This window comes from Chryseobacterium nepalense, from assembly GCF_023195755.1.
Classification (GTDB): Bacteria; Bacteroidota; Bacteroidia; order Flavobacteriales; family Weeksellaceae; genus Chryseobacterium; species Chryseobacterium nepalense.
This window is the reverse complement of record NZ_CP096203.1, coordinates 2,018,503-2,076,173: the sequence shown is the minus strand read 5'-3', so window position 1 is coordinate 2,076,173 and position 57,671 is coordinate 2,018,503. Positions and strand designations below refer to the sequence as shown.

Below are 57,671 nucleotides of genomic sequence, written 5' to 3'. Positions count from 1 at the left end.
TTGACAGAGGATAAAAAATTATTAAAATAAAATAAAAGCAGCTTTCATAAGAAGGCTGCTTTTTGGTTACAACAATATTCTTCTGAAAAAAATTAATACAGATGTTTTCAATTTACAAATGGAAACTTATAAACATTTTATATTGTTTTTATTGATTGAATAATCATGGAAAATTAACGTAATTTCAAATACACATTCTAATAAATTTAATTGTTTACTACGCGAAATCATGGCTTTTATTTCTTTTAGTTAAATGTTTCATAAATTACCATGTAATATGATATTTAGTTGAGATGAAAAACTTATTTTTGCGTAATTATAAAATTCGAAATGAAAAAATATCTTTTATTGTTTATCATCGCTGTTTTTGCGATGTCTTGCTCTAAAAAAGTAGAAGTAAAAGGAAAAATTACCGGCGGTTCTCCATTAGAAAGAATCGAATTTATTGAAGCATCAGGTGTTGCTACTTTACCACTGATTAACATTGGGATCAACAAAGACGGAACGTTCTCCGGAAGCTTTGAGGCTCCGAAAAGCGGAATGTATGTAATGTCGTATGGAGGAAAACAAAACCTGATCTATCTTAAAGGTGGCCAGAAACTTGAAATTACAGGCAACGGAATAAGCTTCCCGTCAGAATTTGTGGTTACAGGTGATGCTAAAAATAATAATGATTTCTTTACGGCTACACAAAAATATCTTTCTACCTATGCTCAGACTGTTAATATGAATGAGCTGATGACAAAAGATGAAAAAACTTTTCTTAAAGGCATTGAAAAAGTTCAGGCCGATGTTACTAAAAACATAGAAGAAAACGTTAAAAAATTCAGCCCGGACAACGGATTAGTGGAGTGGAAAAAGAATGATCTTGCAAGCACATTGCTTACGATCCTGAATCAATACGAAATGAGTCACAAACAAATGGGTAACCCTTCATTCAAAGTGACAAAAGCTTTCACGGATTATGAAAACAAGCTTCAGGAAAATAAAGAGGTAATGGTAAAAGAAAATCCTTTCTACAGACAATACCTTTTAACAAAAATGAGCCCGGATTTCCAGAAGTATGCACAAGCAAACAGCGCTGGGAAAACAGATGTTACCACTTCTGAATTATTTTCTGATTATTTAAAGAAAAATCAGAAAGATCTTTCACAAACTGCTAAAGATTACTTATTGGCTTTTGTAATGGCGCAATCTGATATTCATCCGGGAACTCCTGAAAAAACAATAGAGAAAATTAAAAAAATTATCGATACGGATATCAAAGACGCTACCATTAAAGAAGATTTAAAGAAAATTCAGTTTGCTATCAACGGTTTCAAAATCGGAGAACAGGCTCCTGAAGCATCTCTTATCAAAGCAGACGGAAAATCGTACAGTCTTTCTTCAAACAAAGGAAAACCTTACATGATGATGTTTTATGCATCCTGGAATCCTTATATCGGAGAAGCCTCAATTCCTGTTTTAAAAGAAGTTGTGAATTTCTATAAGTCAAAAATGAACTTCGTTTTTGTAAATGTTGATGATACAAAAGATCAGTTTGTAAAAACTAGCAATTCGCTGATGAAAGGAATTACCGGAATCAATGCATACGGTGAAGGCGGATTAAATTCAGATATTGCTAAAAAATATGGAGTGTACGGTTTCAAATTACCATGCTTTATTGTTGTTGATAAAGACGGAAAAATAGCTAGCAAGCCATTCTTTAATCTTGGAGATCCTGAATTGGTAATCGCTCTGGATAAACAAACAGGACTTTCTGCACCAAAGGTAAATCCTAATGCTCAATTGCAGCCGGGATTAGGGATGGATCCTTCTGCTGCACCTCAGCAAGTGCCGCAACAACAGGCAAATCCTCAGCCGGCTCAGACAAAATAATTTAAATTGAATATAGATAAAAACCTTGTCTTCGGATAAGGTTTTTTTTATTGTATTTTTGCAGACCGGAATAGAGTTGTTTTTTTTCGGGCATTTGTCAAAGTTCAGATCTCTGGCAATTTAAACAGTAAAACAGAAAAAATTCTTAATGAAAAAGAGAAATAAGAAAAATATTATTCTTGAAAATATCAGACTTTTAAATGCAGGTGCAAAAGGTGTTGCTATTGGCAGAACCGAAGAAGGAAAAACCGTAATGGTAACGGGTGCAATTCCCGGGGATATCGTGAATGTAAAAGTAAAGAAAGCGAAATCAAAATATTACGAAGGAGAAGCAGTAGATCTTCTTGAAAAATCACCGTACAGGGTAGATCCGAAATGTATCCATTTCGGGGTTTGCGGAGGGTGCAAATGGCAGAATATGAGTTATGAAAAGCAACTGGATTTCAAACAGGAAGAAGTTTATAATAATATCAAGAGAATCGGAGGGATTGATCATTTTGAAACAGTGCCTATTTTAGGTTCGGAAGAGCAGTATTATTATAGAAATAAAATGGAGTTCTCTTTTTCAAATTCCCGCTGGCTTACGCAGTATGAAATCAGTTCGGAAGAAAATTTCGGAAACAGAGATGCGCTGGGCTTTCACATTCCCGGAATGTGGAGTAAGATTCTGGATCTTAAAGAATGCTTCCTTCAGGAGGAACCTTCAAACACCATCAGGCTTGCTGTAAAAGAGTATGCCGTGAAAAATGGTCTTGACTTCTTTGATGTTAGAAATCATGAAGGCTTTCTAAGAACTCTGATGATGAGACAAAACTCACAAGGGGAGTGGATGGTCCTTTTCCAGCTTTTCAGAGAAGAAAAAGAAAACAGGGAAAAACTCTTCCAATTTCTGCTTGAAACATTTCCTCAGATTAAAACACTGGTTTATGCCATCAATCCAAAAGCGAACGATTCCATCTATGATCTGGATATCAACGTTTACTTTGGGGAAGGATATTTAATGGAAGAAATGGATGGCTTGAAATTCAAAATCGGTCCGAAATCCTTCTTTCAGACCAATTACAAACAGGCGCTTGAACTCTACAGAAAAACATTGGAATTTGCAGATTTGAAGGGTGATGAAGTAGTGTATGATCTTTATACCGGAACGGGAACGATTGCTCAATATGTGGCAAGAAAAGCAAAGCAGGTTATTGGGATAGAATCTGTTCAGGAAGCAATTGATGCAGCAATAGAACATGCACAGCTGAATGGGCTTACCAACACAACGTTTTATTGTGGTGATATGAAGGATATTTTTAATGATGAATTTCTTGCCAATCACCCAAAAGCGGATGTTCTTATTACGGATCCCCCAAGAGACGGGATGCATCAGAAAGTGGTAGAGCAGATCCTGAAGCTGGCGCCGCAGAAGGTAGTATATGTGAGCTGTAATTCTGCTACACAGGCGCGTGACCTGGCATTAATGAAAGATCATTATGATGTCGTTAAAATTTTGCCTGTGGATATGTTCCCGCAAACCCACCATGTAGAGAATATTGCATTGCTCCTTAAGAAATAATTTATTTAAATTTGACAAACATCATCTATAATATGAAATCTTTTAAATTTCTGTTTGCTTTATTTTGTATCAGCCTGCTTTTTTCATGCGGTGCTGATGATGATATCTGTGAAAGCGGAGAAGGAACGCCAAGAATGAAATTCTCTTTCCTCAACGCAGAAAACGGTAAAGAAAGAACCCTTGACTCTCTTTATGTTGCCGTAGATTACGGCACCGGAAAAGTTCAGCTGGGGGGTGAGGCGAAAATAACTTCCAGAATAATTCCTTTAAGAGTAGATGATTCACCATATACGGATGTTTACTTTAGAACCACTAATCTGGGAACAGAATCCAGGGTAAGGGTAAATTATACCACCAAAGCTGTTTATGTTTCCCCGGGATGCGGAATTAAAAAAACATATGAAAATTTAAATTCGGTACTAACGACATCTGCAAATGCTCCTGTAAAAGCTATTCAGGACGGACAAAATTTTATTGAAAATGAAGACAAAACCAATCTTTACCTTCTTTTTTAGTGTAATCTATATCCTGAGTTTTGCTCAGAATACCCAGGGAACAAAAAAAGAAAAATGGAAATATGAACCTAATTTTATGGTAGGCGGCGATGTACTGAATGCAGGAGTATCTTTTTTTTCAGACAGAAAGCTTTACCAGGGTTTTATTTCTTCTAAAATAAAAAATAATATTCATGGTATTGTAGAAGCCGGATTTGAATCCAATATTTACCAGAAAAACGGGTATGACGTAAAGGCGAACGGACCTTTTCTGAAAATCGGGGCTTTTTATATGCTTGCAAAAGATCCGGAAAATGAATTTAACGGTTTCTATGCCGGAGGTAAAATCGGAGGATCTTTTTATACTCAGGAATATATGGCGGTTCCTGTCCGCGGTTTTGGCGGGAGTAGCTCTTCTGTTTCTTTTCCGTCTTCTTCACAGTCATCTTACTGGCTGGAAGGAACCATAGGTGGGAGAGTTCAGCTCTTTGAATCCAATTTTTTCATTGATGTAAACCTTCAGCCACGATACCTTGTTGCCACAAGCAAGCAAGAAGATATTCAGCCAATGATTGTACCCGGATTCGGAAGAAGTTCATCAAAATTCAATATGGGGTTCGCATGGAATATTGCTTATAAGTTTTAATGCTGCCTTATCACTACTCATTTTTTTTGATTCATCTTTAACAATTGATATAATCCCTCCAATTCTTTTGGGGGGATTCCTGCATCAAAAGAGGAAGAATTATAAGTTTTGTCTCCTGAAGTTATGGTGATTATTGAAGACAGTGCACTGTCGGAAAATCTTTTTGTAGTTGGCGATTTGTAGCTGGATATTTTTGAAAGATTCAATAAATTTACTTGTTTGATAATATTTGCCCAATAAGCTTTAGAAATTTCAGATTGTGAATTAATTCCATTGAAATCAGTTATTAATGAATCTTTTTTATAGATAATTAATCTGTTGGTACCTCTTGTAAATTCTCTTAATTCGATTTTTTCGATTTGATCATTTTCCTTACTTGTTAATGTATTATTTTTTGATTCTATGGAGTTATTTCGAGAAATGCATTTTATGTTTATCAGACAGCATAATAAAAGACAAATAGTGTATGTTTTCATATAAAATCGTAATTTTTATTGATGTTGTCCTAAAAGTATGCCGCAAATTAATATATTTGCACACAAATTAATATTCTTAAAATGAATTATAAAATTACTTTTAAAGTACCATTTTTATTCTTTGTATTATTATGCTGTTCAATCTTTGCTCAAAAAAGGAAAATTCAAGAGCAAGGCCAATTTGTATTCGGCAAAACATATACGATAGATGATTTGAAGAGAATGAATGGGGTTATCAGATGTGCGTCTACAGAATACGAAGCAATGCTTCAAAAACAAGATCCAAACAGGATGACAGATGCCCAGTTTGAAGCATGGATTGCTCCTTTAATTGAAAAATCCAAGACTAATAAATCGCAGAATGGCGGAATTATTACGATTCCCGTAGTTGTGCATGTTATTCACAGTGGCCAGGCTTATGGTGTGGCTCAGAATATTACTGATGAGCAGGTTCAGTCTCAGATTACTGTAATGAACAATGATTTCAGAAGAATGGCTGGAACTCCGGGCTTTAATACAAATCCTGTAGGTGCAGATGTAATGATTCAATTTGCATTAGCAAAAGTAGATCCTAATGGAAATCCTACAAATGGTATTGATAGAGTGCGTATTTGTCAAGATTCTTGGACAACGTCTGAGGTTAATGCCAATGTAAAACCTACAACAATTTGGGATCCTACTCAGTACATGAATATGTGGAGTGTTAAGCTTGGAGGTTCAAGTTCAAATATATTGGGTTATGCGCAGTTTCCATCAAACTCTGGTGTTATAGGTATGCCTGCTGGAGGTGCTGCCAATACTGATGGTGTTGCGGCTAATTATAGAACATTCGGAAGCTCGGATTATGGAACAAATTTCGCTTTGGATGCTCCCTACGATAAAGGAAGGACAATGACTCATGAAGTAGGTCACTTTTTAGGACTTAGACATATTTGGGGAGATGATTCAGATCCTTTAGTTTGTGCTACAGATTATTGTAATGATACACCTCCTGCTCATGAGGATAACTATACTTGTACTTTGCCTATTGAAAGTTGTACTCCCGGTCTATTTGAAATGGTAGAAAATTATATGGATTATACTAATGATACATGTATGAACATTTTTACATTAGATCAAAAAGCAAGGATTACAGCTGTAATGAATAACTCTCCTCGGAGAGTTGAATTGAAAAATTCAGTAAAGGATTTGCCAATTCCATTATTTGCTAATGATGCAGAATTAAAAGCAGAAAAAATTTGTACATCATCTTCTTCTTGTCAGGGTACTAGTTCTATTTCAGTACCATTTACTCTGTACAATAGAGGTACTTCTCCGCTTACATCTGCGGTGATCACTTATACCGTAAACGGTGGCGCTTCACAAACGTATAACTGGACAGGTAATCTTGCTCAAGATAAATATGCTGCAATATCTATTATGGCTGCAGAAAACTCTACAATTTCTGCACAAATTACTTCAGTAAACGGAACTTCTGATGCGAGAGCAAGTAATAACACTGCGTTTTCATTTGCAGGGAATTATACAACAACACCTCTGGGTAGTACTTCTGTTACTTTTACACTACAACCAGATTTTTACGGTTCAGAAACGACTTGGACATTAAAAAATAGCGCGGGAACTACTATAGATTTCGGAGGGCCATATTCAAATGGGGTAGCTGTTGGAAATCAAATCGTATCATTACCTGCTTTAGTTACTAAAACATGGAATTTAGCGCCAGATTGTTATACATTCACTATTAATGATTCTGAGTCAGATGGTATAGAATATTACGGTTATTATAATGTAAAAAACTCATCTGGAAATATTATAATTTCTGAAGGATCAACTAATTTTGGAGCTACACAGTCAAAAGCATTTAAAGTATTGGTATTGGATACAAAAGATGTAAAAGATGTAGGTGTAAGTGATATCCAGATTTATCCGAATCCTGTATCAGATATCTTAAACATTACCAAAGTTTCTGATAAGGCATCTTATAAAATTTACAGCACTGCCGGTCAATTGGTAAGACAAGGGAATATTATTGACGGAAAAATCAATGTTTCCGAACTGATCAAAGGTGGTTATATAATTACTGTTGAAGAAAAAGGAAAAGATTTATTCACTTCCAAATTCATTAAGAAATAATAAGATAATTTTAAATGATTAATTCAATCCCTGGGGAAACCCGGGGATTTTTTTATTGTGCTGTAAAGGGCTTGAATAAATCTTCTATTATTTATGAATAATTTTAAAATACGGTAAATGCATTTGTGAAAAATAACTATTGCAAGAGTTGGTTTGAATAATTGTGAATTTAGTATGAAAAAAATATTTGCATTTTCATATTAATAATAAAAAATGATTAGATTTGTATAATTAATATAATATTGAGAAAGTTATGAAGAAAAATTTTACTTCTTTCTTTTTCCTCTTTTTGTTTGCGATTACCAGTGCACAATGGAGTCCTACAACATTTAGGGGAGAAAAAACAAGAGCAGGCTCCGATATTAAGAGCTATTACACTCTGAACATTTCTTTGCTAAAGTCTCAATTGGCAAAAGCGCAGGAAACGGGTAAAAATGCAAAGCCCGTTACCATTTCCTTGCCAACTTTAGAAGGAAAAATTGAAAAGTTTGCCGTTTACAGCTTCCCTGTGGTAGTTAAGGAACTGGCAGACGAGTATCAACTGGGATCTTATGTAGGTGTCGGGATTGATGATCCCGGAAAATACCTGAGATTCAGCTTAGCACCGGATGATTTTCAGTCGATGATAATCAAAAACGGTGTCTATGAATTTATAGAGCCGGCCGATAAAGGCAAAACGGTTTATGGTGTGCACCCAAAAACTGATAAAAGCAACGAAGGCTTTCTCTGCTCTATGAACGAAGACCGTTTGACAAAAATGGAAATCGATAAGCTTTATAAAGCTGGAAAAACATTCACCAACCAAACAACCGATTTTTCGAAATCTTCTGATAAAAAATACAGAACGATGAGATTGGCAATGTCGGTAACCGGAGAGTATACCCAATATTTTGGGGGTACAGTAGCCAATGCACTGGTTGCCGTGAATGCTACTTTAACGAGAGTAAACGGTGTATTTGAAAAAGATTTTGCCTTACATCTTAATTTACAGAACTTTCCGGGAGTAATTTATACAAATCCCGCCACAGATCCGTATTCTCCTGCTGCGCAGATGAATAACTGGAATCTTCAGTTACAGCAAACACTTACAGCAAATGTAGGAAGTGCCAATTATGATATCGGTCACTTATTCGGAGCTTCAGGTGGGGGAGGAAATGCTGGATGTATAGGATGTGTATGTATCGATCCTGCTAATAATAATGCAACCCAGAAAGGCTCGGGATATACTTCTCCTGCAGATGGTATTCCACAGGGAGATAATTTTGATATTGATTATGTAGCACACGAAATGGGACACCAGCTAGGTGCAAATCATACATTTTCACACGGCCTGGAAACTGCAGGTGTAAACGTAGAACCGGGTTCCGGCTCTACTATTATGGGATATGCCGGAATCACAGGAACCAACACTGATGTTCAGGCTCATTCAGATCCTTATTTCCACGCAGTAAGTATTACCCAGGTTCAGAATAATCTTACCAGTAAAACATGCGATGTTGAAACGGTAATTGCCAATAATCCGCCTGTAATTACTCCTTTACCTTCTTATAATATTCCTAAAGGTACGGCATTCGTGTTAACAGCTTCTGCTACAGACGCAGAAAACGATCCTATGACGTATTGCTGGGAAGAGGTGGATAACGCAAACGTTACCATTAATAAAAATAATCTTGGAACAACTGCAAGTGGAGCTACGTTCAGATCATTTAATCCGACGACAAGCCCTACAAGGTATTTCCCTAAACTAGCATCAGTATTAGCTGGTGTGCTAAATAATTCCAATAATGGATGGGAGTCTGTTTCTACTGTTGCGAGAACAACAAATTTCAGAGTAACGGTTAGAGATAACAATCCTGATCCTACTCAGCAGCAGACGCAATTTGCAAATCAGCAGATTATTGTTGGGAATGACGGACCTTTCAAAGTAACTTCTACGACTGCTTATAACAATGCACCAACTGCTATTACATGGGATGTTGTTAATACTACAGCAGCACCTTATAACGTAGCAAATGTAAAAATTGATTATACAACCGACAATGGAGTTACATGGACAGTAGCAACTGCTTCTACGGCTAACGATGGTAATGAGTCTTTAACACTAACCGGCCTTACGGTTGGAGCCACCGTTAAAATCAGAGTAAGTTCTATAGGAAACGTATTCTATGCAATCGGAAGTGCTACAGTAACGAGCTTGGCCAGCTGTACAGGTGCAGCCCCGACAGGTATTGCAGTATCTGCAATTACACAAACTACCGCTACTGTAACATGGACTGCCGCGGCAAATGCCACATATGTCATTCAGTATCGTCCTGTTGGAGGTACTACATGGTCTACTGTTACTTCAACAGGAAATTCTGTAAATCTTACAGGTTTAAATGATGGAGTTCAATATGAAGTGCAGGTGGCAACAGTTTGTAATGGTGTTCAGGGCGCTTTCTCTGCATCAACAAACTTTACAACATTGGGTCTGAACTACTGTAATATGACATCAAATAACTTTAATGATGAATATATTTCTAATGTTACAGTTACGCCGAATGGTGCTGCAGTAATGAGCAATAACTCTGGAGGTTCTACTTATACAGATTATACAACTACGCCAAGTGCTCTTGTAAATCTTGTAATAGGATCAGCAAATAATACGGTATCTGTTAATAAGTTCTGGACTGGTTTTGCATTCAGTGAAGCAGTAGGTGTTTGGATTGACTTCAACAGAAACGGTGTTTTTGAAGCTTCCGAACAAGTAATGAACTCGCCGGCTAGTACAACAACTCCGGTTTCAGCTACTTTCGCAGTACCGGCAAATGCCTATAACGGACCTGCTACCACGAGAATGAGAGTGGCAATGCAGTTTAATACTTCACCTACAATGTGTACAAGTTTTACATTTGGAGAGGTTGAAGATTATGCAGTGAAATTAATACAGCCGATTCCTTGTACAAGTAACGCTCCAATAAACCTTACGGTTACCAACCTTACTGCAACTTCTGCTTACGTAATGTGGGATCCGGCAGCAGGAGCAACCTATGTATTACAATACAGACCGGTAGGTTCTACAACATGGACTACAGTTCCATTAACAGCTAATGCATATACAATAAATGGTCTAACTGAGCAGACATCTTATGAGGTTCAGGTTGCATACGTATGTTCGGGAACAACAGGGACCTTTACGGCACCTTACCAGTTTACAACGCCACAGGTAACTTATTGTACAATTAATTCAAACAATAATACCAATGGTTATATTTCTAATGTAACAGTTACTCCTACCAATTCATATGTAATGAGTAATAATTCAGGAGCAGATACCTATACAAATTATTCAGCTGACCCTGCTAAATTAATTACATTAGTTCGTAATACCACAAATAACAGTATTTCCGTTTCCAAATCATGGTTAACAACAACTACTTCTTCATTAGCTGTTGGGGCATGGATTGACTTTAATAGAAATGGAATTTTTGAAACTACGGAAAGAGTAATCAGCACTACAGCAAATACTACTACTCCGATAAGTGCTACATTTGTTGTTCCGGCAACTTCATACAATGGGCCGCTGACCTTAAGAATGAGAGTTATTTTCTCTACCAGCAGTATTACAGATCCTTGTGCAACAGTTGCCAACGGAGAGATTGAAGATTACGCGGTTAAGATTATTGATCTTTCACCTTGTACAACAGCTGCTCCATCTCCAATTGTTGTTTCGAATATTACTGCTTCTACAGCTTTAGTTTCATGGATTAATGCTACCGGAGCTACCTATTCTTTACGATACAGAACAGGAACTGGTGCCTGGACAACTATTGCGCCGACAACAAACCCTTACACGATTATCAACCTAAACGGATCTACTACTTATGAAGTACAGGTAGCAACTACTTGTGGCGGTACCACAGGCGCTTGGTCAAGTTCCGTCAACTTTACCACACCTGCTATATCATACTGTAATTCGGGTACGGCAACGGTTAGTGACGGATTTATTAATAATATTACGGTAACAGGTACAGCTACACCTATGATGTCTAACAACTCTGGGGCAAGTACTTATACCGATTATTCTAATGATCCTGCAAAAATCATCACGTTAGCCCGAAACTCTACGGGTAATGTACTTTCTGTAGGGAGAACAATATTATCAAGCACATATTCTACTTATGCATGGATAGATTTCAACGGAGACGGAATATTTAATAATAATCCAACTACGGTAGCGGGAGGAGAAAGAATTATGAACCTTGGATATTCTTCTACTACACCTGTAACGGCAACATTCCCGGTTCCGGCAGGAGCTTATGCAGGAACCAATAAAGTGAAAATGCGTGTTATTGTGTATTTCCTTACACCAACAGATGCATGTTCACCTCTTACAAGCAATGGAGAAGTTGAGGATTATCAGGTGAAATTTGTAGATATTCAGCCTTGTACTACAGCAGCTCCTTCAGGAATTACTGTGTCAAATATCACAGCTACTACAGCTACTATATCATGGATTTCTTCAACAGGAGCTACCTATCTTGTTAGATGGAGAACAACAAACCCTGTGGGGGCTTGGACTGTATCTCCTGCACCGATTACCGGAAACAGCTATAATATTACAGGTCTTACGGAACAAACAGCTTATGAAGTACAGGTTGCTACAATTTGTGGCGGAGTTCAGGGACCTTGGTCTGCTTCTACACCTTTTACTACAACGCCTATTACCTATTGTAATATGACCGGTACGGGTACAACTGATTTTATCTCTAATGTTACGGTAACTTCAGTGAATCCGGGTATTCCTCCAATGAGCAATACATCCGTTCAGACCAATTATATTAGCTATACAACTCCGGCTACTTTAATTAATCTGGAAATAGGATCTACAGGTAATCAAATCTCCGTATCAAAAGGAGCAACACAAAATGATGCCGTATCTGCCTGGATAGATTTCAACAGAAACGGAGTCTTTGAAACCTCAGAGCAGATTATGGCTTCTGCCGCGAGTACAACAAGCCCGGTAACCGCATTATTTAGTGTGCCGGCAAATGCATACAACGGAAATCTTAACACGACAATGAGAGTTGTTCTCAAGCGTACAAGTGCTCCTGTAATGTGTCAGAATGCCGTAAACGGAGAAGTGGAAGACTACGCGGTGAAATTAAGACCATGTGCAACCACCACCCCTACAAACGTAACATTCAATACGATTACTCATACGTCTGCTAATGTAACTTGGACTGTTCCTGCGGGAGGACTTACATTTATTGTAAGATACAGAGTAGCCGGTACTGGAACATGGTCACAGGTAGTGGCTTCTACATTAACCGGAAACCCGCCATTGGCTCTTACAGGATTAACTCCTGCAACAACTTACGAAGTACAGATTGCCGCAAGCTGTGGTACAACACCGGGAACATTTACACCGGTTCAGACATTCACAACGAGATGTGATCCTACACCTCCAAATGTAACTGTCGGTACTGTAACTACAAACTCTGCTGTAATAAGCTGGTCTCCGATAGTAGCGAGTGCAACTTATGTATTAAGATACAGAGTTGTAGGAACGGGTGCATGGACGACTGTAAATATTACTGCAGCACCTTTAAATACGTATACTCTTACAGGTTTAAGCCCGTATACAACATATGAAGTGCAGGTTGCTAATCAATGTAACGGAGAAACAACAGTGAACGCCTGGTCTAACCCTAAAGTATTCACAACTGAAAGAACGTGTGAACTACCACCTCCGGGATTAACAATTACCAACCTTACTCCTACAACAGCAGTCGTGGTATGGGATTCTTTCCCTGGAGCAACCTATATCTTGAAATATAGAAAAGTAGGTATTCCAAGCTGGACAACAGTCACTTCAAACACAAATACAATTACACTTACAGGATTGTTGGAATTAACGCAATACGAGTTGCAGGTGGCTAATGTATGTAGCGGAACACCGGGAACATATACTTTACCATACTTCTTTACAACTCCTACGGTAGTGTACTGTCAGATGTCAGCGGTTTCATCCGCTGCAGGATATGTTTCGAAAGTGAAAGTTACACCAAACGGGAAACCTGTAATGGAAAACGCATCAGGTGCATCCAACTATACAGACTATACAGGTGTTTCTGCCAAGTTTATAGAATTGATTCAGGGTTCTTCAAACAACCAGATTACAATTGATAAAAAACTTTCAGGAAACACTGAGGCTGGTGTAGCTGTCTGGATTGATTTCAACAGAAACGGATACTTCGATATTAACGAAAGAGTGATGGCTGTTGCTCCGAATACTGATGCTACCGTTAGCGGAACGTTCACAGTGCCGGCAGATGCTTTCGTGAGCTTAACAGACTACAAATACGTAGTAATGAGAGTGGCATTGTCAAAAGATGCTATTCCGGTGAACTGTACAAACATTCCTAACGGAGAAGTTGAAGATTATACCGTAAGGATTTCTAAACTTCCTGTTCCTAACCCAGTTAATCAGACGGATATCTTAATATATCCTAACCCGGTTAGTTCAATATTGTATGTGAAAAATATCAGCAAAAAAGCGAATTATAAGATCTACAATGCGGCAGGACAGTTGGTGTCAAGCGGAATTATTCTGAATAATAAGATTGATGTACACACTTTAATCAATGGTGTTTATGTGATCGATATTCAGGATGGAAATGAAGTTACCGCTCAGAAGAAATTCATCAAAGAATAATCATTTAATTATTAATCATTTAACAGGTTCTCAGTAATGGGAACCTGTTTTTTTATGATTATTAACTATATGGATTATCATTTTTAGGATAAAAATATTCAGGTTAATTTATCATAATATAATTTAGAAGTCACCGATTGTATTTTGTTAATGTAATATTTATATTTAAAGTCGGAAATATATAAGCATAAGCTAAGTCATTTAGATTGTAAAGTATAAGTATATTGAAGGCCTGTCAATTATTTCACACCTATTTTACTACTAAAAATTAAACAACACAATATGATTAAAAACACGTTATTTCTTCTTCTCTTTTTTGTTGCCTGTACTTCTGATGAAGAAAGTAAAAGGCAATTAAACTCCCCTTATCAGGGAGAGTGGGGCGGAAACTTTGATGGGGGTAACACTGGAACTATAGATTTTATTGTTGACAAGGAAGGAACAATAAATGGTATTTTAGTATTTTCATCAAACAATTTATCAGAAGAATTTCAGGGCTATGTTGCCTTTGATGGAAAGTTTTATATTAATTCTCCTAATAAATATTATTTTTCCGGAATTCTTAATACATCTGCTCCGGCAAAAGGCAAATGGAAAAAGTTAGAATCTTCTAATTCGTATATTTCTGGAAATTTTACAATTAATAAAAAATAGTATGAGAAAATTTGTTTTGGCTTTATCAATAATAACAGGTGTTTTTACAACCGCTCAAGAAAAGGAAGGTATAGAAAAATCCTTAACGGGAGTTCAAATAGGTATATTGGGAGCAAATATATATAACGAAGCTCGCTTAGATGAAAATTTAAGTCTGCGTAGCGAAGTATCACTTTACCCATCTATCTGGGGAGGAGATTTATATTCAAAAACAGGATTTGCACTTGCTCCTGCAGTTTCTCTTTCTCCAAAATGGTACTATAATTTAAAGAAAAGATCAAATGATGGAAAAAGAACCAAAAATAATTCAGGTAATTATCTATCAGCGAAGTTAGAATATATACCTGATTGGTTTGTTATATCGAATACTAAAGACATTCATGTAAATCCAACTTTAGCTATAATACCTAATTGGGGTTTAAGAAGAAATTTTTCAGAAAACTTTAATTATGAGTTAAGATTAGGATTAGGCATTGGTAAAATTCTAAAAGAAGATTATGATTTGCAAGTTATCCCTGAAATTAGCTTTAAATTAGGATATGACTTCTAAACTTTAACAATAAACCCGCTGTATATTCAGCGGGCTTTTATATTTTATTCAATGTCGAAAACTATCTTTTCTGTAATTTCTTTTAAATCTTCGAGATTGGTATTGTTATAGATAATGCAATCTGCCAGTTTTATCTTATCTTTTTCAGGCATTTGCTTTTCCATGATGGCCTGTACCTCTCTGTACGTTTTACCATCCCTGTCCATTACCCTCTTCATTCTGATATTATCTTCTGCCGTTACCAAAATAGATTTATAACATTCTTTATTAAGTTTCAGTTCAAATAATAAAGCGGTTTCTTTAAAAATCAGATATTTTGTCTGCTTCTTAATCCAATCTTCGAAATCAAGACGTACTGCAGGATGAATAATCTGGTTTAACTGCTCCAGTAGATTCTGGTTGGTGAAAACTTTTTCAGCGACAAATTTCCTGTTATAAATTCCATTTGCGTCATATGACTCTTCACCGAGAAGTTCTTTAATTTTTGCTTTCAGGGCTTCATTTTCGTTTACAATATCTTTGGCTCTGTCATCTGAATAATAGACGGGAAATCCAAACTCTTCGATAAATTTTGCCACCGTGGTTTTTCCGGATCCTATTCCACCTGTAAGACCGATGATCTTGGGTGATGACAATGGTTCCGGCTCAGCTTTCTGAGTTTCTGAATGTAGTTCTTCCATAGTTTGAATTAATATCCGAAAACATCATTAAAACTAAATGTCTCATCAAGTCTTACACCCTTTTCCGTCATCTTAAGACTGGCAAGTTCGTTGTGGGCATCGTGCTCAAAAAACAACAAGTACTCATTATCCACGCACTGTTTTAAGAATTTTCCCTTTTCTTCAAGAGTAAGAAGAGGTCTGGTATCATATCCCATTACATATACCTGGTTGATGTGCCCTGCGGTCGGGATAAGATCTGCTGCAAAAACAATGGTTTTTTCCTGATATTGAATCACGGGAAGCATCTGTTTTTCAGTGTGGCCATCAACAAAAATAACATCCATTTTAAGATCCGGTGCGAAACCGTAATTTCCGGTGGTAGGAAGAGGTAAAAAATTAAGCTGCCCGCTTTCCTGAATCGGAATGATATTTTCCTTTAAAAAACTCGCTTTCTCTCTTGCATTAGGCTCCGTTGCCCATTTCCAGTGGTTTTCATTGGTCCAGAACTGTGCGTTTTTGAAAGCCGGGCGGTATCCTGTTTTGTCATCATTCCATTCAATAGCACCACCGCAATGATCGAAGTGAAGATGCGTAAGGAATACATCCGTAATGTCTTCTCTTACAAAACCATATTTCTTTAAATTTTTATCTAAAGTATCATCTCCCCAAAGAGAATAATGACTGAAGAATTTTTCATCCTGCTTGTTTCCCAGTCCGCAATCTATTAAAATCAGCTTTTTGCCGTCTTCAACAAGAAGGGAACGGGTTCCCAGCTCAATCAGGTTTCTTTCGTCTGCAGGATTGGTTTTTTCCCACAGACTCTTCGGGACGACTCCGAACATGGCGCCGCCATCCAGTTTAAATTTTCCGCACTGTATTGGATATAGTTTCATATTAAGATTTATAATGTTTGTTTATTTCTGAAAAATAAGATTTTCACGCCAACCTGAAAAATAATTTAGTAATTTTTTGTTGACGCATAAATATGTCATAGCATGTGCACTTAAAAAAGTTCTCCCGGATTTTTTGATCTGGAAATATTTAAGTGTTTATAGGCTTTATCGGTTACTTCACGTCCTCTCGGCGTTCTGATGATAAAACCTTCCTGAATTAAAAAAGGCTCATACACTTCTTCCAGCGTTTCAGGATTTTCCCCGATGGACGTTGCCAGTGCAGAAATGCCTACGGGTTTTCCCTTAAAATTTTCAATCATTACCCGCATGATCTTGTTATCCATCTCGTCAAGCCCAAATTCATCTACGTTTAGGGAATCAAGTGCATATTTGGTAATGTTGATTTCAATTTCCCCATTTCCTTTGATTTCTGCAAAATCACGAACCCTTCTCAAAAGAGCATTGGCAATTCTCGGGGTTCCACGGCTTCTGCGTGCAATTTCAATGGCTGCATCTTCATAGATTTTTACTCCTAAAACCCTGGAACTTCTCTGAATAATCATCGACAAAAGCTCTATGGTATAATATTCCAGCCTGCTTTGAATCCCAAATCTTGCAAGCATCGGTTTGGTAAGCATTCCGCTTCTTGTGGTGGCACCTACTAAGGTAAAAGGATTTAAACCAATCTGAACACTTCTCGCATTCGGTCCGGTTTCCAGCATAATATCAATTTTATAGTCTTCCATTGCAGAATAAAGATATTCTTCTACAACAGGAGACAAGCGATGAATTTCATCAATAAAAAGGACGTCATTTTCTTCAAGATTGGTCAGCAGCCCGGCAAGACTCCCTGGTTTATCCAGCACGGGGCCGGAAGTAATTTTGCAGTTTACTCCAAGCTCATTGGCAATAATATTGGCCAGTGTCGTTTTACCAAGTCCTGGCGGGCCATGAAGTAGTACATGGTCTAATGCTCCGCCACGTTTTTTGGCAGCAGTTACAAAAACCTCGAGATTTTCCAGTGTTTTTCTCTGCCCTGCAAAATCTTTAAAACTCTGCGGGCGGATCTGTTCTTCCTGTGCAAGTTCTTCACGGGAATAGTTGTCTTTATCCGGATGTAAAAAGTCTGGCATTAATTCAGTTTCATTTACTGTAAAGATAGGAAAATTGAGGTTAAGAATAAAGATTGAGGTTAAGATTAAGATAAATGTATATCGTTTTACAAGTTATCATATTAATTTATTTTAAGTAATTTTGAGAGGAAAAATAATTAATAACAAATGATAAAAGATTTTACTGATGCCCGTATGGCAAAAGGCAATGGATATTGCTGAAAAGTGTTTCAATCTATCAGGGGATTTACCCAAAAGAAGATACGCACTAATTTCACAATTAAGAAAATCTGCCGAAAATATTTCTTCAAATATAGCGGAAGGTTTGGCAGAAGAACTTCAAAAGCCAAAGCAGGTTTTATGATATTTCCAGAGATCTGCATTTGAAACAAAAAACCATGTAATATACGGAAACAGAGTAAAATATTTTTCAGAACAGGAGAGTTTGGAATACAGAATTTGATTGGTGAAGTTTTACACGATTTAAATAAAATCACAAATCGTTTAAGTGCCATTAAACCTTAATCTAAGCCTCAGCCTAAACTTAATGTTAATGAAACTAATTGGTCCTTTTAAACAAATCGTAACACTTGCCAACCTTCCTTTAAGAGGAAAAATATCCGATGAGCAGCTTGAAATTATTGAAGATGGCGGAATTATAGTCAGTCATAATAAAATCCGGCAGATTGGAAATTTTGAAACTTTACAATCCGAAAACCCTAATATGGAAATTGAAAAAATAGAAGGGGAACAAATTGTATTGCCGGCATTTACGGATTCTCATACCCATATCTGTTTCGGGGGCAATCGTGCTAATGATTTTGCAATGCGCAACGCAGGGAAAACATATCTCGAAATTGCAGAAAGCGGAGGTGGAATCTGGAGTTCGGTTCAGCATACGAGAAATGCTTCTGAAGAAGAACTATTACAGACATTATTACAGAGGATTGATTTTTTATTAGCCCTTGGTATTACCACAATCGAAATAAAAAGCGGATATGGGCTCGATGTTGAAAATGAGCTCAAGATGTTACGAATTATAAAAAAAGCGCAGCAGCAAACCAAAGCAACGCTCATTCCTACGTGTCTTTCAGCTCATTTAAAACCACGTGATTTTGGAGGGAGCAATCAGGAATATTTACAATATATTTTAACAGAAATATTGCCTAAAGTAAAAGAAGAGAATCTGGCGAAACGTGTAGATATTTTTATTGAAAAGTCAGCGTTCCAGCCGGAAGAAAGTAAAGTGTTTTTACTTAAAACTAAAGATTTAGGTTTTGATATTACCGTTCATGCAGACCAGTTTACACCGGGAAGTTCAAGGATTGCAGTAGAGGTGGGTGCAAAATCTGCAGATCATCTGGAAGCAACTGTTGATGAAGATATTGAATTTTTAGCACAATCGGAAACGGTTGCAACTGCTTTACCGGGTGCAAGTCTGGGACTGGGAGAAAAATTTACGCCTGCCAGAAAACTTTTGGATGCAGGAGCTATCTTGGCCATTGCCAGCGACTGGAATCCCGGTTCCGCACCAATGGGTAATCTCATTACACAGGCATCGATTTTAGCAACTTTTGAAAAACTGACTACCGCTGAAGTTTTAGCCGGAATTACTTTCCGCTCGGCTTTTGCGCTCGGACTGGAAGACAGAGGAAAACTTGAACCTGGAATAAAAGCAGATTTTGTAACTTTCAAAACGAATAATTTCCAGAATGTTTTATATAATCAGGGGAGTTTAAAAGCGGATAATGTTTATGTTGATGGAATGAAAATTAATAATTTATTATAATAAAGAATATGCTTAGGTGTTCTCAGCATGAGACAATCTTGCGTTTTTGCTCTGCGCATATTGTCATGCTGAAAGCATCCAGACACAATCATAACACAGATGATAAAAAATAATGTTCGAATTGAATGAAGGAATTTATAAATTTTATGTTTATATCTTAACCAATAAAAGCAGAACCGTTTTATACACAGGAGTTACAGGAAATTTACATCAAAGATTATTTCAGCATGTACATAAAGTTAATCCGAATAGTTTTACTTCAAGGTATAATACTTGTTTCTTAATTTATTATGAAAGCTTTGGCTGGATACAACAAGCTATTGAAAGAGAAAAAGAAATCAAACTTTTAAAAAGGAATAAAAAACTTGAATTAATAAGAACCACAAATCCTAATTTAGATTTTCTTAATTATCTTTTTGAATAATTGGCTGAGATGCTTACAGCATGACAAATACGAACCACACACAAATAAATTATTGAAGATGAACAATATTTGGCACGGAAGATTAGACGGAGAAGATTTGCTTTTCCACAGAATATTTCAGAGAGTTAGAGAGGAAAAGAACTATGATCTTATTTCAACGAAGGATTTCGTTTTACACGGTTTTGCTGTGGATGAAGGTGTTCTCAGAAATAAAGGAAGACAAGGTGCAAAAGATGCACCGGATATTATCAGGAAAAATATGGCAAATTTTCCGGTTATCCGGCCTGATTTTACCTTACTGGATTTCGGAAATATTATGTGTGATGGGCATAACCTGGAAGATGCCCAGAATAACCTTGCAAAGAATGTATCTAAAGTATTGCTTAAAAACGGGAGATCTGTTGTTCTTGGTGGTGGACATGAGGTTACCTATGCACATTACCTTGGTTTAAAGACCGCATTTCCGGAACAAAAAATAGGAATTATTAATATTGATGCCCACTTTGATAACCGCGAGCCTGAAAATGGGGTAGGAGCAAGTTCAGGTACAGGATTTTGGCAGATTGCACAGGAAGGTCCCATCAGTTCTTTACACATCGGGATCCAAAGGAATTCCAATACGCTTAAATTATTTGATACGGCTCACCAATACGGAATGAAATACATATTAGCAGATGAAATCTTCTTTGAAAACCTGCCGTCTGTTTACCAGAGAATTAATGATTTGGCAGAAAGTGTAGACTATCTTTATCTTACGATCTGTATGGATGTTTTCAATGCGTCAATAGCTCCCGGAGTTTCTGCTTCTGCATATAACGGAATCTTTGCAGATGCTGCATTTATGCATCTTTATAAGCATATTTTAAAAAGTGAAAAGCTTGTAGCGCTGGACGTGGCAGAAGTTAATCCGCTGTATGATATCCAGGACAGAACGGTAAGACTTGCGGCAACACTTGTTAACGAATGGTTTATGATTTAGCATCAATCTGATAGAGAGAATCATTATTTTACTAAAACTTAAGGAATATATTTTGCTCCTTTCATCATGCTTTTAAAGCAATAATAAATTCATTTTGAATTTAAAACAGAGATTATTTATGGAACAATTAATCGAAAATAAACTTATCAAGGCAGATAAGGCATTTTCAGAATGGAAGAAAATTCCATTCGACCACCGGCAGAAACTCATTGCCAAAGCAGCTGAAATTTTAAAAACAAGATCTGAAGAATTCGGTACCATCATAACTTCGGAAATGAACAAGCCGATTTCCCAGGCTATTGCTGAAGTAGAGAAGTGCGCCTTAATGATGAATTATTATGCAGATGCCGAAAACATTTTACAACCTGAAAAAATACAGTCAGAATATTCTTATTCCGAAATTCATTATGTCCCTAAAGGTGTGATCCTGGGAGTTATGCCATGGAATTTTCCTTTCTGGCAGGTTCTGAGATTTGCTGTTCCTGCTATTCTGGCAGGAAATACTGTTGTATTAAAACACGCATCCATCTGCTTTGGCAGTGGGAATGCTATTGAAAAAGTTTTTATCGAAGCTGGTTTTCCTGAAGGCGTTTTCCAGAATCTTGAGATTGGGCATAAAGATGTAAAAGAGGTTCTTGAGCATAAAATTATTTCCGGGGTAAGTCTTACAGGAAGCGAAAAAGCAGGAGCAGAAGTAGCCTCCATTGCCGGACAGAATATTAAAAAATCCTTACTGGAATTAGGCGGCAGCGATGCATTTATTGTTTTGGATGATGCTGATCTGGATGAAGCGGCTAAAGTAGGGGCTTTGGCGAGACTTCAGAATTGCGGGCAAACATGCGTAGCGGCAAAAAGATTTATCATTGATGAAAAAATAGAGGATGTTTTTCTTCCAAAATTTATCGAAGAGTATAAAAAATATGTTCCTGCCGATCCCATGGATAAGGAAACGAAAATTGCAGGAATGGCGAGGCCTGATCTTGCAGATGACTTAGAGAATCAATTCCGTAAGGCATTGGAAAATGGTGCTGAAATTATTCTCCCGCTGGAAAGAATTTCTGATAACGAATTCAAGCCTGGTTTAATAAGGGTAAAAGAAGGTAACCCGATCCTGCAGGAAGAGTTATTTGGACCGTTGGGAATGGTAATGACTGCCAAAAATGATGAGGAAGCATTACAGTTGGCCAATGATATTCCTTTCGGACTTTCAAATTCTGTCTGGACAAAAGATAAAGACCGGCAATTATTTTTTATTGAAAATTTAGAATCAGGAACGGTAAATATCAACAGAATGACAAGTTCTGATCCTCGTTTTCCTTTTGGAGGTACTAAGTCTTCCGGATATGGAACCGAACTTTCCTTATTGGCTTTAAAGGAATTTGTTAATGTGAAAACGATTTTAGGTCAGTAATTAGGTAAGTTTTAAATCGGATTTTATTAGTTTTGAAGAAAAGTAATAACTATGAAAAAACTTAGTATTCTTATAGGAATATTATTCTTACAAAATATATTAGCCCAAGAAGAAAAATGTGGTTTACAGAAATCGGAATTTAATATTTATAAAGTTAATGCTGAAGATGTAAAATGCTTAGCAAAAAATTCCGATAAAAGGAATACTATTTTTTTTACATTTGCCCGCTGGTGTACTCCTTGTCTTTATCATCTTCCAAACTTTAAGAAGATAGAGGAGTTCTATAGTGTTGATTCTTATGTATTGTTAATAGATAACGAAGGCAGTAACATGACAAAATTAGCCGTTGATTATGTTTTAGAAGGCTATCCTAATGCAAAAATTGTAGTTCTTAAAGATAAAGAGAAAAAGAACGGAAGAAAGTATAAGGATTTTCTGAAAGAAATTACCCCGAGTCAGTCTGAGTTGGTGACGGATATGTCTAAGTATATTGTTTTAAACACCTCAGGAGAAGTACAATTGGTCACTTCCTGGAAAGATAATAAAGAATATCCTGAATGGAAAGACGATAGTTCCACGATAAAAAGAATCGTTTTGCCATTATTAGAAAAGAAATAAAACAAAAAACTCCCGATTATTCGGGAGTTTATTTTATGTGAACCGAGTTTTCATTAAACGGTAGTCAATCTCAATGTATTTGTTTTTCCACCTTCATAAGATGGAGTTGCATTGATGTTGATTACAAAATCTCCGGCTTCAATATACCCATAATTATGCGTTAGCATATTTACCTGGATAATCGTTTCATCAGTAGATTTCTTCATATCATAGTAATAGGCATGAACTCCCCAAAGAAGGTTCAGCATGGTGATTACTCTTTTGTTTCCGCTGTAAACGATGATGTGAGAATTTGGTCTGTGTGCCGAAAGCTGAAACGCCGTATATCCTGAACTCGTTAAAGTAACGATGGCAGAAACGTTCGTTGTTTTTGCAATTCTTACCGCTGCAAGACAAACTCTGTTGGTGATGAACCGCTCATCAATACAGTTGAAATCTTTTTCTATCGGCTCGTTTTTATGCTGATAAAAGTGTGTAGTTTCAATATTTTTTACAATTTTGGTCATGTTTTCCACAACCTGCACCGGGTATCTTCCTACGGAAGTTTCTCCTGAAAGCATCACTGCATCGGCACCGTCCAATACAGAGTTGGCAACGTCGTTTACCTCCGCTCTTGTTGGCGTAAGGCTGTTGATCATTGTTTCCATCATCTGTGTGGCAATAATAACAGGCTTTGAGTAGAATCTTGCTTTTTCTACCAGAGTCTTCTGGATGGCCGGAACCTCTTCCATCGGAACTTCAACCCCTAGGTCTCCACGGGCAACCATTAAACCGTCGCATTCCAATAAGATTTCATCGATATTTTTAACGCCTTCCGGTTTCTCAATTTTAGCAATAATCGGAGTTTTGAATTTTCCGTTCGGGTGTTTTGCAATCAACTCTTTCAGGTCAATAATGTCCTGTGCATGACGTACGAAAGATAATGCGATCCAGTCTACATCCTGATCCAGCATGAAATTGGCATCCTGAATATCCTTTTCCGTTAATGCAGGAAGAGAAACGTTCGTATTCGGTAGGTTAACCCCTTTTTTGGAGCTTAAAGGTCCACCCTGTATTGTTTTAGCCTTTACAGTATCGATAAGGTTGGTTTCCATAACTTCCAAAACCAGTTTACCGTCATCGATCAGGATTCTTTCCCCAACCTTTACATCCTGAGGAAACTGCTGATAAGTCATATAAACTTTTGTAGAGTCCCCCTCAATCTTTTCATTGGTGAAGGTAAGAATATCGCCGGGATTAAGGTAAGAACCTTCCTTTACCACCCCAACTCTCAGTTTCGGGCCCTGAAGGTCTCCTAAAATACCAACAGAGAATCCGTACTCTTTATTAAGCGTTCGGATGATTTCAATATTTGAACGAACTAAGTCGTAATCTGCGTGTGAAAAATTGATTCTGAAAATGTCAACACCTGCTTTCATTAACCCTAACATTACTTCCTTCGACGATGAAGCCGGACCAAGTGTTGCGATAATTTTTGTCTTCTTTAAATACTTATTCATAATACTGGATAATTTGATAAAGTTCTTCTTCAGAACCTAGTGTATAATCTTGAATAGGAAACACAAGATTTTCAGGGAGCAAAATTACGGAAAAATCAGGAAACTGTTCCGAACTATGCAAAATATATTGTACTTCTACCTGATTATTTAATAAAAATTTAATATTTTCTTCTCCTGTAAAGAGCTCGGTCTGTAATTTTTTTTGTTTACTTTCCGAACATCGGTTGGAGATGAAAGTGAAGCATGTTTTTGTATACTTATGATATGCTTCAAATCTTGGAAAAAAGTAATCATAATATGATCCGTGATAGATGAGGTCATCAATCCGTTTAAAATTAAGATCGTTCTTTTGATTTACTGTAAAGAAAAACTCATGATCGGGTACATTTTTGGCTAATCTTACCAATCCTATGGTAACATCTTCAAATTCTGTTTCATCGAGATCATAAAGCTTTTGAATTTCCAAGTATGTTTTCTTTTTTGTTTAAAATATAAAATGCTCTTTGTGCTGCTTTTTCTTCCGCCTTTTTCTTGGAAGTTTCGGTAGCGTTGGCAATTTTTTCTTCACCCAGCCACACGTGGCAGCGAAAAACAATCGACTTGTTCACCTGTATCTCTTCACAGGTTTCGTACTTTATATTTAATTTTTTCTTTTGGCTCCATTCGAGCAGAAGGCCTTTATAGCTTACAATTTTATTTTCAAGCTTATTCATTTCAGTGGGCGTAAGAAGCCTTTCCAAAATGATCTTCCTGCATATTTCATACTGAAAATCCAGGTAAACGGCACCGATGAGAGCCTCAAATAAATTTCCGGAAATGTTTTCACCTAATGCTACAGAAGTCTGCTTTTGCAAAAGGTCGGTAAGTTTTAGGTCTTCTCCTAATTTATTAAGATTTTTCCTATTCACAATCTTGGATTTCATTTGGGTCAGGTAGCCTTCATTAGCCTGAGGATACGTCTGAAACAAGTGGCATGAAATGATTGTGCCCAAAACAGAATCTCCTAAAAATTCCAGCCTTTCATAATTGCTGTCTTTATTTTTAGAAGAGTTTTTCAAAGAAAAAGCTTCGCGGTAAAGAGCAACATTTTGCACCTCAGTACCCAGAATTTTATTTAATTCGATACTGAGAAAATAGTCTCTCTCCGTTAATTTTCTTTTTCTTTTTTTGAGAAGGAATTTAGAAAAGTATTTCTGTAACTCCATTCAGTAAATTTAGATTTTCTTAAATAGAACGCAGGCATTGTGCCCGCCAAATCCAAAAGTATTGCTCATGGCTACTTTTACATCTTTCTTCGCAGCTTCGTTGAATGTGAAATTCAGTCTGCTGTCGATATTTTCATCATCCGTAAAATGGTTGATGGTAGGAGGAACAATACCATGAATAATCGTTCCCAACGCAGCAATAGCTTCAATAACTCCTGCAGCACCCAACAGGTGGCCGGTCATTGATTTTGTAGAATTAATCTGAATGTCAAAAGCATGCTCTCCCAATAACTTTGAAATAGCATTGGATTCTGCGATGTCTCCTAATGGAGTAGAAGTACCGTGCATATTGATATGATCTACTTCATCAGCAGTTAGCCCTGCATCTTCCAGGCAATTTTTCATTACCAGATAAGCGCCTAATCCTTCAGGATGCGGTGCGGTCATGTGATGTGCATCTGCACTCAGACCCCCGCCTTTTAATTCTGCATAAATTGTTGCACCACGTTTTACAGCGTGTTCATATTCTTCAAGAATAATACATCCCGCACCTTCACCCAGTACAAAGCCATCTCTGTCTTTGTCAAAAGGTCTTGAAGCTGTTTTAGGATCATCGTTTCTTGTAGATAATGCCATCATTGCATTGAATCCGCCGACGCCGCTTGCCGTAACGGCTGCTTCTGAGCCACCACAAACAATAACGTCTGCTTTACCAAGCTGGATCAGCATTTTAGAATCAATTAAAGCATTGGCCGATGAGGCACACGCAGAGACTGTAGTGTAATTGGGACCGTGGAAACCGTACTCAATGGAGATATGTCCTGGTGTGATATCTGCGATCATTTTAGGAATAAAGAAAGGGTTGAATCTCGGAATTTCCGTGTTGGCCCATCCTAAAACTTCGGTTTCAAATGTTTCCAGACCTCCGATTCCGGAACCCCAGATCACGCCGACTCTGTTTTTGTCTACGCTGTCTTCAATAATTCTTGAATGTTGTACTGCTTCTCTTGCAGCTACCAGCCCGAGTTGTGTATTTCTATCCATCTTTTTGGCTTCTTTCTTATCGAAATGTTGCAGCGGATCGAAATTTTTTACTTCGCAGGCGAATTTTGTTTTAAAGTTTGTGGCATCAAAAAGAGTAATCGGAGCGGCACCGCTCTCACCTTTCACAAGATTTTCCCAGTATTCTTTTGCATTATTTCCAATCGGTGTTATTGCTCCAAAACCGGTTACAACTACTCTTTTTAATTCCATAAACTTAGTTTAATTTTCTTTTTTGTTGAAGAATATTATTTATTTACTACTTCTTCGATATAAGCGATAGCGTGTCCTACAGTAGTAATTTTTTCAGCCTGATCATCAGGGATTTGAATGTTGAATTCTTTTTCAAACTCCATGATTAGTTCAACTGTATCCAATGAATCAGCTCCTAAATCGTTAGTGAAGCTAGCTTCAGGAGTTACTTCTGTTTCTTCAACGTCAAGCTTATCAGCGATGATAGCTTTTACTCTTGATGCAATGTCTGACATAGTAAATTTTTTTTTAATTGTTAGATGGTGCAAATATATAAAATTCTTTACGATAAAACATTTTTTTCATGCTTTTTGTGGTGCATAGGGATGTATTTTGTTGTGTTGCGCGTTAGTCTTTTAGTTTTCAGAGCTTTAGATTTTGTTGTTTCGTGATGTTATTTAAGTATAAAAAATTGCCGTTATCTTCATGGGAATTTTCTTGGAAATTTCAATTAATAAGCAATCTGTTTTTAAAATGTAAGCACATTATTACTAGTTTTGCGCCTCATTCTACATTTAATGATAAAAATTATTTACGGTATATCCTTATTCGTTGCGGGATCTCTATCGGCGCAAATCAAAGGAAAGGTTATCAAAATAAAAGATGGTGATACAGTAGTGGTTTTATTGGCTGATAAAACCCAGCAAACCTTAAGACTCGCGGAAGTCGACTGCCCGGAAAACGGACAGGCCTTCGGGAGCAATGCCAGACAATTTACCGCCAATCAGGTTTTCGGAAAAACGGTTGTCTTTTACAAAATAGGGAAGGACCGGTATGGAAGAAGTGTTGCCGGTGTTTTCTATGACGGGGACAAATATTTGTCGAGGGAAATTGTGAAAGCTGGATTCGGGTGGTGGTATTTTAAGGCTTCTAAAAATACGGAACTGCAAAAGCTCCAGGATGAAGCAAAGCAGAAGAAACTGGGTTTGTGGAGTGATACAAAAGCGATTGCTCCCTGGGAATTCAGGAAAAATAAAAAGAATAAGACGAAATAAAATACACTCCAAATGTACTGGAGTGTATCATGTTGATAAAATCATCCCACCAAATCATTGGTGAAAATAAATAATATTTCAGGTGACAGCAACTTTTATGCTTTGCAGAATGCGTCCCATGTGGTCCAGAAATGAGCGTTGATCGCTCCCGGAGCCGGGTGGGTGCTGTCGGCCACGATTCCTACCATAGAAGCGCAGTTGGAGTTGCATCCGATCTGGTTTCTGCTTCCTTCCTGAGCCGGAATTTCTCTCCATGTTCCGGTAGAACCGCTTAACAATTCTACTTTAATATCAAAAATTCCTGAAAGACCCGGAGTCTGAAGTTGCTTGGTTGGATTTTCACTGGAGATCATGTCTTTCCAGTTTCCTTGTGAAAAAGTTACTCTCCACTGTCCGATCATTTTTGCCGTGTCATTTTGCGGTGAAAGGTATACCCAAAATTGAGCACCTCCTCCTAGTTTTAATTCTCCCGTAGAATTTGCGTTGTAGCTTGTGTTTGCTTCCATGATGTTTGTTTTTTATAGGTTGTTTTGTATGTCAAAGTAACGCAGAAAAAAACATCCGGGATAGCGTGGAAATGACCAATTGGAGGATTAGGTGTTTGTACGGAGGGGGTAGGGTAGAAGTATTCGAATTCTATAAATGAATTTGTAAACTAAGTAATAGATGAACTTCATTTTTTTAAGGATATTTAGTGCAAATATGTTTCATTTTTTAATTATATCTATTTCTTGTGAGTATGTCTCATTGGTTTGAGTTGTTATGTTTTATGTATGGAAAACCATAAAATATTGATAAATAATGTTGTATCTTTAAAAGATAATAATTAGTAAAATAGAACTTTTAACTCAGTATGCAAAGTCTTAATTAAAAATATAGTATATAAGAATTACAAATGAATCATATGTCGGAATTAATCATTAAGTGAAGTAAAAGAAAAAATAATTTTAGCAATGAAACTATATATTGATTGGAATGTTCTAAATGGAATCAAAAATGGAAGATTTGAGGAATTAGAAAAAATAATACGACAATCAGAAAAATTTATTATTATTTATTCTACTTCACATATTTCAGATATTGCCTCAAGTTATTCGGATGATAAAGTAAATACAGAAATACAATCTGATTTGGAATTTCTATCTGAAATAACACAAGACCTTTGTATTTTCAATAATGGCAAAGATATAGTTATCCAACATAATGAACCTTTTCATTTATTTGAGAATGAAATTGATAGTAAAAATCTCATGAATGATTTTTCATTTGATAAAATATTCAGCTCAATTAGTAATAATGATAAAGATACCGAATTAATTGATCCTATTAAAACATCTTTGAAGTCATTCCCTCTCGATAATATTTTTAAAGATGCATTCGAGAACCCTCAAAGTGCAGACTTTATGAATGTTATGTTTCCAGGTTTAAAAGAAAATCCAACTATGGAAGGTTTTTTTGATTCAATGGGAAAAATGTTGGAAAACATTAATGAAAAAGAAGGTTATAAAGATTTAAAAAATCCATTTAAAAACCTAAATATCAATCAAGGAAAGCTTAATGATCCTAATAATAATCCATTTGAAGTTTTAAAAGAGACATATATAAAATTAGGGGTTGAAAGCCCATTAGAAAAAGATTATATGGATGAAAAACATGCTCCTAAATGGTTTAATGATTTAAGTTCTGCTTATATTAATTTGGATATGCATGGTTTTTATTCAGATAAAGTAAAAGTTACGGACAAAGAGAAAAATACTTTTAAAAATACTACTCAAGATGCATTTCATACTGCATTTGCTTCATCATGTGATATTTATATTACCAATGATAAAAAGAATTATCAGAAAGCTAAAGCTGTTTACCAAAAAAAGGATATTTTCACTCATGTGTTAAAACCTGAGGAATTTATCAAATTTTATCATGAAAATATTGAAAAAAAAGATTTTACAACAAGCTGGAATAAGTTTACTGATGCATTAAGATTAGGAAATTTCTATGATGTTACAGGTAATCCAAACAACTTTTATCATGTTCATTTCTCTAATTTCTATTATTTTGGATATTTTAATAGAATTTATATTTTTAATTCAGATACTGATAAAAATTCTTATACTCTTATGTTTGGTAAGGAATTACCAACAAATTGCTTAGGAGTATTTTATAAAGAAATTAAAGAAATGGTTAAAATTATAGTTGATTATTTAGGAACTGACAATAATGATAGAGGATACTTTGATGAATCAGAAATTGACGAAAACAATCATTGGTGTGGTAGAGTTTGGGATTTTAAAGAATCTCGATATAGGTTGGTTCAAGATAAAAGATATTTTCAATTTTATTATCACTTTTCTATTGCTGAAAAAGACCAATAATTTGTGTAGCAAAAAAATCTCAATTAACTCCTCATAGATTTTACAAAAAATACTTAGAAATTGCTAAATAAAAGCCCTGCAAATCACTGATTTACAGGGCTTTAAGTGGAGTTGGAGGGATTCGAACCCTCGTCCAAACAAGCAATACATAAGCTTTCTACATGCTTATTCTGCTATTGGTTTTCGACTGAATGCAGAGAGCAGACACCCAACATTCAGCTTATCTTCTGAGGTTTTCGAGCTTTAGCCGAAGCATCTAAAGCCTTATTTCCGCATTCCTATATCCCAGGATCAAACGCCGCAGAACAGAGCATTTGTGGAATATCTTGCTTCCCTACTAAAGTCTTCGGGAAAACGCTTGATCTACTATACTTCGATATTAAGCTGCAAGAGCGAACTCTTCGTTGCCAGTTAAAATTGTGTAGCAAGGGTTTATAGAGATCGCGCTACGGTTCTCTGCATGCTTACTTACCCATTGGTCTTGCTGTCGAAACCAGTCAACCCCATGAATAGAGTATGCAAAAATAAGGCTTTTTATTCAAATATAATTAACATACGCCAATCTTTTTGAAGAAGCGCTGTTACTCCCTGTTCTTTAATAAGATCCAGCCGGATAATTGTACAGGCTGTTTCGTAATCTGGTCGGTCCAGGATAAGCTGTACCAATACGTGTCGGTTGGTAATGGCATTCCGACGTATTTTCCATTCCATACCGGATTTTTAGAACTTAGCTCGAAAACAACTTTACCGTATTTATCAAAAATACTTCCTTTGAAATTTCCGAACTTGCTGATAACGCTGAAGTCGATATTGTCGTTGATACCATCGCTGTTTGGAGTAATGGTGTTGTTCATTAAGAACGTATAATATTCCGTGTGGCTATCACATAAAATCCCTCTCTTTCTCACCCTGATGGAATACTGCGTATTTCTCAAAACATTCTTGAAAATATTATAGGCCTGCCACGTTACACCGCCGTCAATAGAATATTCCAGAGGATCGCCGGCCGGGTTTTTAACGTTGATGGTTAATATGCCATTTTCATAAGTGATCCCTGTAATTTCAGGAGTTTTAATATAAGAAACCACGGCAGTAAGTACCTTGGAACAAGATCCGTTGTTGATGGTCACTGTATATGTTCCGGGAATTGCTGTGCTTATGGTTTGGGTAGTGGCTCCGGTATTCCAGCTGTAAGAATAATTCTGTCCGGCGCCGGCATCCAGAATTGCATTGTCTCCCTGGCATACTTCAACATTCGGTAAAGACGCTGAAATCGCAGGAACAACATTGATCGTAATCGAAGTGGTAGTCTGGGCAGGGCAGCCATTGCTTCCGATTCCTGTTACCGTGTATGTCGTGGTAGTGATAGGAGAAACGGTTTGCGTGTTTCCATTGCCCGGAAGTCCTGTCCAGGTATAACTTGCGGCTCCTGATGCGGTAAGCACAACAGAATCTCCTTTACAGATATTGATGGATGAAGCATTTAATATAATTGTTGGAGGCGTAATATTTTTCACAACCGTTACTGAAGATTGCTTTGTACAACCTAGCGGGCTGGTAATTTTCAGGGTATAAGTTCCGGCATTATTCACTGCAGGGGTTAACGTGTTGGTTCCTGAAACAATCGTTCCACCGCCGGCTGCTGTCCACAGGAAAGTTGAACCCGGCGGAAAGGTTGAAGCGGATGCATTAAGGGTAACCTGTGTATTGGTACAGTTGATTTCAGATGGTGTGGCAATGTTTACCGCAATTGCAGGATCCATTGTAACTGTTGCTGAACTTTGGTATTGACATCCTAAAGAAGTGGTTACCGTAACAGTATAGGTTCCGGATGCAGTTACCGTATTGGTGGTTCCTGTTGTACCATTGGACCAAGAAAAGGTATTTCCGGTTCCGGTTGCAGAAGCTGTCAGCACTGTTGAAGCTCCTTCACAGAAGGTTAGGTTTCCTGTAATTTGAACATTTGGATTCGGGCTGCTGCTGATGGTAACGGAAGCTGTATTACTCGTACATAATCCGTTATTGTTGGTTAAAGTATAAACTCCGGGAGCATTTACCGTGATGCTTTGCGTAGTTTGTCCTGTTGACCATGTGTTTCCGGTGGCATAATTGGAGGTGAGGGTAATGTTTCCGTTATTACAGATAACTGTGGAAGAAGCGGTAATTGCAGCAACCGGTTTTTGGTTGACGATCAATTGCAGGTTAGCCACTTTCGAACAGGTGCTTGATTTTACCCGGACATACACTGTTGCGTTTCCGGAAACATGTGCAGTCGTATTGGTAATGGTATTGGTATTTCCTGCCACCGCATCGGCCTGATTAAGGTAATAATCAAAGGTTACTCCGGCTGTGGTGCTTATATTGTTCTGGGCTGATGTTAAATTAAAAGTAGCAGTTGGAGTATCAGAACAAATACTAAGACTTGTATTCTGAACAACCGGAACAATTCCCTGAGTAACCGTAACCGATTTTTGATAGGTGCAGTTCGCAGGGGTTTTAACCGTTACTGTATAGGTTCCCGCTGTAGTTACTGAAATGCTGCTTCCGGTGGCGCCTGTAGACCATGTATAAATGTTCCCGATTCCTATGGAAGTTGCGGTAAGCTGTGTAGGCGTGTCGCATAATAAAAGGTTGCCGTTAATCTGTACATTGGGATCCGGAGCGGCTGTAATGGTTACGGATGCCGGCGGACTTGTACAATTGCCATTTGTAGTTACCAGTGTGTAGGTTCCGGGTGTGGTAATTAATATGGAAGGGCTTGTAGAGCCTGTAGACCATGTATTTCCTGTGGTGCTGCCTGAAGTTAAAGTAACATTTCCTCCCGGGCATAACGTCATGGATGAAGCAGTAATGGAAGCCGTTAAATTGCTGGCTTCAAAAACAAAAGACCCCGTCTGTTTGCAGGCATTAAGACCGCTTGCCGGATTACTTGGGTTATTATAATTAATGTTATAGTAATAGAAAGTGCCGATTGTTGCAGGAGTGGGAGTCGTGATCGGATTGGTTCCTGTTGCAGCATCATTGGCGTTATCATAATAGCTTACAACAAAGTTTGTGTTTCCATTGATGATTCCGGGAGATAAGGTAGTGAAATCAAAAGGGGTATTAGTGTCGCAAATTGATATCACTCTTGGCGAATTCGGAGTTGGTCCCGGTACACCAGGCGCAATAAAAGGATTGGGAGCATTAGCGGAACTGAAAGGAGATATAAAAGTAGCTGTTCCGCCCCAGGTCAGATTGAACGTATAAACGGTAGTAGACCAGTTGTCTATATATAAATAGTATGTTTCTCCCGCATTGACATCCATATATTTACAATATGGATTAGTATTGCCCCCACCCGAAGTTGTGTTTGTATTGGTCATGTTCATTCCCGTACTTGCAAGGGTTCCGGATGCATTGCATCTTATAGGAGCACCCAAGCTGCCGCATGTTGTATTCGGGCCGTAAATCGCCCAGTCGTAATCAACAGGCCCGGTAGGAGTAAGGTTGAAAGTAAGCGTTCCGCTGGTGGCAATGGTAAATTTATACCACACGGAATGGTGTTCACCGGAAGATAAACATCCGCCGAGATTTTCATACTCATTTCCGACCCCGGAAGGTGTGTAATTAATATTGGAATTTCCGCACACGGTGATTGCTGAAATACAATCTTCCTGAGCGGAAAGGGAAATATAAAAGATGGATAGCAAAGAAAACAGTAGTCTTTTTATCATACCCTGGTTACAAGTTTTAAAGGTGAATATGTAGGATCATTGAATAAATAAAGGAATAGAGAAAAGCTAAGTTTTGACGGAAGCAATTGCTAAAGAAAAAGGGGTCATTTTATTTAATGTTTATTTTTTCGGCAAATTTAATTAAAATTTATTTACAAAAATCAATTAAATAATTGTAATATGATTTAAATATCGTTCTGGTTTTGAATATTTTCTATTCGTATGGTACTTTAAAAGAGAAGTGATTATCAAACAATTCGGATAAAAATTTGCAGATTTATAAAAAATTAGTATTTTTGCAATCCAAAATGAGATGTAAAATATGTTAATAATTCCAGTTAAAGATGGTGAATCCATCGACAGAGCATTAAAAAAATATAAAAGAAAATTTGATAAAACAGGGACGGTTCGTCAGTTAAGAGCCAGACAACAGTTTATCAAGCCTTCTGTAACGTTAAGACAAGCTAGATTGAAAGCTGCTCACAAACAAAGAGCGCTTAGCAAAGAAGAGCAGGCTTAAGAAATTTTCTTAATTCGCATACGAATTCACTCTTTAAATAGTTATATTTGAAGAGTGAATTTTTGTTTTTATACCTTTAATGATGCTGGACAAATTCTTAGAATATTTAGAACTCGAAAAGAGGTATTCGCCTCATACGATTACAAGTTACAGAAAAGATCTTGAAGACTTCTGCCGTTTTTACCTTAAAACCGAAGCTTCAGAAGATATTTCCAAAGCCGATAAAAAAATCATCCGGAATTTTATTGTTGAATTGAGCGAGAACAGGATAGCCAAAAGAAGCATCAACCGAAAGCTTTCCTCTCTCCGAAGTTTTTATCTTTTTCTTTTAAAAATCGGTGATATTGAAGTTTCTCCTACCGAAAATATTTCTTCATTGAAGTTCTATCCGGAAAAACAAATTCCCATGTCTGAACAGGAAATGCAAAACCTAAGTGATCAGGTGTTTACACATGTTCAGGATCTTCTCGAAAAATGTATTCTGGAAGTACTTTACCAAACCGGTATCCGTAAGTCGGAGCTTTGTGGTATGACTTTTGAAAATGTAAACTTAGACGCCGGCGAAATAAAAATAGTCGGGAAAGGAAACAAGCAAAGAGTTATTCCGATTTCCGAAAATCTGGCAGCGGTTTTAAAAAGTTACGTACAAATCCGCAAACCGGCAACAGAATTTAAATCATACTTCTTTGTCAACAGGAAAGGTAAAAAACTCACTGAAAAATTTGTTTATTTGGTGGTTAATAAGTACCTTAGTCTTATAACAACAAAGGAAAAAAGAAGTCCTCACATCCTTCGTCACAGCTTTGCTACACACGTTTTGGATAATGGGGCAGAGATCTCTAAAGTAAAAAAAATATTAGGACATTCCAGCCTTGCAAGTACTCAAGTCTATACGAATGCCAATATCGAACAATTGAAAAAAGTTTTTAATCAGGCTCACCCAAGAGCCTCAAAAAATGACGAATTATGAAGATCACAGTACAATCAATTGGTTTAACTCCACACGAACCACTAGAGTCACACATCGAAAAAAAAGTAAGCAAGCTGGATACGTTTTATGATAAAATCCAGGACTGCAAAGTGTTTTTAAAAGTGGAAAATAACTCGGATAAGGCCAATAAAACAGCCGAGATTATTTTAGCGGTTCCGGGAGACGATATCGTGGTAAAAAAGACAACAACAAGTTTTGAAGAAAGCTTAGACCTGTGCGTTGATGCTGCTAAAAAGCTACTAATCAAGAAAAAGGAAATGGCATAGCAAAAAAAGTCAAAAAAAATTATTAAAAAATTTGAGAATTCAAAAAATCCGTTCTATATTTGCACTCGCAAAAAGGAACAGTGATCTTTTGAATTCTTTTTTATAAAATGCCTCCATAGCTCAGTTGGCCAGAGCACGTGATTTGTAATCTCGGGGTCGTGGGTTCGAATCCCTCTGGAGGCTCATTTAATATAAAATATCTGGGGAGATTCCAGAGTGGCTAAATGGGACTGACTGTAACTCAGTTGCTTCGGCTTCGTAGGTTCGAATCCTGCTCTCCCCACATTTTATATTAGAAAAAAAAGTTGCATGAATAAAGGATTTTCCTTAAGTTTGCACAGCGTTACCAATAATTTTGGAAACAAAATTGCGGAAGTAGCTCAGTTGGTAGAGCGTCAGCCTTCCAAGCTGAATGTCGCGGGTTCGACCCCGTCTTCCGCTCAGAATATCACACTTATTGTAGGGTGATTTTTTTTAACTACTGAAATGATGTAGAGTAGCTTTTCTCACAGCTTTCAATCCATTTGTTAAATGCCTCCATAGCTCAGTTGGCCAGAGCACGTGATTTGTAATCTCGGGGTCGTGGGTTCGAATCCCTCTGGAGGCTCATTTAATATAAAATATCTGGGGAGATTCCAGAGTGGCTAAATGGGACTGACTGTAACTCAGTTGCTTCGGCTTCGTAGGTTCGAATCCTGCTCTCCCCACATTTTATATTAGAAAAAAAAGTTGCATGAATAAAGGATTTTCCTTAAGTTTGCACAGCGTTACCAATAATTTTGGAAACAAAATTGCGGAAGTAGCTCAGTTGGTAGAGCGTCAGCCTTCCAAGCTGAATGTCGCGGGTTCGACCCCCGTCTTCCGCTCTCATAAAATCACGCTTTTAGTGTGATTTTTTTGATTGTTGCCGACTTAGCTCAGCGGTAGAGTGCTTCCTTGGTAAGGAAGAGGTCACGGGTTCAAGTCCCGTAGTTGGCTCAGATTCTAATCCCGATTTTTTCGGGATTTTTTTATTTTTAAATGTTTAACGCTAACGCCGCCAGGAAAGCTTACCTTTAACTCTTCTATTCCGTTCGCAAAGGCATTCCATTCAACAAATGAAAGATATGCGATATTTAAGTTTTTAAAATTTAAAGATTTTAATTTTTACGAATTGCACTACCTTTTCTGATCGCTAAGTAAATGTTTATTCGGAATTTGTCGAAATATTTCCCAAATTTATGATAGTGAAATTATATTTCTACTTAATGCTACACTTCTTTTCTATTAAATATATTCCAGAAATTAGTAAATATAATAGGTAATTTCAACTCTACTATCATTTGCTGAATGAAGTGTCTTTGCGAACGCAAATATTAAGTAGAATTCAAATATCTATTGCGTCCATAGCGTTTAAAATATTTTAACCTTAAAATTCAATTAAAATACTTCCCGTAATTTTGAATTCCTTTACGGTCATGAAAATTTTCTTTACATTCGTATAAAATAATTTTTGATGAATATTCTTTTATTGGAAGATGATCTTATTCTTTCTGCGGAACTTTGCAAGTTTTTAGAATCAAATAATTTTACCTGTGATAAAATCTATGACGGCGAAACCTTTCTGCGTCAGATAAAAAACAGTTCTTATGATTTATATCTTCTCGATATCAATGTTCCTAAGATCAATGGGCTCGATGTGTGCCAGACGATACGTTCTTTCGATAAAAATACCCCCATCATTATTATTTCTGCTTACGGAGATCTTTCGGATAAAAAAGACGCTTTTACGAGACTTGCGGATGACTACCTGGTAAAACCTTTTCAGTTCGAAGAATTGTTGTTGCGTATGAATTCTCTTCTGAGAAGGAAATCTCCCTCAGAAAACAGCGATCAGGATATTATAAGGGTGGATGATCTTATTATCAATAAAACCGAACAGAAAGTTTTCCGTGCCGGGAACGAAATTGCACTCACCCTGAAGGAATTTCAGCTGCTGGTTTATCTGGCCGAGGCCCAGGGAAGAACGGTTTCAAAACAGCAGATCACGGAACACGTCTGGGAACATAATTTCAATACCAACACCAATACGGTGGAAGTTTATATCAACTTTTTAAGAAAGAAAATAGATAAAGATTTTAAAATTAAGCTTATTCATACACGTTCCGGATTCGGATATTATTTAAGCCCGCTCTAACATGTCTTTAAAAAGAAAAATCGCCTTCAATCTCAGTATTGCTTTTTCATTACTTTTCGGTATTGTGATGGCGGTGATTTATATATCTTTTAATGATTTCAGGAAAGATGAATTTAAAGAAAGATTCAGGCAGAGGCTCGAATTTACCTCCCACTTTATTGCAAAATCCAAAGACTTCGAAGAGGAAGCACCCGTTTTTTTTAATGAAAACTCGGACAATATTCTTTTGAATGAAACGATTCTGATTTTCAACGGCAATAAAGAATTAATCTACAGTACGATTAAAGACCGGAATGTTACCTGGGATAATGAGCTGCTAAAAGAGCTCGATGAAAAAAAGGTTATTTACTCTGAAAAAACGGTTCCTGAAATTTATGCTGCCCTCAAAAACATTAATGGACAAAATTATTACATTCTTACCAGCGCTTACGATACCAATGGAAATTCCAAACTGGAGTATCTGAAGTATCTGCTGATTACGGCTTATGTAATGAGCACGTTATTTATCGGGTTTTTCAGTTATTACTTTATGGGGCAGTTCCTGAAACCTCTTGAAGATCTTAATAAAGAGATCTCAGAAGTAACGGCCCACAAACTGACAACAGAAATTCCCGTTCGTGATTCCAATGATGAGATTGATGTTCTTGCGAAATCATTCAATACCATGATCAAAAGATTGGATGATGTATTTCAGTCGCAGAAAGATTTTACGGCAAGTGCCTCTCATGAAATCCGAACACCTATTACCAGAATGGCATTTCAGCTCGAAAATTTAATTAAGTTTGGACAGCATTCTCCGGAAACATTATCTTCACTTCAACAGATTAAAAGAGATGTTTATCAATTATCGGATCTTACCAATTCATTGCTCCTGTTGACGAAGTTCGACAAAGAAAATATCCAGAGCATCTACGAAGAAGTCAGGATCGATGAAGTTATTTTTGAGTCTTTTGAAGCTGTGGAAAAAAGCTATCCGAAACTGAAGATGGATTTTCTGATTTCCGAAAATACCTCCGAAAATGCTTTGCTTATCATAAATGGCGTACAGTCATTACTTGATATTGTTTTTATTAATTTATTCAAAAATGCCGCTATCTATTCTGATGATACTGAGGTGGACGTACTGATTACCGAAACGGATAACAGGCTTATTGTTGATGTTATTTCCCACGGAAATACAATTCCTAAAGAAGAGCAGCCAAAACTTTTTGAAGCGTTCATGAGAGGTAACAATTCTCAGAATACTTCCGGATCAGGTCTTGGACTTCGTATTGTAAAAAGAATTCTGGAATACCACGGTGCTGAAATCATTTATACGGCTCCCGGAGATCTGTTGAATAAATTCAGTGTTATTTTTCATAAGTAATTTTAAGCATCTTAAATCTCTAAAAAATTTCCTGCATTGTCACCCTGAGCGCGAAGTAGCCAAAAGATCTTCGCTAAATTTACCATGGATTGCAAGGATTTTCACAGAAGAATTTTTCATAATTTTTAGATACATTAGAAAAATCAAAGATTTTTAAAACTTATGTGTTCTAAAATATGCGCAAACTTTATCCTTAAACCTAATGTGACTTATGTGTTTAAATGTTTTGTTACTTTGCGGTTAACTTCCATTTACACTGATTTATAATGCATTTAAATTAGTCCATAAATCCATTTTAATTTTTTTTTAAGGATTCTTTAAGAGCATTTTAATACCATAAAAGCAACTTTGTATCATAAAATAAAAAAATGAACAGAATTGCAGGGCTGTTGATTGTTGCTTCCTCACTGGTGGCGGCACAACAGCAAATGTCACTTTCGGATTGCGAAGAAGCTTTTCAGAAAAACAATCTACAACTGCTCGCCGAACAGTACAACATCAACATGGCTGATGCAGATATTTTGCAGGCCAAAATCTGGGAACTTCCGCAATTGAGCGGGCAAATCAATGCCTACAACCCTGAAGATCGCAAAGTTTTTGATGTAGGTCGGGCAAAAGGTGCGGAAATTACCCAGCTTATTTACATGGGTGGAAAAAAGAAGAATGAAATTGCTTTTGCAAAATCAAATAAAGAACTCGCCCAACTTCAGTTTTCCCAATTGCTTATAGATCTTCGGGTACAGCTTCACACTACTTACTATAATCTTTATTACGAAAGGCTTAAACTTAAAAATACTGAGAAACAACTCGGATACATGAGTGATCTTCTCGCTGCCTATAAGCAACAGTCTGCAAAAGGAAATGTATCGCTTAAGGATGAGGTAAGGCTTCAAAGTGTTGTTATTCAGTTAAGTAACGATAAAATAGCAATCAATAAAAATATTCTTGAATTTGAACAGGATCTTAAAGTTTTAACGGGGATTACCGATGATATCGAACCAAAACTTTCGGATTCGGAAGCACATGATATTCTGGCAGCACAGCCTTTTGGTGACGAAACGGAATTGCAGAAAAAAGCAGTTGAAAATAATGCCGATTATCAGTACAACCTGAAATTAATTGACAACAGTAAGCTGTATGCCCAATGGCAGAAATCCTTAAACGTTCCCGATCTTAATCTAGGAGCTGCATGGGACCAGAACGGTGGAACATTTAAGAATGAAATAAATCTTACAGTAGGTATTCCCCTGCCTTTATGGAAATCAAATAAAGGAAATGTTGAAAAAGCAAATTTTGCCATACAGCAAAACCAGAAGAATGCAGAATTTCAAAAACTTAGCTTAGAAACAAAAGTTCAGGCGGCTTACAAAACCTGGAAAACGCAGTATGACCAACTTTCCCAGATAAAATCTGATGATCTTAATAATATGGAACTGGTTTATAATGGGATGCTGAATAACTTCCGGAAAGGAAATATAAGTCTTATTGAATTTGTAGACTTTATGGACAGCTACAGGGAAACGGCACTTCAGATCTATGATATGAAAAACGGAATCATGCAGTCTGCAGAACAACTCAATCAACTTATACAAACAAAAATCTTCTATTAACATGAAAACATATATCATTCCCATAATTATATCATTATCAGTGCTTTCTTGCTCAAAGAAAGAAGAAACGGCACAGCCGCAGTCAAAAAAAGGCTTTGAACTGAGCAATACCATGCTTCAATCTATTTCTCTCGCAAAAGTTGAAAAAAAATATATTGAGGACGATTTTAATTTTTACGGAAAGATTTCGGCAGATAAAAACAGTTATATCGATGTTTATCCCCTGGTAGGAGGAAATGTTCTGAGTGTAAATGTAGAGCTGGGAGATTACGTAAGAAAAGGACAGGTACTGGCAACCATCAGAAGTACAGAAATGGCGGAAGTTCAGAAAGATGTAAGTGATGCGAGAACGGATCTTGTGGTAGCACAGAACAATCTTCGGGTAGCTAAAGAAATGTATGAAGGAAAACTGAATACCGAAAGAGATGTGCTTGAAGCAAAAAGCGAATTGCAGAAAGCCCAGGACCAGATGCAGAGAGCCAATGCCGTAAGTACGGTTTATAATGTTAAAAAAGGAAATATTTACAGTGTTATAGCTCCCATCAGCGGATATATTGTTCAGAAAAATATCAATAAAGATATGCAGCTGAGAAGCGACAGAAGCGAAAATATCTTCGATGTAGCCAATACTAGCAACGTATGGGCCATTATGAATGTGAATGAATCTGATATTGATAAAATCAGTCTTGGTATGAAAGCTCAGGTATCCACGCTGTCTTATCCAGATAAGGTTTTTGACGGAAAAATCGACAAAATTTTTAAGATCATCGATCCGGAAACCAATGCCATGCAGGCCAGGGTGGTACTCGATAACCAAAGCGGATTGCTGATCCCGGAAAGTAAAGCAACCATTAAAGTAACCAGCTCGGAAAATACTACGGCACTTACTGTTCCATCTAAAGCTGTAATTTTCGATGACAACAGAAGTTTTGTGATTATTTATAAATCAAGGACGGATGTAAAGGTGCGTGAAATAAAAGTGCTGAAGCAGGTCGGAGATGTTACGTATGTTTCCGAAGGACTATCAGAAGGAGAACAGGTGGTTACCAATAATCAGTTGCTGATTTACCGCTCACTGAATAGTTAATTTTTAAACCATTAAGAATTTTAATAATGTATTCAGAAGTGAAGTCTCATTAAGAAATATCTAAAAATATTATAATCATCGATTTTAAACTCGTTATGAGTCAATTAATAATTCTTAAGTCCTTAATGGTTCAAAAATGAAAGTTCTTTGTTAAGTGAAACGCCTTTGCGAACTTAAAAATGTAGAGTTTGTCAAAAAATCTTTGTGCTCTTTACGTTTAAAATAAATTCAATGACTTTTCAGGTCAAAAAAAATCCATCATGAACAAATTCATTAAAAATATAATTGCTTTTTCATTAAAAAATAAAGCGTTTACCTTTATCTGGGTAGCTGTTCTTGCAGTGGCTGGGTTCATCAGTTTCAAAAATATGCCTATTGAAGCTTTTCCCGATGTCACCAATACCCAGATCGTTATCATTACCCAGTGGAACGGCCGAAGCGCAGAAGAAGTAGAACGTTTTGTAACAACACCCATTGAATTGGCAATGAGTCCGGTTCAGAAAAAAACAAGCGTACGAAGTACTACCATGTTTGGTCTTTCCATTGTCAAAATACTTTTTGATGATGGCGTAGACGATACTTTTGCCAGAAATCAGGTGAATAATCAGTTAAGAACAGTGAGTCTTCCTGATGAGGTGGATCCGGAAGTACAGCCACCGTACGGACCCACTGGTGAGATTTTCAGATATACTTTACAAAGTAAAACCAAAGATTCCCGGGAATTGCTGACTTTACAAAACTGGGTGATTGACCGCGCATTGAGGGGTGTTCCCGGAGTGGCAGACATCAACGTTTTCGGAGGGCAGGATAAAGTTTTTGAATTAAGTACCGATCCAAGGGCTTTGGATAAATATAATCTTACTCCACTCCAGGTGTATGATGCTGTTACCAAAAGCAACCTGAATGTCGGAGGCGATGTTATTGAAAAAAACGGCCAGGCTTACGTCGTTCGGGGGATTGGTTTGGTGAAATCAATTGCAGATATTGGAAATATTACCATACAGAATGACAGCGGGAACCCTGTTTTAGTGAAAAATGTTGCAGAAGTTCATGAAAGTTCAATGCCGAGAGTAGGGCAGGCCGGACTGAATCACCAGGAAGATACCGTGGAAGGAATTGTCGTAATGAGAAAAGGCGAGAATCCCCGTGAGGTTTTAGTAGGGGTAAAAGCTAAAATTAAAGAGCTAAACGAAAAAATACTCCCGAAAGATGTCAAAATGGTAACATTTTACGATCGTGATAATCTGATGGATTTTACAACGGAGACGGTAATGCACAATTTATTGGAAGGTATTATTTTGGTTACAGTAATCGTCTTGATTTTCATGGCCGACTGGCGTACAACTCTGATTGTTTCCATCATCATCCCCTTATCATTATTGTTTGCGTTTTTATGTCTGAAAATGGCTGGAATGAGCGCCAATTTATTGTCACTGGGAGCGGTTGACTTCGGAATTATTATCGACGGGGCCGTCGTCATGGTTGAAGGACTCTTTGTAATGCTAGACCACAAGGCACATAAATATGGTGAAGAAAGGTTTAATAAATTAGCAAAAGCCGGCTGGATAAAGCAAACCGGAACAGGCCTCGGTAAAGCAATTTTCTTTTCAAAATTAATTATCATCACTTCTTTAATTCCTATTTTCTCCTTCCAGAAAGTTGAAGGGAAAATGTTTTCACCATTGGCATTTACTTTAGGTTTTGCTTTAATGGGTGCCCTGATTTTTACTTTAACACTGGTTCCGGTACTTTCTCATATTTTGTTAAATAAAAATGTTAAAGAAAAAAACAATCCGTTTGTGAATTTCTGGGACAGAATTGTTTTAAAGGGATTTAATTTTACATTCAGACATAAAAAATTAAGTTTAATGGTTTCTCTGGCATTTTTAGGACTAACTTTATTCTCTGCAAAATTTTTAGGAACGGAATTCTTACCGCAACTCAACGAAGGTTCATTATGGATCACTGCAGAAATGCCGATGAGCTCATCTTTAAAAGAATCTTTAAAAACGGCAGATCTTCTCAAGAAAGACATTATGAGCTTCCCGGAAGTAACCGATGTTCTTGCACAAACGGGGAGAAGTAATGACGGAACAGACCCGAATGGTTTCGGTTTCGTGCAGTTTGCCGTCAATCTGGAGCCTAAAGAAGACTGGAAACGGAAAATTACATACGAAGAACTCATTGAAGAAATTGATAAAAAACTCAGAAATTACCAGGGGATTACCTTCAATTATTCACAGCCGATATCGGATAACGTTGCTGAAGCAGTGGCAGGATTCAAAGCCGAAAACGGAATTAAAATTTATGGAGACAATCTTCAAACCCTTGATATTCTGGCCGAAAAAGTACTAAAACAAGTTAAAGATATTCAGGGAGTAAAAGATGCCGGGATCATTAAAAATATTGGTCAGCCGGAAGTAAGCGTTGTGCTCGACAGGGATAAAATGGCTGCCTACGGAGTAATGCCGGATGATGCGCAATCTGTTCTCGAAATGGCTTTCGGGGGTAAAACGGCTTCAGAAATGTTCGACGGCGAAAGGAAGTTTCCAATCCGCCTCCGTTATTCTCAGGAGTATAGAAAAGATGAAAATGATATTGCCGCATTAATGGTTCCTACACAGGATGGTACGAAAATTCCGCTAAAAGAAATCAGTACCATTGAAAAGGACAATGGAGCTGCTTTTATTTACAGAGATGATATCAAAAGATATATCGGGATCAAATTCTCTATCCGTGACCGTGACTTGGGAAGTACGATTGCAGATGCACAGCAGGCCGTTTCTAAAATTGATCTGCCGGATGGCTATACAGTAGGGTGGACTGGTCAGTTTGAAAACCAGCAGCGGGCTTCAAAAAGACTGGCGCAGGTTGTTCCTGTAAGTATTCTCGGAATCTTTTTCCTTTTATTTGTGCTTTTCGGAAATATGAAAGATTCTTTATTGGTATTGGCCAACGTGCCTTTTGCACTGATCGGCGGAATTATAGCACTTCATGTAACGGGAATTAATTTCGGAATTTCAGCTGGTGTAGGAATGATTGCCCTTCTCGGAATCTGTATTCAGAACGGGGTAATCCTGATCACGGAATTTCATCAGAACGTAAGAAACGGATTACATCTTGACAATGCCATTTTACAGGGAGTAAAATCAAGAACCCGTCCTGTGATCATGACCGCTTTAATGGCATCCATCGGATTGATGCCGGCAGCCTTGTCAACGGGTATCGGTTCAGAATCGCAGAAACCTTTGGCGATTGTAATTATCGGAGGATTAATTACGGCTACCGTTCTCACCTTATTAATATTCCCGATCATCTTCTGGATATTCAACAGGACAAAAAAATCCCAGCAGATCTAAATCTTTCATTTATATTCAAAAGTCAGGGCGGAAAACTTTGTTTTCCGCCCTGACTGCTATTGAAATAATTATTATGAGGTTAAAATCCTAATCCCACAGCAAAACCTCTCACTGCATTTGGGAAATCTGCAACAGAGGTTGCGGCACCTGTTGAGGTATTAATGCTGTAAATTTTCGTCGCCGCTCCTACGGTTGCCAGCAAATATGCTTTCTGGCTCATGCTTCCGATATCGAAGCCATTCGCACTGGTAATATTGATTCCTAAAGAACCAGTCTCTACTAATGTTCCGTTGTTAGGCGGATTCTGCTGATACAATTTATCTGTATTGTGATCGATAATGAATAGCGTTGTTGATGTTGCCCCGGCAAAATTATTGGTATAGGCAGCAGCTCCAGCCATTGGAGTCCCAGGATTAAGAGTTCCGTCTACAGCGGTAATTCCTCCTGTAACAGGATCTAAACGAAGATTCTGTCCCGTATTGCTTATGACTCTAATTTTATCAACAGTAGGGTTGAAATCAAATCCGAAATCCGTTCCTGCAAGTAATGTTGGAAAAGGAGAGGCTCCTATAGCCGTTGCAGCTCCTGTTCCTAAATTAATGGTATACAGTCTGCTCGTGCTGCCCAATGCATAAAGTTGTCCGTTAAGCGGTCTGAAGTCGATGCCCAGAATGTTTTCCCCGGTCTGAAGCCCTGTAATTGCTTTAGCAACAGGCATCGGACTATTCGGATTAAAAATCTGGAGATTGTTAGAATTGTCCACCGCGTAAGCAACCGGCTCCGTAGGGATGGCAAGATCAATAATTTGCTGCTGAAGCATCCCTATATTCGTTGCCTTTCCATTATTAAGGTCAATTATATGAAGGTTGTTATTTAAAGCTAATAAAGCTGTGCTGTTGTCATATTTAATATCAAAAGCGGCCTGTCCTGAAAAAGTTGTTCCTAAACTTCCGATTTCCACTAATGCTCCATTATTGGGAGGATCTTGTTTAAATAATTTTCCGGAAGCCATATCAATATCGTACAGAACAGTAGTTGAAGCTCCGGATTTACTGTTGGTATAAGCAATTCCGGTAATTGATGGAGTTCCGCCTCCGTTGATATTCAGATCGGTTGCCGCTACTGCTCCGGTTTCCGGATGAAGCCTTAAGTTTTGTCCGGTATTACTTACCAAACGGATTCTGTCTACCGTCGGATTAAAATCTATTGAAGCAATATTTCCTGAAATTGCAGGTGAAAAAGCGGTGGTACCAACCATTCTTGCAGACGCACTGGATGTATTGATGATGTACAGCTTGCTTGCATTCGACAGGGCATAAAGCTCTCCCGTAGCAGGACGGAAATCTATGCTCATCAGTTTTTCGCCGGAAACCAATCCTGTAACCATTACTTTGGAGACGAAATTTTTAGGATTATTGGCATTAAAAGATACGAGTTCGTTGGTTGATGTAATTCCATATACCATAAGATCCGGTCCTTGAGCAATCATATCTGATGGCATCGGATCTTCGGTTTCATCACACGAAAATAAAATGACAATGCTGAACAGCACTGTAAATAAATGTAGTAGTTTTCTCATAATATTAATATTTAAGGTTCGTATTTCCATTTACGATAAAATGTGAATGATGGTTTTTATTATATTTATTTTTTTTAATTGGATTTATGTGATTAAGAATTAAAGAGATAGTTTATAATTTAATGAAAAGGTTCACAGGGATTTTTTCAATTAAGAAATTTGTGTAAATTTGCAATCTCAATACATTGAAATATAAGGTTTGTACTTCATTGGATTTGAATATTGAAACTTTTTTCAAGAAAAAGGTTTTGGTATTTAAAAATTCATTATATTTGCACACCGAAAATTTGAAAAACAATAAATAAATAATTTTAAATCATGGCAAAGGAAACGTTTAATCGTAACAAACCACACTTGAACATTGGTACTATTGGTCACGTTGACCATGGTAAAACTACTCTTACAGCTGCTATTTCTGCTGTATTAGCTAGCAAAGGTCTTGCTGAGAAAAAAGACTTCTCTGCAATTGACTCTGCTCCAGAAGAAAAAGAAAGAGGTATTACTATCAATACAGCTCACATCGAATACGAAACTGAAAAAAGACACTATGCTCACGTTGACTGTCCAGGTCACGCGGATTACGTAAAGAACATGGTAACAGGTGCTGCTCAGATGGACGGAGCTATCGTGGTATGTGCTGCGACTGACGGACCAATGCCTCAAACAAGAGAACACATTCTACTTTGCCGTCAGGTAAACGTACCAAGAATCGTTGTTTTCATGAATAAAGTTGACATGGTGGATGATGCTGAGTTATTAGAGCTTGTTGAAATGGAGCTTAGAGACTTATTATCTACTTATGAATTTGATGGAGATAACTCTCCTGTAATCCAAGGTTCTGCTCTTGGTGCACTTACTGCTGCTACTGAAGGTAACTCTGACGATAAGTGGTTTAAGTCTGTTGAGCAATTAATGGATGCTGTTGATGAGTGGATCGAAGAGCCAATCAGAGATACTGATAAGCCATTCTTGATGCCAATCGAAGATGTATTCTCTATTACTGGTAGAGGTACTGTAGCAACTGGTAGAATCGAAGCTGGTATCATCAACACTGGTGATCCTGTAGATATCGTAGGGATGGGTGATGAAAAATTAACTTCTACAATTACAGGGGTTGAGATGTTCAGAAAAATCCTAGACAGAGGTGAAGCTGGTGATAACGTAGGTCTATTGTTGAGAGGTATTGAAAAAACTGACATCAAGAGAGGTATGGTAATCGCTAAGAAAGATTCTGTGAAGCCACACAAAAAATTCAAAGCATCTGTTTATATCCTTTCTAAAGAAGAAGGTGGACGTCACACTCCATTCCACAACAAATACCGTCCTCAGTTCTACGTAAGAACTACTGACGTTACAGGTGAGATCTTCTTACCAGAAGGTGTAGAAATGGTAATGCCTGGTGATAACTTAGAGATCACTGTAGAATTGTTACAACCAATCGCTCTTAACGAGGGTCTTAGATTCGCGATCAGAGAAGGAGGTAGAACAGTTGGTTCAGGTCAGGTTACTGAAATCTTAGACTAATCATCTATTACAATATAAAAGCTTCCGTAAGGAACTTCTTTACGGAAGCTTTTTAACTACGGGCATCGTCCAATGGTAGGATACCGGTCTCCAAAACCGTTGATCAGGGTTCGAATCCTTGTGCCCGTGCAAATAACAATTATGAGTTCATTAATCAATTTTTTAAAAGGTTCTTATAACGAATTCAGACATAAAGTTGAATGGCCAAAATGGTCTGACCTGCAGTCTTCTACAATTGTAGTGACCGTAGCGACAGTGATCTTGGCTCTATTTACCTTTGGTGTTGACGAGTTGTTTTCTAAAGCAATCAGCAACATAATAGGAATGCTTATCAACTTGTTCAATTAATAATAAAAGTATTTTCCCATAATGAGCGAATTGAAATGGTATGTGCTGAAAGCAATCAGCGGACAGGAAAATAAAGTGAAAAACTACATTGAGACGGAAATCAAACGTTTAGGGTTTGAGCAGTACGTTACTCAGGTAGTTATTCCTATGGAAAAGGTTATTCAGATCAGAAACGGTAAAAAAGTTCCTAAAGAAAGACCTTACTATCCTGGTTACCTGATGATTGAAGCTGATTTGATGGGAGAAATTCCTCACGTTATTAAGAACATTCCAGGAGTTATTTCTTTCTTAAGCTTAACAAAAGGAGGGGATCCTGTTCCGATGAGAAAATCTGAAGTAAACAGAATGCTGGGAAGAATGGATGAGCTTTCTGAATTTGCAAGCGATGTTGAAATCCCATATGTAGTGGGTGAAAACGTTAAAGTAATTGACGGACCATTCAACGGATTCAACGGAACTGTAGAGAAAATTCTTGAAGATAAAAAGAAAATTGAAGTTTCGGTTCTGATCTTTGGTAGAAAAACCCCAATGGAACTCAGCTACGTACAGGTAGAAAAAGTATAAAACATACTTAAAGATATTTTAAAATCCACTTATCAAAAAGGTAAGTGGATTTTTATTTTAAATATTTACTAAAAATAATAATATCAATTTGCTATTTCAAAAATATTTTATAATTTTGCAGTCCGAAAAGTAGGCATACTTAATGTGAGAATGGGTAACCTACTGAATAATAATGCTTCCAAACTCATTAATTATTCAAATTTAAAAAACAAACAATGGCTAAAAAAGTCTTTAAAATGGTAAAGCTTCAGGTGAAAGGTGGCGCAGCTAACCCTTCTCCACCAGTAGGTCCAGCTTTGGGTTCTGCAGGTGTGAACATCATGGAGTTTTGTAAGCAATTTAACGGAAGAACTCAAGATAAGCCGGGACAAGTTTTACCTGTAGTTATTACAGTATACGAAGACAAATCTTTTGAATTCGTAATCAAAACTCCTCCTGCAGCAATCCAGTTAATGGATGCGGCTAAGATCAAGGGTGGTTCCGGAGAACCAAACAGAAACAAAGTGGGTTCTGTATCTTGGGATCAAGTGAAGAAAATCGCTGAAGATAAAATGACTGACCTTAACTGCTTTACAATGGATTCTGCAGTTTCTATGGTTGCAGGTACTGCTAGATCTATGGGATTAAGAGTAACAGGAACTAAACCAACTTTTAACGCTTAATACTTAAAGAAATGGCAAAATTAACTAAAAAGCAAAAGGAAGCTTTAAGCAAAGTAGAAAAAGGAAGAATCTATAACCTTGAAGAAGGTGCAGCTCTTGTAAAAGAGGTAAACACTGCAAAGTTTGATGCTTCTGTAGATATCGCTGTAAGATTAGGGGTAGATCCAAGAAAAGCAAACCAAATGGTAAGAGGTGTTGTATCTCTTCCTCACGGTACTGGTAAAGATGTTAAGGTGTTGGCTTTAGTAACTCCGGATAAAGAAGCAGAAGCTAAAGAAGCAGGAGCTGACTATGTAGGTCTTGATGAATATTTACAAAAAATCAAAGAAGGTTGGACAGATGTTGACGTTATCGTTACAATGCCGGCTGTAATGGGTAAATTAGGACCATTAGGTAGAGTATTAGGACCAAGAGGTTTAATGCCGAACCCAAAATCAGGAACTGTAACCATGGAAATTGGTAAGGCAGTAACTGAAGTAAAAGCTGGTAAAATTGACTTTAAAGTAGACAAATACGGAATTATCCACGCTGGTATTGGTAAAGTATCTTTTGATGCTGCTAAAATCAAGGAAAATGCTCAGGAATTGATCTCTACTTTGATCAAAATGAAGCCAACTGCTGCTAAAGGTACTTATGTGAAGTCTATCTATTTATCTTCTACAATGAGTCCTGGTATTGCAATCGATACTAAAGCTATTAACTAATACTAAATCCTAAGACAATGACAAAAGACCAAAAAGTTGTAGCGATACAAGAGATCAAAGATTTGCTTCAGGATGCTAAAGTAGTATATGTAGCTGATCTGGACGGTTTGAACGCTGCTAAATCTTCTGAATTCAGAAGACAGGCTTTCAAGCAAAATATCAAAGTGAAAGTGGTGAAAAATACACTTTTGCAAAAAGCAATGGAGCAGATTGATGGAGTAGATTTCTCTGAAATGTTCGAAACTTTCAAAGGAAACTCTGCATTAATGATTGCTGAAACAGCTAACGCTCCTGCAAAATTAATCAAAGACTTCAGAAAGAAAGAAGAAAAACCTGCATTGAAATCAGCTTTCGTACAGGAAACTTTCTACCTTGGTGACAACAACCTTGATGCCTTAGTTAGCATCAAGTCTAGAGAAGAAATGATCGGTGAAATCATCGGATTACTTCAGTCTCCAATCCAGAGAGTTGTTTCTGCTCTTCAAAACAAATCTGAAGGTACAGAAGCTCAAGCTGAAGAAGCTGCACCTGCAGTTGAAGAAGCTCCGGCTGCTGAAACTCCAGAAACTCCAGCTGCCGAAGGTGAGGCTCCAGCTGTTGAATAATTACACTCAAAAAATTAAATAAATAATCAACAAAAACATTACAACAATGTCAGATTTAAAAAATTTAGCTGAAACGCTAGTAAACTTAACAGTAAAAGACGTAAACGAATTAGCTGCTATCCTTAAGGATGAGTACGGAATTGAGCCAGCTGCTGCTGCAGTTGTAGTTGCAGGTGGAGGTGCTGCTGAAGCTGCTGAAGAAAAAACTGAATTCGACGTAATTCTTAAGTCTGCAGGTGCTTCTAAATTAGCGATCGTTAAATTGGTAAAAGATTTAACTGGTGCTGGTCTTAAAGAAGCTAAAGATATCGTAGATGGTGCTCCTGCTCCAATCAAAACAGGTATCTCTAAAGACGAAGCTGAAGCGCTTAAGAAGCAATTAGAAGAAGCTGGTGCTGAAGTAGAAGTGAAGTAATTCAATTTCTCTATAGATATAAAGCCTGGACATTGTCCGGGCTTTTTTTGTGAGGAGCTTAATCCCGCTATCCGCACTCGCTATTTTTCTTTGTTTCGGCTCGGCGGCTTTGCCGCCGAGTCGAAACAAAGAAAAATGAGCTCAAACAATTGCTTCTATCGGGGCTAGTGCTATTTGTGCAATGGATGAGATTTTAGCCTTTACACAAATAATCCTTATGATCACTAAAGAATCCTGTTAGCTCCTCCGATAGGAATGTCAAAATTCAAAGAATTTTTTTATGGAGTGTAAGAATTTCACATTAGCAAATACTCAACTCATTAAAACTAAATTATTTAATAAAAATTGTAAATGTGGATAAGTTTTTGTAAATTTGCATTCTCTTTTGGCGCGAAAATTTGTTTATAAATTAATAATATACTGTGAATCAACTCTTTCATATTATGAAAGGGCTTTGTTGTATATAGATATTATGGCTTTCCGCTTCAAAAGTAAAAAATATTTTGCATTACGCTGTGAAAAGATATACCAGTGTTGCAGTTAGGATCAGATCTTAAGAATGTAAAAGAGCAAAGACAATTTCTAATAGCGCCAACATTTGAAGTCTTTATCTTTTCATAATTCTCTTTTTCAGCTCCTGATATTTTTTAATAAATCAAAATATTTTTTAACCCTTTCTTAAAAGTTTTATGAGTAAAACAACAGCAACAACTAAGGGAACGCCGAGAATTAATTTCTCGTCAGCAAAAGGAAAAATCATCACTCCTGACTTCCTGGACATCCAGATCGAGTCTTTTAGAGAGTTTTTCCAGCTTGATACGCTTCCTGAAGACAGAACGAATGAAGGTCTTTACAAGACTTTTCAGGAAAACTTCCCGATTACGGATTCCAGAAACCAATTTGTGTTGGAATTCCTGGATTATCTGGTAGATTCTCCGCGTTATTCAATCGATGAGTGTGTGGAAAGAGGATTGACTTATTCAGTTCCTCTTAAAGCAAGGCTTAAATTGTATTGTACAGACCCAGAACACGAGGATTTCCAAACCGTAGTTCAGGATGTATACTTAGGTCCGGTTCCTTATATGACTCCTAGTGGATCTTTCATCATCAATGGTGCTGAGAGAGTTATCGTTACCCAGTTACACCGTTCGCCTGGTGTATTCTTCGGACAGACGTACCACGCAAACGGAACCAAATTATATTATTCAAGAATCATTCCTTTTAAAGGATCTTGGATGGAATTTACAACCGATATCAACAGCGTTATGTACGCGTATATCGACCGTAAGAAAAAGTTACCATTAACAACTTTATTAAGAGCAATCGGATACGAATCTGATAAGGACATCCTTCAGATCTTCGATCTTGCTGAGGAAGTGAAAGTTTCTAAAGCTGCCCTTAAAAAAGTAGAAGGAAGAACATTAGCTGCGAGAGTTTTGAACACTTGGTTTGAAGATTTCGTAGACGAAGATACAGGTGAAGTAGTTTCTATCGAAAGAAACGAGATCATCTTGGACAGAGAAACTATTCTTGAAAAAGAACATTTAGATCTTATTCTTGATGCTGGTGTGAAATCAATCCTGATTCACAAAGAAAACAGCAATGAATTCTCTATCATCCAGAATACATTACAGAAAGACCCTACCAACTCTGAAAAAGAAGCGGTAGAGTACATCTATCGTCAGTTAAGAAATGCAGATCCGCCAGATGAAGAAACAGCAAGAGGAATCATTGAAAAATTATTCTTCTCTGAGCAAAGATATTCATTAGGTGAAGTTGGACGTTACAGACTAAACAAAAAGTTAGGTCTTAATATTCCTACAACAACTGAGGTTCTTACCAAAGAAGATATCATCGCGATCGTAAGACACTTGATCGAATTGGTAAATTCTAAAGCTGAAGTTGATGATATCGACCACTTATCAAACAGAAGAATTAAAACGGTTGGTGAGCAGTTGGCAGGACAGTTCGGTGTAGGTCTTTCAAGAATTGCAAGAACAATCAAGGAAAGAATGAACGTTAGAGATAACGAAATCTTTACGCCGCTTGATCTTGTTAATGCTAAAACGTTAACATCAGTAATCAACTCGTTCTTTGGTACCAACCAGCTTTCTCAGTTCATGGACCAGACCAACCCGCTTTCAGAAATCACGCACAAGCGTAGACTTTCTGCACTAGGGCCTGGAGGTTTATCAAGAGAAAGAGCAGGTTTCGAGGTTCGAGACGTTCACCATACGCACTACGGAAGAATTTGTCCGATCGAAACTCCGGAAGGACCAAACATCGGTTTGATTTCATCTTTAGGTATTTATGCTAAAATCAACAGACTTGGTTTCATCGAAACGCCGTATAGAAAAGTAGCAGACAGCAAGATTGATCTTAATGCTGATCCTATCTACTTAAATGCTGAAGATGAAGAAGATAAAGTAATTGCTCAGGCAAACGTTGAATTGAGTGATAATGGAGACTTCTTAACAGACAGAATTATTGCAAGATTGGATGGTGACTATCCGGTAGTTGAGCCTTCTCAGGTTAATCTTATCGATGTAGCACCAAACCAGATTTCCGGTATTTCAGCTTCATTGATTCCGTTCCTGGAGCATGATGATGCGAACCGTGCATTGATGGGATCCAACATGATGCGTCAGGCAGTTCCTCTATTGAAGCCACAGGCTCCGGTAGTGGGTACAGGGCTTGAGCAGCAGGTTGCAAGAGATTCAAGAATTTTGATTAACGCTGAAGGTACAGGAACTGTAGAATATGTTGATGCTGACAGAATCGTTATTAAATATGAAAGAAGCGAAGACGAAGATTTAGTACAATTCGAGTCTGCTACTAAAACATATAACTTAACTAAGTTTAGAAAAACCAACCAAAGTACAACCATTACCCTAAGACCAAATGTAAGAGTAGGTGACGTAGTGGAAAAAGGACAGGTACTTTGCGACGGGTATGCTACTGAAAAAGGAGAATTGGCTCTTGGTAGAAACTTAGTGGTTGCGTTCATGCCTTGGAAAGGATACAACTTCGAGGATGCGATCGTAATCAACGAAAAAGTTGTACGTGAAGACTGGTTTACTTCAATCCACGTAGATGAATATTCTCTTGAAGTTCGTGATACCAAATTAGGTATGGAAGAGCTTACAGCAGATATTCCAAACGTTTCTGAAGAAGCTACTAAAGATCTTGACGAGAACGGTATGATCAGAATCGGGGCTGAAGTGAAGCCTGGAGATATCATGATTGGTAAAATCACCCCAAAAGGTGAATCTGACCCGACTCCTGAAGAAAAACTTCTTAGAGCGATTTTCGGTGACAAAGCCGGTGATGTAAAAGATGCTTCATTAAAAGCAGATTCTTCATTAAGAGGTGTTGTGATCGACAAGAAATTGTTCTCAAGAAACATTAAAGATAAAAAGAAAAGAACTGAGGAAAAACTTAAGCTTGAAGAAATTGAAAACACTTACAAGGCTAAGTTTGATGATTTGAGAAACACTTTAATTGAAAAATTAAATACACTCGTAAGCGGTAAAACTTCTCAGGGCGTTAAAAACGACCTTGACGAAGAAATCATCGGTAAAGGGGTGAAGTTTACTCACAAATTATTGACTTCAGTTGAAGACTATGTAAACGTTAGCGGTTCAGATTGGACGGTTGATAACGATAAAAATGAATTGATCAAACAATTAATTCACAACTACAAAATCAAGTACAACGATATTCAAGGGGTTAAAAACCGTGAGAAATTCGCAATTTCAATCGGAGATGAACTTCCTGCAGGTATCATGAAGTTGGCTAAAGTTTACATCGCTAAGAAACGTAAGCTGAATGTAGGAGATAAAATGGCAGGACGTCACGGTAACAAAGGTATCGTTTCGAGAATTGTTCGTGAAGAAGATATGCCATTCCTTGAAGACGGAACACCAGTAGATATCGTATTGAATCCACTTGGGGTACCTTCACGTATGAACATCGGTCAGATCTATGAAACAGTTCTTGGATGGGCTGGTCAGAAATTAGGATTGAAGTTTGCAACACCGATCTTTGATGGGGCAACGCTTGATCAGATTACTGAGTACACAGATAAAGCAGGTCTTCCTAAATTCGGTCACACCTATCTTTATGATGGTGGTACCGGAGAAAGATTTACTCAGGCAGCGACCGTGGGTGTGATCTACATGCTGAAATTAGGTCACATGGTTGATGATAAGATGCACGCACGTTCGATCGGTCCATACTCATTGATTACTCAGCAGCCGTTAGGAGGTAAAGCTCAGTTCGGAGGTCAGAGATTCGGAGAGATGGAGGTTTGGGCTCTTGAAGCATTCGGAGCATCAAATATCCTGAGAGAGATCCTTACCGTGAAGTCGGATGACGTAATTGGTAGAGCGAAAACTTACGAAGCCATTGCTAAAGGTGAATCGATGCCTGAACCAGGTATTCCGGAATCATTCAATGTACTACTTCATGAGTTACAAGGTCTTGGATTAGACGTAAGACTAGAGGAATAATTTTAAATTTTAAATTATCAATGCTGAATGGAGACATTCTGAAATTAATCTAAAATCTAAAATCTAAAATTTAAAATCTAACAAATGTCAAATAAAAATAAATCAAGTAGATTTAATAAAATAACCATCGGTTTAGCTTCACCGGAATCGATTCTTCAGGAATCGAGAGGGGAGGTTCTTAAGCCGGAAACCATTAACTACAGAACGCATAAGCCTGAAAGAGATGGTTTGTTCTGTGAAAAAATCTTCGGTCCCGTAAAAGATTACGAATGTGCTTGTGGTAAATACAAGAGAATTCGTTACAAAGGGATCGTTTGTGACCGTTGTGGAGTAGAGGTTACGGAGAAAAAAGTACGTAGAGAGAGAATCGGACATATCAATTTGGTAGTTCCAATTGCTCACATCTGGTATTTCCGTTCTTTACCGAACAAAATCGGTTACCTTTTAGGAATTCCTTCCAAGAAATTGGATATGATCATCTACTACGAAAGATATGTAGTGATTCAGCAGGGGATTGCTAAAAAATTAGACGGTTCCGATTTCGAGAATATGGAATTCTTAACGGAAGAAGAGTACTTGGATATCATGGAAACTCTTCCAATTGAGAACCAGTATCTTGATGATTCCGATCCAAACAAATTCATCGCTAAAATGGGTGCTGAAGCTGTTGAGGAGTTATTAAAAAGAATCGATCTTGATGCATTGTCTTTCGATTTAAGACATAAAGCTCACAATGAAGGTTCAAAACAAAGAAGAACTGAGGCTTTAAAAAGATTGAACGTTGTAGAAGCATTAAGAGGTGCTAATACAAGAATGATCAACAAGCCTGAGTGGATGATTATGCGTGTGCTTCCAGTAATCCCGCCGGAATTAAGACCATTGGTTCCGTTGGATGGTGGACGTTTCGCAACTTCCGATTTGAATGACCTTTACAGAAGAGTTATTATCAGAAACAACCGTTTGAAGAGATTATTGGAGATCAAAGCTCCTGAAGTAATCTTGAGAAACGAGAAGCGTATGCTTCAGGAATCAGTAGATTCATTATTCGATAATACAAGAAAATCTTCAGCTGTAAAATCTGAATCTAACAGACCATTGAAATCACTTTCAGATTCATTGAAAGGTAAGCAGGGTCGTTTCCGTCAGAACTTATTAGGGAAAAGGGTAGATTACTCTGCACGTTCGGTAATTGTCGTAGGTCCAAACTTACAGCTTCACGAATGTGGTATTCCTAAAGATATGGCTGCTGAACTTTACAAACCGTTCATTATCAGAAAACTGATTGAAAGAGGAATTGTAAAGACCGTAAAATCTGCAAAGAGAATCA

46 protein-coding genes, 8 tRNA genes and 1 other RNA gene (2 of these 55 only partly in view) are annotated in these 57,671 nt (G+C 37.4%); 42 read left to right on the top strand and 13 right to left on the bottom strand.

Annotation, left to right across the window (positions count from 1 at the left end; translation table 11 throughout):
- The 5 genes from M0D58_RS08975 to M0D58_RS08955 all read left to right on the top strand — a co-directional run.
- Positions 1-14, top strand: the 3' portion of a protein-coding gene (locus M0D58_RS08975; RefSeq protein WP_072883500.1) for a succinate dehydrogenase/fumarate reductase iron-sulfur subunit. Its footprint begins 754 nt before the window's first position; only the last 14 of its 768 coding nucleotides appear in the window; its start codon lies off the left edge, out of view; the stop codon is at positions 12-14.
- A gap of 316 nt (positions 15-330) precedes the next feature.
- Positions 331-1,878, top strand: coding sequence for a TlpA family protein disulfide reductase (locus M0D58_RS08970; RefSeq protein ID WP_248388513.1), 1,548 nt, complete (start codon positions 331-333; stop codon positions 1,876-1,878).
- Between the two features lie 148 nt (positions 1,879-2,026).
- Positions 2,027-3,439, top strand: a complete 1,413-nt coding sequence (gene rlmD / locus M0D58_RS08965) for a 23S rRNA (uracil(1939)-C(5))-methyltransferase RlmD (protein ID WP_248388511.1) — start codon at positions 2,027-2,029, stop codon at positions 3,437-3,439.
- A 32-nt stretch (positions 3,440-3,471) separates the two neighbouring features.
- Positions 3,472-3,954, top strand: coding sequence for a DUF6452 family protein (locus M0D58_RS08960; protein ID WP_248388509.1), 483 nt, complete (start codon positions 3,472-3,474; stop codon positions 3,952-3,954).
- A complete protein-coding gene (locus tag M0D58_RS08955; protein ID WP_248388507.1) occupies positions 3,920-4,579 on the top strand; it encodes a DUF6048 family protein in 660 nt (219 codons plus the stop codon). Before M0D58_RS08960 ends, M0D58_RS08955 begins: the two co-directional genes overlap by 35 nt.
- A gap of 17 nt (positions 4,580-4,596) precedes the next feature.
- On the opposite strand, the gene M0D58_RS08950 is transcribed toward M0D58_RS08955, so the two are convergent.
- Positions 4,597-5,055: a hypothetical protein gene (locus M0D58_RS08950; RefSeq protein ID WP_248388504.1), complete on the bottom strand. Its 459-nt coding sequence runs from the start codon at positions 5,053-5,055 to the stop codon at positions 4,597-4,599.
- An 81-nt stretch (positions 5,056-5,136) separates the two neighbouring features.
- Here M0D58_RS08950 and M0D58_RS08945 point away from each other — a divergent pair, with 81 nt between their 5' ends.
- The 4 genes from M0D58_RS08945 (at position 5,137) to M0D58_RS08930 (ending at position 15,089) form a co-directional block, all read left to right on the top strand.
- Positions 5,137-7,188, top strand: a complete 2,052-nt coding sequence (locus M0D58_RS08945; RefSeq protein WP_248388501.1) for a M43 family zinc metalloprotease — start codon at positions 5,137-5,139, stop codon at positions 7,186-7,188.
- A 253-nt stretch (positions 7,189-7,441) separates the two neighbouring features.
- A complete protein-coding gene (locus tag M0D58_RS08940; protein ID WP_248388496.1) occupies positions 7,442-13,885 on the top strand; it encodes a GEVED domain-containing protein in 6,444 nt (2,147 codons plus the stop codon).
- A 282-nt stretch (positions 13,886-14,167) separates the two neighbouring features.
- The gene (locus M0D58_RS08935; protein ID WP_248388493.1) at positions 14,168-14,539 is read left to right on the top strand and encodes a hypothetical protein; all 372 of its coding nucleotides are present in this window, start codon (positions 14,168-14,170) and stop codon (positions 14,537-14,539) included.
- A gap of 1 nt (position 14,540) precedes the next feature.
- The gene (locus M0D58_RS08930; protein ID WP_248388491.1) at positions 14,541-15,089 is read left to right on the top strand and encodes a hypothetical protein; all 549 of its coding nucleotides are present in this window, start codon (positions 14,541-14,543) and stop codon (positions 15,087-15,089) included.
- Positions 15,090-15,133: 44 nt separating this feature from the next.
- On the opposite strand, the gene coaE is transcribed toward M0D58_RS08930, so the two are convergent.
- From coaE to ruvB, 3 genes are all read right to left on the bottom strand, one after another.
- A complete protein-coding gene (gene coaE, locus M0D58_RS08925) occupies positions 15,134-15,769 on the bottom strand; it encodes a dephospho-CoA kinase (RefSeq protein WP_248388489.1) in 636 nt (211 codons plus the stop codon).
- Between the two features lie 8 nt (positions 15,770-15,777).
- The gene (locus tag M0D58_RS08920) at positions 15,778-16,644 is read right to left on the bottom strand and encodes an MBL fold metallo-hydrolase (RefSeq protein ID WP_248388486.1); all 867 of its coding nucleotides are present in this window, start codon (positions 16,642-16,644) and stop codon (positions 15,778-15,780) included.
- A gap of 110 nt (positions 16,645-16,754) precedes the next feature.
- Positions 16,755-17,777: a Holliday junction branch migration DNA helicase RuvB gene (gene ruvB / locus M0D58_RS08915; protein WP_248388483.1), complete on the bottom strand. Its 1,023-nt coding sequence runs from the start codon at positions 17,775-17,777 to the stop codon at positions 16,755-16,757.
- A 187-nt stretch (positions 17,778-17,964) separates the two neighbouring features.
- Here ruvB and M0D58_RS08910 point away from each other — a divergent pair, with 187 nt between their 5' ends.
- The 6 genes from M0D58_RS08910 (at position 17,965) to M0D58_RS08885 (ending at position 22,977) form a co-directional block, all read left to right on the top strand.
- Entirely contained in the window at positions 17,965-18,120 is a 156-nt protein-coding gene (locus M0D58_RS08910) for a four helix bundle protein (RefSeq protein WP_248388481.1), read from the top strand.
- A gap of 189 nt (positions 18,121-18,309) precedes the next feature.
- Positions 18,310-19,545 carry an imidazolonepropionase gene (gene hutI, locus M0D58_RS08905; protein WP_248388478.1) on the top strand — a complete coding sequence of 412 codons (1,236 nt, stop codon included), beginning with the start codon at positions 18,310-18,312 and terminating at the stop codon, positions 19,543-19,545.
- A gap of 112 nt (positions 19,546-19,657) precedes the next feature.
- A complete protein-coding gene (locus M0D58_RS08900) occupies positions 19,658-19,969 on the top strand; it encodes a GIY-YIG nuclease family protein (RefSeq protein WP_248388476.1) in 312 nt (103 codons plus the stop codon).
- 58 nt (positions 19,970-20,027) lie between these two features.
- Positions 20,028-20,948, top strand: coding sequence for a formimidoylglutamase (gene hutG / locus M0D58_RS08895; RefSeq protein ID WP_248388473.1), 921 nt, complete (start codon positions 20,028-20,030; stop codon positions 20,946-20,948).
- A 118-nt stretch (positions 20,949-21,066) separates the two neighbouring features.
- Complete coding sequence (locus tag M0D58_RS08890; RefSeq protein ID WP_248388470.1) at positions 21,067-22,359, top strand: NAD-dependent succinate-semialdehyde dehydrogenase; 1,293 nt, start codon at positions 21,067-21,069, stop codon at positions 22,357-22,359.
- A gap of 51 nt (positions 22,360-22,410) precedes the next feature.
- Positions 22,411-22,977 carry a thioredoxin domain-containing protein gene (locus tag M0D58_RS08885; protein WP_248388467.1) on the top strand — a complete coding sequence of 189 codons (567 nt, stop codon included), beginning with the start codon at positions 22,411-22,413 and terminating at the stop codon, positions 22,975-22,977.
- A gap of 53 nt (positions 22,978-23,030) precedes the next feature.
- Here the strand turns inward: M0D58_RS08885 and pyk are convergent, their stop codons facing one another.
- From pyk to M0D58_RS08860, 5 genes are read right to left on the bottom strand one after another with little or no spacing between them, the layout of a single operon-like run.
- Positions 23,031-24,476 (bottom strand): pyruvate kinase, encoded by a 1,446-nt coding sequence (gene pyk, locus M0D58_RS08880; RefSeq protein WP_248388465.1) that lies wholly within the window; start codon positions 24,474-24,476, stop codon positions 23,031-23,033.
- The gene (locus M0D58_RS08875) at positions 24,469-24,942 is read right to left on the bottom strand and encodes an IPExxxVDY family protein (RefSeq protein WP_248388463.1); all 474 of its coding nucleotides are present in this window, start codon (positions 24,940-24,942) and stop codon (positions 24,469-24,471) included. The genes pyk and M0D58_RS08875 overlap by 8 nt, the downstream gene beginning before the upstream one ends.
- Positions 24,920-25,681 carry a ribonuclease III gene (gene rnc / locus M0D58_RS08870; protein WP_248388460.1) on the bottom strand — a complete coding sequence of 254 codons (762 nt, stop codon included), beginning with the start codon at positions 25,679-25,681 and terminating at the stop codon, positions 24,920-24,922. Before rnc ends, M0D58_RS08875 begins: the two co-directional genes overlap by 23 nt.
- Positions 25,682-25,690: 9 nt before the next feature.
- Positions 25,691-26,935 (bottom strand): beta-ketoacyl-ACP synthase II, encoded by a 1,245-nt coding sequence (gene fabF / locus M0D58_RS08865; protein ID WP_029295536.1) that lies wholly within the window; start codon positions 26,933-26,935, stop codon positions 25,691-25,693.
- A 35-nt stretch (positions 26,936-26,970) separates the two neighbouring features.
- On the bottom strand, positions 26,971-27,210 hold the full coding sequence (locus tag M0D58_RS08860) for an acyl carrier protein (protein ID WP_002976354.1): 240 nt from the start codon (positions 27,208-27,210) through the stop codon (positions 26,971-26,973).
- A gap of 282 nt (positions 27,211-27,492) precedes the next feature.
- Between M0D58_RS08860 and M0D58_RS08855 the strand changes: the two genes are divergently transcribed.
- On the top strand, positions 27,493-27,969 hold the full coding sequence (locus tag M0D58_RS08855) for a thermonuclease family protein (protein ID WP_248388457.1): 477 nt from the start codon (positions 27,493-27,495) through the stop codon (positions 27,967-27,969).
- A gap of 95 nt (positions 27,970-28,064) precedes the next feature.
- Here M0D58_RS08855 and M0D58_RS08850 read toward each other — a convergent pair whose 3' ends face one another.
- Positions 28,065-28,475, bottom strand: a complete 411-nt coding sequence (locus M0D58_RS08850) for a hypothetical protein (protein ID WP_248388454.1) — start codon at positions 28,473-28,475, stop codon at positions 28,065-28,067.
- A 447-nt stretch (positions 28,476-28,922) separates the two neighbouring features.
- On the opposite strand from M0D58_RS08850, the gene M0D58_RS08845 reads away from it, so the two are divergent.
- Complete coding sequence (locus M0D58_RS08845) at positions 28,923-30,341, top strand: hypothetical protein (protein ID WP_248388450.1); 1,419 nt, start codon at positions 28,923-28,925, stop codon at positions 30,339-30,341.
- Positions 30,342-30,444: 103 nt separating this feature from the next.
- Here the strand turns inward: M0D58_RS08845 and ssrA are convergent.
- Positions 30,445-30,846: a transfer-messenger RNA gene (gene ssrA / locus M0D58_RS08840) on the bottom strand.
- Between the two features lie 76 nt (positions 30,847-30,922).
- A complete protein-coding gene (locus tag M0D58_RS08835) occupies positions 30,923-34,057 on the bottom strand; it encodes a T9SS type B sorting domain-containing protein (protein ID WP_248388448.1) in 3,135 nt (1,044 codons plus the stop codon).
- Positions 34,058-34,379: 322 nt separating this feature from the next.
- Between M0D58_RS08835 and rpsU the strand changes: the two genes are divergently transcribed.
- The 15 genes from rpsU (at position 34,380) to M0D58_RS08760 (ending at position 45,432) form a co-directional block, all read left to right on the top strand.
- Positions 34,380-34,577 carry a 30S ribosomal protein S21 gene (gene rpsU / locus M0D58_RS08830; RefSeq protein WP_007846872.1) on the top strand — a complete coding sequence of 66 codons (198 nt, stop codon included), beginning with the start codon at positions 34,380-34,382 and terminating at the stop codon, positions 34,575-34,577.
- An 82-nt stretch (positions 34,578-34,659) separates the two neighbouring features.
- The gene (locus M0D58_RS08825) at positions 34,660-35,547 is read left to right on the top strand and encodes a tyrosine-type recombinase/integrase (RefSeq protein ID WP_248394970.1); all 888 of its coding nucleotides are present in this window, start codon (positions 34,660-34,662) and stop codon (positions 35,545-35,547) included.
- Positions 35,544-35,834 carry an HPF/RaiA family ribosome-associated protein gene (locus M0D58_RS08820; protein WP_248388446.1) on the top strand — a complete coding sequence of 97 codons (291 nt, stop codon included), beginning with the start codon at positions 35,544-35,546 and terminating at the stop codon, positions 35,832-35,834. The genes M0D58_RS08825 and M0D58_RS08820 overlap by 4 nt, the downstream gene beginning before the upstream one ends.
- Positions 35,835-35,943: 109 nt before the next feature.
- Positions 35,944-36,017, top strand: a tRNA-Thr gene (locus M0D58_RS08815).
- A 19-nt stretch (positions 36,018-36,036) separates the two neighbouring features.
- Positions 36,037-36,117 (top strand) — tRNA-Tyr (locus M0D58_RS08810).
- Between the two features lie 86 nt (positions 36,118-36,203).
- Positions 36,204-36,275: transfer RNA gene (locus M0D58_RS08805), tRNA-Gly, on the top strand.
- A gap of 92 nt (positions 36,276-36,367) precedes the next feature.
- Positions 36,368-36,441 (top strand) — tRNA-Thr (locus M0D58_RS08800).
- Positions 36,442-36,460: 19 nt separating this feature from the next.
- Positions 36,461-36,541 (top strand) — tRNA-Tyr (locus tag M0D58_RS08795).
- An 86-nt stretch (positions 36,542-36,627) separates the two neighbouring features.
- A tRNA-Gly gene (locus M0D58_RS08790) sits at positions 36,628-36,700 on the top strand.
- A gap of 40 nt (positions 36,701-36,740) precedes the next feature.
- A tRNA-Thr gene (locus tag M0D58_RS08785) sits at positions 36,741-36,812 on the top strand.
- A 517-nt stretch (positions 36,813-37,329) separates the two neighbouring features.
- Positions 37,330-38,010, top strand: a complete 681-nt coding sequence (locus tag M0D58_RS08780; RefSeq protein ID WP_072883523.1) for a response regulator transcription factor — start codon at positions 37,330-37,332, stop codon at positions 38,008-38,010.
- Between the two features lies 1 nt (position 38,011).
- Entirely contained in the window at positions 38,012-39,376 is a 1,365-nt protein-coding gene (locus tag M0D58_RS08775; protein ID WP_248388444.1) for an ATP-binding protein, read from the top strand.
- A 368-nt stretch (positions 39,377-39,744) separates the two neighbouring features.
- On the top strand, positions 39,745-40,986 hold the full coding sequence (locus M0D58_RS08770) for a TolC family protein (RefSeq protein ID WP_248388441.1): 1,242 nt from the start codon (positions 39,745-39,747) through the stop codon (positions 40,984-40,986).
- 1 nt (position 40,987) lies between these two features.
- Positions 40,988-42,073 (top strand): efflux RND transporter periplasmic adaptor subunit, encoded by a 1,086-nt coding sequence (locus M0D58_RS08765; protein WP_248388438.1) that lies wholly within the window; start codon positions 40,988-40,990, stop codon positions 42,071-42,073.
- Between the two features lie 260 nt (positions 42,074-42,333).
- A complete protein-coding gene (locus tag M0D58_RS08760) occupies positions 42,334-45,432 on the top strand; it encodes an efflux RND transporter permease subunit (RefSeq protein ID WP_248388435.1) in 3,099 nt (1,032 codons plus the stop codon).
- 79 nt (positions 45,433-45,511) lie between these two features.
- Here the strand turns inward: M0D58_RS08760 and M0D58_RS08755 are convergent, their stop codons facing one another.
- Entirely contained in the window at positions 45,512-47,011 is a 1,500-nt protein-coding gene (locus M0D58_RS08755; protein WP_248388432.1) for a DUF4394 domain-containing protein, read from the bottom strand.
- A gap of 318 nt (positions 47,012-47,329) precedes the next feature.
- Between M0D58_RS08755 and tuf the strand changes: the two genes are divergently transcribed.
- The 10 genes from tuf to rpoC form a co-directional block, all read left to right on the top strand.
- Positions 47,330-48,535 carry an elongation factor Tu gene (tuf, locus tag M0D58_RS08750; RefSeq protein WP_042721320.1) on the top strand — a complete coding sequence of 402 codons (1,206 nt, stop codon included), beginning with the start codon at positions 47,330-47,332 and terminating at the stop codon, positions 48,533-48,535.
- A 58-nt stretch (positions 48,536-48,593) separates the two neighbouring features.
- Positions 48,594-48,664: transfer RNA gene (locus tag M0D58_RS08745), tRNA-Trp, on the top strand.
- A 12-nt stretch (positions 48,665-48,676) separates the two neighbouring features.
- Positions 48,677-48,883, top strand: a complete 207-nt coding sequence (secE, locus tag M0D58_RS08740) for a preprotein translocase subunit SecE (protein ID WP_072883529.1) — start codon at positions 48,677-48,679, stop codon at positions 48,881-48,883.
- A 21-nt stretch (positions 48,884-48,904) separates the two neighbouring features.
- On the top strand, positions 48,905-49,447 hold the full coding sequence (gene nusG / locus M0D58_RS08735; protein WP_072883530.1) for a transcription termination/antitermination protein NusG: 543 nt from the start codon (positions 48,905-48,907) through the stop codon (positions 49,445-49,447).
- Between the two features lie 215 nt (positions 49,448-49,662).
- Positions 49,663-50,109 carry a 50S ribosomal protein L11 gene (rplK, locus tag M0D58_RS08730; protein ID WP_034702033.1) on the top strand — a complete coding sequence of 149 codons (447 nt, stop codon included), beginning with the start codon at positions 49,663-49,665 and terminating at the stop codon, positions 50,107-50,109.
- Positions 50,110-50,120: 11 nt separating this feature from the next.
- Positions 50,121-50,813, top strand: a complete 693-nt coding sequence (rplA, locus tag M0D58_RS08725; RefSeq protein WP_072883535.1) for a 50S ribosomal protein L1 — start codon at positions 50,121-50,123, stop codon at positions 50,811-50,813.
- A gap of 17 nt (positions 50,814-50,830) precedes the next feature.
- Positions 50,831-51,418 (top strand): 50S ribosomal protein L10, encoded by a 588-nt coding sequence (gene rplJ, locus M0D58_RS08720; protein WP_248388429.1) that lies wholly within the window; start codon positions 50,831-50,833, stop codon positions 51,416-51,418.
- Between the two features lie 46 nt (positions 51,419-51,464).
- Positions 51,465-51,833, top strand: coding sequence for a 50S ribosomal protein L7/L12 (gene rplL, locus M0D58_RS08715; RefSeq protein WP_248388426.1), 369 nt, complete (start codon positions 51,465-51,467; stop codon positions 51,831-51,833).
- 689 nt (positions 51,834-52,522) lie between these two features.
- Positions 52,523-56,344 (top strand): DNA-directed RNA polymerase subunit beta, encoded by a 3,822-nt coding sequence (gene rpoB / locus M0D58_RS08710; protein WP_248388423.1) that lies wholly within the window; start codon positions 52,523-52,525, stop codon positions 56,342-56,344.
- Positions 56,345-56,428: 84 nt separating this feature from the next.
- Positions 56,429-57,671, top strand: the start of a protein-coding gene (rpoC, locus tag M0D58_RS08705; RefSeq protein ID WP_248388421.1) for a DNA-directed RNA polymerase subunit beta'. The gene runs 3,023 nt beyond the window's last position; 1,243 of the gene's 4,266 nt are visible here — the first part of the coding sequence; its start codon is at positions 56,429-56,431; its stop codon lies off the right edge, out of view.

Coding starts and splice junctions, on each gene's coding strand:
- M0D58_RS08775 (WP_248388444.1), top strand. CDS start 38,012: ATGTCTTTAAAAAGAAAAATCGCCTTCAATCTCAGTATTGCTTTTTCA.
- rpsU (WP_007846872.1), top strand. CDS start 34,380: ATGTTAATAATTCCAGTTAAAGATGGTGAATCCATCGACAGAGCATTA.
- M0D58_RS08920 (WP_248388486.1), bottom strand. CDS start 16,644: ATGAAACTATATCCAATACAGTGCGGAAAATTTAAACTGGATGGCGGC.
- M0D58_RS08820 (WP_248388446.1), top strand. CDS start 35,544: ATGAAGATCACAGTACAATCAATTGGTTTAACTCCACACGAACCACTA.
- M0D58_RS08855 (WP_248388457.1), top strand. CDS start 27,493: ATGATAAAAATTATTTACGGTATATCCTTATTCGTTGCGGGATCTCTA.
- pyk (WP_248388465.1), bottom strand. CDS start 24,476: ATGAATAAGTATTTAAAGAAGACAAAAATTATCGCAACACTTGGTCCG.
- M0D58_RS08890 (WP_248388470.1), top strand. CDS start 21,067: ATGGAACAATTAATCGAAAATAAACTTATCAAGGCAGATAAGGCATTT.
- rplL (WP_248388426.1), top strand. CDS start 51,465: ATGTCAGATTTAAAAAATTTAGCTGAAACGCTAGTAAACTTAACAGTA.
- M0D58_RS08760 (WP_248388435.1), top strand. CDS start 42,334: ATGAACAAATTCATTAAAAATATAATTGCTTTTTCATTAAAAAATAAA.
- rplJ (WP_248388429.1), top strand. CDS start 50,831: ATGACAAAAGACCAAAAAGTTGTAGCGATACAAGAGATCAAAGATTTG.
- M0D58_RS08960 (WP_248388509.1), top strand. CDS start 3,472: ATGAAATCTTTTAAATTTCTGTTTGCTTTATTTTGTATCAGCCTGCTT.
- M0D58_RS08955 (WP_248388507.1), top strand. CDS start 3,920: ATGAAGACAAAACCAATCTTTACCTTCTTTTTTAGTGTAATCTATATC.
- M0D58_RS08885 (WP_248388467.1), top strand. CDS start 22,411: ATGAAAAAACTTAGTATTCTTATAGGAATATTATTCTTACAAAATATA.
- M0D58_RS08825 (WP_248394970.1), top strand. CDS start 34,660: ATGCTGGACAAATTCTTAGAATATTTAGAACTCGAAAAGAGGTATTCG.
- M0D58_RS08780 (WP_072883523.1), top strand. CDS start 37,330: ATGAATATTCTTTTATTGGAAGATGATCTTATTCTTTCTGCGGAACTT.
- M0D58_RS08950 (WP_248388504.1), bottom strand. CDS start 5,055: ATGAAAACATACACTATTTGTCTTTTATTATGCTGTCTGATAAACATA.
- M0D58_RS08970 (WP_248388513.1), top strand. CDS start 331: ATGAAAAAATATCTTTTATTGTTTATCATCGCTGTTTTTGCGATGTCT.
- M0D58_RS08945 (WP_248388501.1), top strand. CDS start 5,137: ATGAATTATAAAATTACTTTTAAAGTACCATTTTTATTCTTTGTATTA.
- coaE (WP_248388489.1), bottom strand. CDS start 15,769: ATGGAAGAACTACATTCAGAAACTCAGAAAGCTGAGCCGGAACCATTG.
- M0D58_RS08755 (WP_248388432.1), bottom strand. CDS start 47,011: ATGAGAAAACTACTACATTTATTTACAGTGCTGTTCAGCATTGTCATT.
- M0D58_RS08845 (WP_248388450.1), top strand. CDS start 28,923: ATGAAACTATATATTGATTGGAATGTTCTAAATGGAATCAAAAATGGA.
- rnc (WP_248388460.1), bottom strand. CDS start 25,681: ATGGAGTTACAGAAATACTTTTCTAAATTCCTTCTCAAAAAAAGAAAA.
- nusG (WP_072883530.1), top strand. CDS start 48,905: ATGAGCGAATTGAAATGGTATGTGCTGAAAGCAATCAGCGGACAGGAA.
- M0D58_RS08765 (WP_248388438.1), top strand. CDS start 40,988: ATGAAAACATATATCATTCCCATAATTATATCATTATCAGTGCTTTCT.
- M0D58_RS08835 (WP_248388448.1), bottom strand. CDS start 34,057: ATGATAAAAAGACTACTGTTTTCTTTGCTATCCATCTTTTATATTTCC.
- rplA (WP_072883535.1), top strand. CDS start 50,121: ATGGCAAAATTAACTAAAAAGCAAAAGGAAGCTTTAAGCAAAGTAGAA.
- M0D58_RS08900 (WP_248388476.1), top strand. CDS start 19,658: ATGTTCGAATTGAATGAAGGAATTTATAAATTTTATGTTTATATCTTA.
- hutI (WP_248388478.1), top strand. CDS start 18,310: ATGAAACTAATTGGTCCTTTTAAACAAATCGTAACACTTGCCAACCTT.
- M0D58_RS08850 (WP_248388454.1), bottom strand. CDS start 28,475: ATGGAAGCAAACACAAGCTACAACGCAAATTCTACGGGAGAATTAAAA.
- rpoB (WP_248388423.1), top strand. CDS start 52,523: ATGAGTAAAACAACAGCAACAACTAAGGGAACGCCGAGAATTAATTTC.
- M0D58_RS08935 (WP_248388493.1), top strand. CDS start 14,168: ATGATTAAAAACACGTTATTTCTTCTTCTCTTTTTTGTTGCCTGTACT.
- tuf (WP_042721320.1), top strand. CDS start 47,330: ATGGCAAAGGAAACGTTTAATCGTAACAAACCACACTTGAACATTGGT.
- hutG (WP_248388473.1), top strand. CDS start 20,028: ATGAACAATATTTGGCACGGAAGATTAGACGGAGAAGATTTGCTTTTC.
- M0D58_RS08860 (WP_002976354.1), bottom strand. CDS start 27,210: ATGTCAGACATTGCATCAAGAGTAAAAGCTATCATCGCTGATAAGCTT.
- rplK (WP_034702033.1), top strand. CDS start 49,663: ATGGCTAAAAAAGTCTTTAAAATGGTAAAGCTTCAGGTGAAAGGTGGC.
- M0D58_RS08770 (WP_248388441.1), top strand. CDS start 39,745: ATGAACAGAATTGCAGGGCTGTTGATTGTTGCTTCCTCACTGGTGGCG.
- secE (WP_072883529.1), top strand. CDS start 48,677: ATGAGTTCATTAATCAATTTTTTAAAAGGTTCTTATAACGAATTCAGA.
- ruvB (WP_248388483.1), bottom strand. CDS start 17,777: ATGCCAGACTTTTTACATCCGGATAAAGACAACTATTCCCGTGAAGAA.
- fabF (WP_029295536.1), bottom strand. CDS start 26,935: ATGGAATTAAAAAGAGTAGTTGTAACCGGTTTTGGAGCAATAACACCG.
- M0D58_RS08910 (WP_248388481.1), top strand. CDS start 17,965: ATGGATATTGCTGAAAAGTGTTTCAATCTATCAGGGGATTTACCCAAA.
- rlmD (WP_248388511.1), top strand. CDS start 2,027: ATGAAAAAGAGAAATAAGAAAAATATTATTCTTGAAAATATCAGACTT.
- M0D58_RS08930 (WP_248388491.1), top strand. CDS start 14,541: ATGAGAAAATTTGTTTTGGCTTTATCAATAATAACAGGTGTTTTTACA.
- M0D58_RS08940 (WP_248388496.1), top strand. CDS start 7,442: ATGAAGAAAAATTTTACTTCTTTCTTTTTCCTCTTTTTGTTTGCGATT.